The organism is Nonomuraea sp. NPDC050643, assembly GCF_040654715.1.
In the GTDB taxonomy this organism is placed as follows: Bacteria; Actinomycetota; Actinomycetes; order Streptosporangiales; family Streptosporangiaceae; genus Nonomuraea.
Genome location: NZ_JBFAIM010000088.1, coordinates 1 through 54,038, shown reverse-complemented (window position 1 = coordinate 54,038; position 54,038 = coordinate 1). Strand labels below are relative to the sequence as shown.

44 protein-coding genes, 1 tRNA gene and 3 pseudogenes are annotated in these 54,038 nt (G+C 70.3%); 24 read left to right on the top strand and 24 right to left on the bottom strand.

From position 1 onward, the window contains the following. Positions 1 to 110: 110 nt before the first annotated feature. A pseudogene (locus AB0I15_RS59220) lies at positions 111 to 452 on the bottom strand (ATP-binding cassette domain-containing protein); the annotation flags it as partial. A gap of 140 nt (positions 453 to 592) precedes the next feature. On the opposite strand from AB0I15_RS59220, the gene AB0I15_RS59215 reads away from it, so the two are divergent. Genes AB0I15_RS59215 through AB0I15_RS59205 form a run of 3 tightly spaced genes read left to right on the top strand, consistent with a single transcriptional unit; the run spans position 593 to position 4,236 of the window. Then, positions 593 to 2,215 (top strand): SPFH domain-containing protein, encoded by a 1,623-nt coding sequence (locus AB0I15_RS59215; RefSeq protein WP_358117905.1) that lies wholly within the window; start codon positions 593 to 595, stop codon positions 2,213 to 2,215. Beyond that, positions 2,212 to 3,453 (top strand): SPFH domain-containing protein, encoded by a 1,242-nt coding sequence (locus AB0I15_RS59210; RefSeq protein WP_358117904.1) that lies wholly within the window; start codon positions 2,212 to 2,214, stop codon positions 3,451 to 3,453. The genes AB0I15_RS59215 and AB0I15_RS59210 overlap by 4 nt, the downstream gene beginning before the upstream one ends. Before the next feature lie 9 nt (positions 3,454 to 3,462). Further along, positions 3,463 to 4,236, top strand: coding sequence for a sporulation protein (locus AB0I15_RS59205; protein WP_358117902.1), 774 nt, complete (start codon positions 3,463 to 3,465; stop codon positions 4,234 to 4,236). Between the two features lie 13 nt (positions 4,237 to 4,249). On the opposite strand, the gene AB0I15_RS59200 is transcribed toward AB0I15_RS59205, so the two are convergent. Further along, positions 4,250 to 5,038 (bottom strand): class I SAM-dependent methyltransferase, encoded by a 789-nt coding sequence (locus AB0I15_RS59200; protein WP_358117900.1) that lies wholly within the window; start codon positions 5,036 to 5,038, stop codon positions 4,250 to 4,252. A 158-nt stretch (positions 5,039 to 5,196) separates the two neighbouring features. Between AB0I15_RS59200 and AB0I15_RS59195 the strand changes: the two genes are divergently transcribed. The 4 genes from AB0I15_RS59195 to AB0I15_RS59180 all read left to right on the top strand — a co-directional run bounded on the left by AB0I15_RS59195 (position 5,197) and on the right by AB0I15_RS59180 (position 8,027). After that, positions 5,197 to 6,237 (top strand): hypothetical protein, encoded by a 1,041-nt coding sequence (locus AB0I15_RS59195; protein WP_358117899.1) that lies wholly within the window; start codon positions 5,197 to 5,199, stop codon positions 6,235 to 6,237. Further along, entirely contained in the window at positions 6,234 to 6,854 is a 621-nt protein-coding gene (locus AB0I15_RS59190) for a hypothetical protein (protein ID WP_358117897.1), read from the top strand. Before AB0I15_RS59195 ends, AB0I15_RS59190 begins: the two co-directional genes overlap by 4 nt. Before the next feature lie 10 nt (positions 6,855 to 6,864). Beyond that, the gene (locus AB0I15_RS59185) at positions 6,865 to 7,677 is read left to right on the top strand and encodes an inositol monophosphatase family protein (RefSeq protein WP_358117894.1); all 813 of its coding nucleotides are present in this window, start codon (positions 6,865 to 6,867) and stop codon (positions 7,675 to 7,677) included. A gap of 107 nt (positions 7,678 to 7,784) precedes the next feature. Then, positions 7,785 to 8,027 (top strand): hypothetical protein, encoded by a 243-nt coding sequence (locus tag AB0I15_RS59180; RefSeq protein WP_358117892.1) that lies wholly within the window; start codon positions 7,785 to 7,787, stop codon positions 8,025 to 8,027. Between the two features lie 4 nt (positions 8,028 to 8,031). Here the strand turns inward: AB0I15_RS59180 and AB0I15_RS59175 are convergent, their stop codons facing one another. Beyond that, positions 8,032 to 8,484 (bottom strand): hypothetical protein, encoded by a 453-nt coding sequence (locus tag AB0I15_RS59175; RefSeq protein ID WP_358117889.1) that lies wholly within the window; start codon positions 8,482 to 8,484, stop codon positions 8,032 to 8,034. 42 nt (positions 8,485 to 8,526) lie between these two features. Continuing rightward, on the bottom strand, positions 8,527 to 9,699 hold the full coding sequence (locus tag AB0I15_RS59170; RefSeq protein ID WP_358117886.1) for an SLC13 family permease: 1,173 nt from the start codon (positions 9,697 to 9,699) through the stop codon (positions 8,527 to 8,529). Positions 9,700 to 9,756: 57 nt separating this feature from the next. Between AB0I15_RS59170 and AB0I15_RS59165 the strand changes: the two genes are divergently transcribed. Beyond that, entirely contained in the window at positions 9,757 to 15,324 is a 5,568-nt protein-coding gene (locus AB0I15_RS59165; protein WP_358117883.1) for a TIR domain-containing protein, read from the top strand. Here AB0I15_RS59165 and AB0I15_RS59160 read toward each other — a convergent pair. Continuing rightward, the gene (locus tag AB0I15_RS59160; RefSeq protein ID WP_358117881.1) at positions 15,313 to 15,888 is read right to left on the bottom strand and encodes a TetR family transcriptional regulator; all 576 of its coding nucleotides are present in this window, start codon (positions 15,886 to 15,888) and stop codon (positions 15,313 to 15,315) included. The genes AB0I15_RS59165 and AB0I15_RS59160 overlap by 12 nt on opposite strands. Before the next feature lie 96 nt (positions 15,889 to 15,984). On the opposite strand from AB0I15_RS59160, the gene AB0I15_RS59155 reads away from it, so the two are divergent. Next, positions 15,985 to 16,806, top strand: a complete 822-nt coding sequence (locus tag AB0I15_RS59155) for an SDR family NAD(P)-dependent oxidoreductase (RefSeq protein ID WP_358117878.1) — start codon at positions 15,985 to 15,987, stop codon at positions 16,804 to 16,806. A gap of 6 nt (positions 16,807 to 16,812) precedes the next feature. On the opposite strand, the gene AB0I15_RS59150 is transcribed toward AB0I15_RS59155, so the two are convergent. Together AB0I15_RS59150 and coaE are read right to left on the bottom strand one after the other, a co-directional pair. Continuing rightward, positions 16,813 to 18,222 (bottom strand): glycoside hydrolase family 43 protein, encoded by a 1,410-nt coding sequence (locus AB0I15_RS59150; RefSeq protein WP_358117875.1) that lies wholly within the window; start codon positions 18,220 to 18,222, stop codon positions 16,813 to 16,815. A gap of 73 nt (positions 18,223 to 18,295) precedes the next feature. Then, positions 18,296 to 18,898: a dephospho-CoA kinase gene (gene coaE, locus AB0I15_RS59145; RefSeq protein WP_358117873.1), complete on the bottom strand. Its 603-nt coding sequence runs from the start codon at positions 18,896 to 18,898 to the stop codon at positions 18,296 to 18,298. Between the two features lie 47 nt (positions 18,899 to 18,945). On the opposite strand from coaE, the pseudogene AB0I15_RS59140 reads away from it, so the two are divergent. Continuing rightward, a pseudogene (locus tag AB0I15_RS59140) lies at positions 18,946 to 19,083 on the top strand (Clp protease N-terminal domain-containing protein); the annotation flags it as partial. Positions 19,084 to 19,528: 445 nt separating this feature from the next. Here AB0I15_RS59140 and AB0I15_RS59135 read toward each other — a convergent pair. Continuing rightward, the gene (locus tag AB0I15_RS59135) at positions 19,529 to 19,999 is read right to left on the bottom strand and encodes a GNAT family N-acetyltransferase (protein ID WP_358117910.1); all 471 of its coding nucleotides are present in this window, start codon (positions 19,997 to 19,999) and stop codon (positions 19,529 to 19,531) included. A 180-nt stretch (positions 20,000 to 20,179) separates the two neighbouring features. Then, positions 20,180 to 21,544, bottom strand: a complete 1,365-nt coding sequence (locus AB0I15_RS59130; RefSeq protein ID WP_358117870.1) for an alpha/beta hydrolase — start codon at positions 21,542 to 21,544, stop codon at positions 20,180 to 20,182. Positions 21,545 to 21,644: 100 nt separating this feature from the next. On the opposite strand from AB0I15_RS59130, the gene AB0I15_RS59125 reads away from it, so the two are divergent. After that, a complete protein-coding gene (locus AB0I15_RS59125) occupies positions 21,645 to 22,214 on the top strand; it encodes a hypothetical protein (protein WP_358117868.1) in 570 nt (189 codons plus the stop codon). A 259-nt stretch (positions 22,215 to 22,473) separates the two neighbouring features. On the opposite strand, the gene rpsA is transcribed toward AB0I15_RS59125, so the two are convergent. The 3 genes from rpsA to polA form a co-directional block, all read right to left on the bottom strand. Next, entirely contained in the window at positions 22,474 to 23,958 is a 1,485-nt protein-coding gene (gene rpsA / locus AB0I15_RS59120; protein WP_358117865.1) for a 30S ribosomal protein S1, read from the bottom strand. 192 nt (positions 23,959 to 24,150) lie between these two features. Next, a complete protein-coding gene (locus AB0I15_RS59115; RefSeq protein WP_358117862.1) occupies positions 24,151 to 25,251 on the bottom strand; it encodes a polysaccharide deacetylase family protein in 1,101 nt (366 codons plus the stop codon). A 159-nt stretch (positions 25,252 to 25,410) separates the two neighbouring features. Next, the gene (polA, locus tag AB0I15_RS59110) at positions 25,411 to 28,101 is read right to left on the bottom strand and encodes a DNA polymerase I (RefSeq protein ID WP_358117861.1); all 2,691 of its coding nucleotides are present in this window, start codon (positions 28,099 to 28,101) and stop codon (positions 25,411 to 25,413) included. An 86-nt stretch (positions 28,102 to 28,187) separates the two neighbouring features. Here polA and AB0I15_RS59105 point away from each other — a divergent pair, with 86 nt between their 5' ends. The 6 genes from AB0I15_RS59105 to AB0I15_RS59080 all read left to right on the top strand — a co-directional run bounded on the left by AB0I15_RS59105 (position 28,188) and on the right by AB0I15_RS59080 (position 33,540). After that, positions 28,188 to 28,577, top strand: coding sequence for a hotdog fold thioesterase (locus tag AB0I15_RS59105; RefSeq protein WP_358117908.1), 390 nt, complete (start codon positions 28,188 to 28,190; stop codon positions 28,575 to 28,577). A gap of 429 nt (positions 28,578 to 29,006) precedes the next feature. Beyond that, a complete protein-coding gene (locus AB0I15_RS59100; protein ID WP_358117858.1) occupies positions 29,007 to 30,299 on the top strand; it encodes a branched-chain amino acid ABC transporter permease in 1,293 nt (430 codons plus the stop codon). A gap of 16 nt (positions 30,300 to 30,315) precedes the next feature. Continuing rightward, positions 30,316 to 31,314 (top strand): branched-chain amino acid ABC transporter permease, encoded by a 999-nt coding sequence (locus AB0I15_RS59095; RefSeq protein WP_358117857.1) that lies wholly within the window; start codon positions 30,316 to 30,318, stop codon positions 31,312 to 31,314. After that, positions 31,304 to 32,242, top strand: a complete 939-nt coding sequence (locus AB0I15_RS59090) for an ABC transporter ATP-binding protein (RefSeq protein ID WP_358117854.1) — start codon at positions 31,304 to 31,306, stop codon at positions 32,240 to 32,242. Before AB0I15_RS59095 ends, AB0I15_RS59090 begins: the two co-directional genes overlap by 11 nt. Positions 32,243 to 32,343: 101 nt before the next feature. Further along, on the top strand, positions 32,344 to 33,078 hold the full coding sequence (locus AB0I15_RS59085; RefSeq protein WP_358117906.1) for an ABC transporter ATP-binding protein: 735 nt from the start codon (positions 32,344 to 32,346) through the stop codon (positions 33,076 to 33,078). 60 nt (positions 33,079 to 33,138) lie between these two features. Then, the gene (locus AB0I15_RS59080) at positions 33,139 to 33,540 is read left to right on the top strand and encodes a hypothetical protein (protein WP_358117851.1); all 402 of its coding nucleotides are present in this window, start codon (positions 33,139 to 33,141) and stop codon (positions 33,538 to 33,540) included. A 94-nt stretch (positions 33,541 to 33,634) separates the two neighbouring features. On the opposite strand, the gene AB0I15_RS59075 is transcribed toward AB0I15_RS59080, so the two are convergent. Then, positions 33,635 to 34,930, bottom strand: a complete 1,296-nt coding sequence (locus AB0I15_RS59075) for an ABC transporter substrate-binding protein (RefSeq protein ID WP_358117848.1) — start codon at positions 34,928 to 34,930, stop codon at positions 33,635 to 33,637. Positions 34,931 to 35,117: 187 nt separating this feature from the next. On the opposite strand from AB0I15_RS59075, the gene AB0I15_RS59070 reads away from it, so the two are divergent. Next, positions 35,118 to 35,957: a hypothetical protein gene (locus AB0I15_RS59070; protein WP_358117846.1), complete on the top strand. Its 840-nt coding sequence runs from the start codon at positions 35,118 to 35,120 to the stop codon at positions 35,955 to 35,957. Positions 35,958 to 35,960: 3 nt separating this feature from the next. Here AB0I15_RS59070 and AB0I15_RS59065 read toward each other — a convergent pair whose 3' ends face one another. The 3 genes from AB0I15_RS59065 to AB0I15_RS59055 form a co-directional block, all read right to left on the bottom strand. Further along, positions 35,961 to 37,268, bottom strand: a complete 1,308-nt coding sequence (locus AB0I15_RS59065) for an ABC transporter substrate-binding protein (RefSeq protein WP_358117843.1) — start codon at positions 37,266 to 37,268, stop codon at positions 35,961 to 35,963. A 223-nt stretch (positions 37,269 to 37,491) separates the two neighbouring features. Further along, positions 37,492 to 38,784, bottom strand: coding sequence for an ABC transporter substrate-binding protein (locus AB0I15_RS59060; RefSeq protein WP_358117840.1), 1,293 nt, complete (start codon positions 38,782 to 38,784; stop codon positions 37,492 to 37,494). Between the two features lie 152 nt (positions 38,785 to 38,936). After that, the gene (locus AB0I15_RS59055; protein ID WP_358117837.1) at positions 38,937 to 39,521 is read right to left on the bottom strand and encodes a response regulator; all 585 of its coding nucleotides are present in this window, start codon (positions 39,519 to 39,521) and stop codon (positions 38,937 to 38,939) included. 116 nt (positions 39,522 to 39,637) lie between these two features. Here AB0I15_RS59055 and AB0I15_RS59050 point away from each other — a divergent pair. Then, a tRNA-Leu gene (locus AB0I15_RS59050) sits at positions 39,638 to 39,712 on the top strand. Between the two features lie 62 nt (positions 39,713 to 39,774). Continuing rightward, positions 39,775 to 39,849, top strand: a pseudogene (locus tag AB0I15_RS59045) (hypothetical protein); the annotation flags it as partial. Here AB0I15_RS59045 and AB0I15_RS59040 read toward each other — a convergent pair. Further along, complete coding sequence (locus AB0I15_RS59040) at positions 39,820 to 40,527, bottom strand: hypothetical protein (protein ID WP_358117912.1); 708 nt, start codon at positions 40,525 to 40,527, stop codon at positions 39,820 to 39,822. The pseudogene AB0I15_RS59045 and the gene AB0I15_RS59040 overlap by 30 nt on opposite strands. 32 nt (positions 40,528 to 40,559) lie before the next feature. Further along, positions 40,560 to 41,288: an SDR family oxidoreductase gene (locus AB0I15_RS59035; RefSeq protein ID WP_358117834.1), complete on the bottom strand. Its 729-nt coding sequence runs from the start codon at positions 41,286 to 41,288 to the stop codon at positions 40,560 to 40,562. A 71-nt stretch (positions 41,289 to 41,359) separates the two neighbouring features. On the opposite strand from AB0I15_RS59035, the gene AB0I15_RS59030 reads away from it, so the two are divergent. The 3 genes from AB0I15_RS59030 (at position 41,360) to dapD (ending at position 44,083) form a co-directional block, all read left to right on the top strand. Further along, complete coding sequence (locus AB0I15_RS59030) at positions 41,360 to 42,211, top strand: LysR family transcriptional regulator (RefSeq protein ID WP_358117832.1); 852 nt, start codon at positions 41,360 to 41,362, stop codon at positions 42,209 to 42,211. A gap of 462 nt (positions 42,212 to 42,673) precedes the next feature. Next, positions 42,674 to 43,096, top strand: a complete 423-nt coding sequence (locus AB0I15_RS59025) for a pyridoxamine 5'-phosphate oxidase family protein (protein ID WP_358117830.1) — start codon at positions 42,674 to 42,676, stop codon at positions 43,094 to 43,096. Positions 43,097 to 43,120: 24 nt separating this feature from the next. Beyond that, positions 43,121 to 44,083 carry a 2,3,4,5-tetrahydropyridine-2,6-dicarboxylate N-succinyltransferase gene (gene dapD, locus AB0I15_RS59020; protein ID WP_358117828.1) on the top strand — a complete coding sequence of 321 codons (963 nt, stop codon included), beginning with the start codon at positions 43,121 to 43,123 and terminating at the stop codon, positions 44,081 to 44,083. 691 nt (positions 44,084 to 44,774) lie between these two features. On the opposite strand, the gene pyk is transcribed toward dapD, so the two are convergent. From pyk to AB0I15_RS59000, 4 genes are all read right to left on the bottom strand, one after another. Next, positions 44,775 to 46,205 carry a pyruvate kinase gene (gene pyk / locus AB0I15_RS59015; protein ID WP_358117825.1) on the bottom strand — a complete coding sequence of 477 codons (1,431 nt, stop codon included), beginning with the start codon at positions 46,203 to 46,205 and terminating at the stop codon, positions 44,775 to 44,777. 35 nt (positions 46,206 to 46,240) lie between these two features. Next, the gene (locus AB0I15_RS59010; RefSeq protein WP_358117823.1) at positions 46,241 to 46,591 is read right to left on the bottom strand and encodes a DUF2784 domain-containing protein; all 351 of its coding nucleotides are present in this window, start codon (positions 46,589 to 46,591) and stop codon (positions 46,241 to 46,243) included. Next, positions 46,588 to 48,183, bottom strand: a complete 1,596-nt coding sequence (locus tag AB0I15_RS59005; protein ID WP_358117820.1) for a S8 family serine peptidase — start codon at positions 48,181 to 48,183, stop codon at positions 46,588 to 46,590. Before AB0I15_RS59005 ends, AB0I15_RS59010 begins: the two co-directional genes overlap by 4 nt. A 207-nt stretch (positions 48,184 to 48,390) precedes the next feature. Further along, positions 48,391 to 49,449: an aldo/keto reductase gene (locus AB0I15_RS59000; RefSeq protein ID WP_358117818.1), complete on the bottom strand. Its 1,059-nt coding sequence runs from the start codon at positions 49,447 to 49,449 to the stop codon at positions 48,391 to 48,393. A 92-nt stretch (positions 49,450 to 49,541) separates the two neighbouring features. Here AB0I15_RS59000 and AB0I15_RS58995 point away from each other — a divergent pair, with 92 nt between their 5' ends. Further along, a complete protein-coding gene (locus AB0I15_RS58995; protein ID WP_358117815.1) occupies positions 49,542 to 50,372 on the top strand; it encodes a helix-turn-helix transcriptional regulator in 831 nt (276 codons plus the stop codon). A 60-nt stretch (positions 50,373 to 50,432) separates the two neighbouring features. Here AB0I15_RS58995 and AB0I15_RS58990 read toward each other — a convergent pair whose 3' ends face one another. Together AB0I15_RS58990 and AB0I15_RS58985 are read right to left on the bottom strand one after the other, a co-directional pair. Continuing rightward, on the bottom strand, positions 50,433 to 51,911 hold the full coding sequence (locus tag AB0I15_RS58990) for a glutamate synthase subunit beta (RefSeq protein WP_358117812.1): 1,479 nt from the start codon (positions 51,909 to 51,911) through the stop codon (positions 50,433 to 50,435). Between the two features lie 13 nt (positions 51,912 to 51,924). Further along, on the bottom strand, positions 51,925 to 54,038 hold a 2,114-nt coding region (locus AB0I15_RS58985; RefSeq protein ID WP_358117809.1), incomplete at its 5' end, for a glutamate synthase-related protein.

The window sequence follows — 54,038 nt, the reverse complement described above, 5'->3', positions numbered from 1 at the left end:
CAGCCACGAGCAGAGTCTGAAGCGATCACGACCGCCGAGGTGGGACCTTGATCGGCGTGTCACCACAAACAGGGCAAACCCAATCTGCTACGGCAGTAGTAGCCGCTCAGGTGGCGCAGGAGCTGGTGCACACGCCGGCGCCCGTGGTCGCGCCAGGACTGCAGCACCACCCCGAGCCGGGCCCGCCAGCGCTCGTCGCCGCGGGCCGGCTCGACGCCCAGCACCCGTACGTGACCTGCGGACGGCACCCGGAAGCCCTCCAGGATCTCGATCGTCGTGGTCTTGCCCGCGCCGTTCGGCCCGAGCAACGCGATCACCTCGCCGGGGCCGATCGTGAAGTCGATCCCCTTGAGGACCTCCTGCCCGTACGCCATCCGCAGGCCGCTGACCTCCATGGCGGCGGCCTCTTTACCCCGTTCGGCACCACCCGCGACCTCTCTCACAGCTCTCATTGATCCTCAAAATAGTAGGACTACTACATAAGTAGCATCTCTACTACAGGACGCAATACATATGTGACACCACATTGCAAGCGAACAGTAAGTCACACCCGATACGGTCGAATTCGCCTGTAGCGGAAAAGGAAGGTTCGATGTCACGACCCAGAGAGGCACTGATCCAGGCAGGTCAGGGCATAGCCCACGCGGTGGCCCAAGGGGGTGACGTACGGCAGGCGATGGGCCAGGCCATGGGGCAGGTCGTCGACCAGGCGGGGCAGCTCGCGGGCCAGGGCCGTGGCTTCGCGCTGAACCCCCACGACTTCGCCGCCGCACGTGACGGCGGCGTGTCCGTCGGCACCCTCATCGAGGCCCGGTCGGCCTCGCTCAACGAGGCCGGCGAGATCATCAACCGCAGCTTCGCCGAGAACGGCATGCACGTCATCTCCCCCGTGGTGATCCCCAAGGGCAGCACCGCCAAGGTGATCGTGCCGCTGGGCATCCTCGTGGTCCTCGGCCTCATCGGCGCGCTCGGCAACGTCATCCCGAGGACGGACGTGGTCTTCGGCCCGCACTACTGGGTGGTGCTGGTCCTGGCCGCGGCGTTCCTGTGGTGGCGGCGCAGCGTGGTGATGGTGCCCGAGGGCTGCAAGGCGCTCATCACCAAGTTCGGCAAGCTGGTGCACATCGCGGACCCGGGCCGGGTGACGCTGTTCAACCCGTGGAAGCGGGTCAGCTACATCGTCAACACCACCCGCGAATACCCGTTCAACGCGCCGATCAGCGAGGCCCCGACCCAGCAGGGCGTCAAGGCCAGCGTCGACCTGTTCCTGCAGTTCAGGATCGAGAACCCGGCCGAGTTCATCTTCGTGCTCGGCTCGGTCAGCGGCTTCCAGTCCAAGCTCCAGAACGCCATCAGCGAGGTCACCCGCTCCCTGATCTACGCCCAGCGGGCCGAGGACATCTACGACCTGGTGGGCGAGAGCACGCTGGGCATGCTGGAGAGCCTCAACCAGCAGTTCCTGCCCGCCGTACGGCTCACCGACGTGAACATCACCCACGCCGAGCCGTCCAGCCAGGAATACCGCATGGACCTGGCCGCCCCCGAGATGGTCCGCGTGGCCAAGGAGGCCTACACCTACGAGTACGAGCTCCAGCTTCGCAAGGAGCAGAACGAGGGCGACCTCATCAAGGAGCTGGCCGGGCTGCAGGAGACGCTGAGCGCCATCCAGGCGGAGATCGCCGGCCACCAGGCCCGCATGGACACCGCCCTCGAACGGGCCTCCCACCAGGCCACCGCGCAGGCCAGGCAGCGCCTGGTCGAGGCGGAGTCGACGGCCAACGCCAACTCCGCGCTCCTGGAGGCGCAGGCCCTGGACATCAGGGCGCTGTCGGCCGCCGAGGCGCCCGAGATCCTCGACTACCGCTTCCAGCAGGACCTGCTGACCAAGCTGGAGTCGGTCGCCACCAGGCTGCCGCAGGTGGTGCAGATCGGCGAGCAGACCGACATCGACTTCCTGGCGCTGGCCCAGCAGCTCGTGGGCGGCAAGGGCGCGGTGCTGTTCTCCCCCGAGGACATGGCCGCCATCCGCTCCAGGCTCGACGACATCGCCGCGCGTGTGCGCGACCGCGAGGACGAGATCGCCACGCTGCTCAGCAAGAACGCCGCCGACGTGACCGAGCCGCCGGCGTTGCCCGAGCCGGACTCCGATCTGGAGTCGACGGTCGAACGGCTGCTGCCGGGCGGCAGGCACCACGTGATGGGTGAGGGACAATGAGCAGAGAATTCTCGAAGATCAAGGAGTCGCTGGCCTCCTGGGGAGACATCCGCCAGCTCCTGCGCGGCGGCGAGCAGGGCCAGCTCGTGCCCGTCGTCATCCCCAAGGACCGGCGCGGCTTCGCGTGGATGACGCTGGTGTTCCTGGCGCTCTACTTCGCCGGGGTGGCCGCGCTCACCGACTTCACCCTCATCGCGGCGTTCGCGGCGCTGCTGAGCCTGCTCGTGGCGATGATCACGATGTGGCGCAAGGCGATCATCGAGATCGAGGAGGGCACCACCGGCGTACGCAGCCGCTGGGGCGCCATCACCGGCACGCTGCCGCCGGGCCGCCACTACCTCTGGCTGCCGTGGGACCGGGTGGACGCGGTCGTCGACACCTCCACCGAGATCCCGTACTCGGCGCCGATCGTGGCCTGCCCCACGGCCGAGAACGTGCCGCTGAAGTCGATCGAGTTCTTCCTGAAGTTCCGCATCGTCGACCCGGTCGCGTTCGTCCGCACCATCGGCGCGGGCAACTTCGACCTGGTGCTCTCCAGCGCCGTCCAGGACGCGATCAGGCAGCGCAGCCGCCGGGTCAACACCGAGCGCGCCTACGACCTGCGCGGCTCCGACGTCGGCGACATGCAGGACGCCCTCAACCGCCAGCTCGGCCGCTACGGCGTGCGCATCACGGGCGCCAACATCCCCGACGTCCAGCTCCCCGACCAGTACCAGCAGCACCTGGCCACCCGCGAGAAGGTCGCCAAGGAGCTGTCGGCCTACGAGCGCGAGTGGGAGCTGACCCGCAAGCGGCGCATCGACACGCTGCTGATGGAGATCGAGCGCTCCAAGAAGACCCGTGACGCCCGCGTGGTCGAGGTCAAGGCCGCCCACAACACGGCGCGCAAGGACGTGGCGCGCATGCTGGAGGAGCAGGAGACCGAGGCGCAGCGGGTGACGTGGGAGATCGAGGCGCGCGGCCGGGCCGAGCTGACCGCCGCCGAGAACGAGGCCAAGGCCCTGCGCCGGCTGGCCGAGTCATATCGGGACAACCGGGCCGTGCTGCAGTACGAGCTGGCCCGCAGGCGCCTCGACGTGGGCGCCAAGTTGGCGGAGAATGCCCCCCAGCCGCTGGTCGTACGCACCCAGCAGGGTCAGTCGGACTCCGCCCTCTCCACCCTCCTCCTGGCCCAGCTGCTCCCCCGCATCTCGGGTACGGGAACGGGTCAAGTGAACGGCCACACACCTTCCGTATAGGAGAACCCCATGGTGTTCCGCAAGTTGATGGCCGCCTTCGGCGCGGGCGTCGAGGTAGACACGGTCTTGACCAACACGGGCGTGCGCCCCGGCGAGCCGCTGCGCGGCGTCGTCCATTTCCGTGGTGGCAACTCCGACTACAAGGTCGAGGGCATCTACATCGATCTCACCGCCGTCGTGGAGGTCGAGTCGGGCGACAACGAGTACAAGTCGACCTACAGCTTCCTGCGTCAGCAGGTCGCGGGGACGTTCCAGCTCGCCGCGGGCGCGCAGCACCAGCAGCAGTTCGAGATCGCGATCCCCTGGGAGACGCCGATCAGCGCCATCGCCGGGCATCCGCTGCACGGCATGAAGCTGGGCGTGCAGACGGAGCTGGCGCTGGCGGGCGCGCTCGACAAGGGCGACCTCGACCCCCTGTTCGTCAGCCCGCTGCCGGCCCAGGAGCACGTGATCGGCGCCCTCGACCGGCTGGGCTTCCAGTTCAAGAAGGCCGACCTGGAGCGCGGCACGCTGTACGGCTCGACCATGCCGTTCTTCCAGGAGATCGAGTACTACGCGGGCGGCCAGTGGCGGCGCTACTTCAACGAGCTGGAGCTGACGTTCATCGCCGGGCCGCAGAAGATGGACGTCATCCTGGAGGCCGACAAGCGGGGCGGCTTCCTGAGCTCGAGCCACGACGCCTACAACCGCTTCACCGTCCACTACAACGACCCGCCGAACTCGGCGGACGCGACCCTGCAGCGGGGCCTGGAGCAGATGGCCCGCCACCGCGGCTGGTTCTAGGGGGCGGCTGGTTCTAGACACCCGTGACGGCCAGCAGGTGGCCGCTGACCCCCAGGAGTGAGGGCTCGCACTCCAGACGTCGGGCGGCGTCGAGCAGCAGCTCGCGCCGCCCGTCGTCGTCCAGCCAGTCGTCGACGTCCCCGTAGAGCCAGAAGGCGCCCTCCAGGCCGTAGCGGCGGGGCTCGGGCAGGCCGGCGGCGGCGAACTCGGTGAGGATCTCCTCCGGGTCGTGGAAGTAGCCGCGGAACCCGGCCTCCGTCGTCGCCGACACCATCACCCCGGTCTCGACGGAGTGGTAGTCGGCCGCCCGCTGCTCCTCGCCCAGAAGGGTGCCGTGGTAGACGCTGTCGTGCAGGCCCGCGTACCGGCTGATGAAGGCCGCGGCGACCAGGCCGCCGGGGCGGGCGGCGCGGCGGGCCTCGGCCAGGGCGCGCACCCGGTCGGCGCGGTCCGGCAGGTGGTAGAGGGGGCCGAGCAGCAGCACCACGTCGGCCCGCCCGTCGGGGACCGGCAGGTCGCGGGCGTCGCCGAGGCGGGCGCGCACGCCGGGCAGCGCCGCGGCCTCCCTGACGTGCAGCGCCACGGGGTCGATCAGCTCGACCGCGTATCCCTCGGCGGCCAGCCACTCGGCGTGCACGCCCGTGCCGCCGCCCACGTCGAGCACCCGGGCGGGCGCCGGTGGCAGCGTGCGGCGCAGCACGTCGCGGGTGCGCCAGAACTCCAGGCGGTTGCGCCCCCGCCGCAGCCGGGTCAGCTCGCCGCCGCGCTCGTAGTAGCCCAGGACGTGAGGATCCACGATCATGTCTTCGGATCCTACAGACGCCCGTGAACCGGGCTCGAGGCAATATTTCGCGTCATCTTCCGCTAGGAGATCGCTCCTTTCCGTGCGCTGGCAGTCGCATGGCGCGGTCGTTACCATGACCTCGGGAACTGACTGATCGTCGGACGACGGGGCGAGCGATGGCACGGTTCATGGCGGCGATGAAGCGTACGGCCCCATGGGCGGCGCGCAACGCCGACGGCGCCATCGCGCTCGGGCTGGCCATCGTGGTCGGCGTGCTCGGCATCATGCCCCCCGAGATCTTCGGCTCGAAGGGCTCCGACATCCAGCGCCAGCTCGTGACCGCCTCCACCCTGGTGATCATGGCGCTGGTGGCCACCGCGCTGCTGCGCGACCGCGCCCGCCAGGCCCCGGTGGAGAAGACGATCACCTCGGGCGCGCTGGCCGAGCTGCCCGTGCGCCTGGCCCGGCTGGAGGAGATCGACTCCCTGGTCCACAGCACCCGCAAGGCGCTCGACTCGCTCCAGCTCGTCCGGGTGCTCGGCAGTCGGCAGGAGATCGCCCACGCCCACGCCGAGGCGCGCAAGGACACCAGCAGGTGGAGCTTCAAGGGCGGCACCGGCACCTACCTGCGCGCGGTCACGCTGCCCGCGTGCGTGGCGGCGGCCCGCAGGGACAAACGCCACCTCACGGTCAGGATCGAGGTCGTCGACCCGACCAACCTGGAGGTGTGCGAGACCTACGCCCACTACCGCCGCTCGCTGTCCGACGCCCCCGACGGCACCGGCGAGACGTGGACCACCGACCGGGTCAGGAAAGAGTCGTACGCGACCGTCCTGGCCGCCTTCTGGCACCGCCAGCGCTACGGCCTGCTCGACATCGAGATGGGCCTGTCCTCGACGATGACCACGTTCCGCTGGGACCTGTCGTCCAGCCGCCTGATCATGACGGTCGAAGACCCGAACAGGGCGATGACCGCGCTGGCCGACACCTTCTACTACGAAAACTGCGACACCGAGCTGCGGCTCAGCTTCGAGCAGGCCCGGCGGGTGCCGCTCGACCGCTACAAGCGGGTGCCGCTCGGCGACGAGCCCACCATCGAGGAGGTGCAGGAGCTGTTCGAGCACATCGGGGTGCCCCTGCCCAAGTCCTACGACGGCCGCGACGTCGTCGACATCGCCCGCAAGGCGCTGCGGGCCCTGGATCCCTATGGATCATGAGCTACAGCGGCGTGCGTGAGCTGTTACGCGGCGCGGGCGGGGCCCGGCCGTGGGCGCTCGGCGCGCTGTCGAGGCCCGGCCTGACCGCCGTACGCCATCCGCTCGGCTTCGTCTGCCTGCCGCTCGAGCGCGACGGTGGCGAGGGGGTATGTCTGCATCTGTGGTCCGATTCGCTCGCGCACGCGGAGAGCACCACCTCGCAGATCCACTGCCACAGCTGGGATCTCGTCAGCCACGTGCTCTACGGCCAGGTGCGCAACGTGCACGCGGTGGTCACCGACGCGGGCGCGGACGCCACGCACCGGGTGTTCGAGGTGGTCAGCGGGGCCGACGGCGACCGCATCTCGCCCACCGGCCGCACCGTGCGACACGCCACGGGCCTGGTGGAGGTGTTCGGCCCCGGTGACACCTATACGCTGGCCGCCGACCGTTTCCACAGCAGCGTCGTGCCCGAGGGCGGTGAGGCGGCCACGATCGCGCTGGGCCGGGGCCGGCCCGGCGGCCGTGACCTGTCGCTCGGCCCGCTGGGCGGCGGGCCGCATCACGTGTCCAGGCAGCCGCTGGACGCCCGGGAGACGGCGCTGGCCGTACGCCTGATCACCGCGCATCTGACCTGAAGGGCAGCCGATGGACCTGGAGCACGCTCGCACGATCGCCGTCGAAGCCGCCGAGTCCGCGGGCGCGCTGCTGAGCGAGGGCACGCGGGGGGCGCTCGGCGTGCGGGCCAAGGGCGACGCGGGCGACGTGGTCACCGATCTCGACCTGGCCTCGGAGAAGCTGCTGCTGGAGCGGATCCTGACGGCGTACCCGTCGCATTCGGTGATCGCCGAGGAGTCGGGGCTGGTCGGGGCGGCGGGCGGCGAGTGGACGTGGCTGGTCGACCCGCTCGACGGCACCAACAACGTGGCGATCGGGCTGCCCACCTACGTGGTGGGGGTGGCGCTGTGCCACGACGGGCTGCCGGTGCTGGGCGTGGTGCACGACCCCGTCTCCGCCCAGACGTGGTCGGCCGTGCGGGGACAGGGGGCGGTCTCCTCCTGCGGGACCTCCTACGGGGTCCGCCTGGCGCCCGCGTACGCGCCGAGCCCGCACGGCCCGCTGCTGGCCTGGACCCAGGGCTACGACGTGACGCGGGCCGACCCGGCCGTGCGGGCGCTGAAGTCCACCCTGGAGCTCAAGGCCCGCCGGGTGCTGCAGTTGTGGGCGCCGCTGCTGGCGTGGGCGATGCTGGCGCGCGGCGACATCGACGGCTTCGTGGGCTACCGGGCCGGGGTGGTGGACCTGCCCGCCGGGGCGCTGCTGGCCCAGGAGGCGGGCATCGAGATCCGGGCCCTCGACGGCGGCCCGTTCGAGGAGCGCGTCAGCGGCCCCGCCGAGGTGCGCAGCTTCGTCGCCGGGCATCCGCAGGCCATGCCCGAGCTCCTCGCCCTTCTCCGGTGAGGAAAAGTCCACAGAAAATGTGTGTCCTTTGTCGATGAGTTCCGCCGCCGTTCGACGTCTATTTAGAGGGTGCCGGACAAACGGCATCCCGCGGAGAGGAGCCCGACATGATGACCACCACCGAGCTGGCGCAGGTGCTCTTCGTCACCACCCTGCAGCCGTCCGACGAGCTGTCCCCGTTCCAGATCCGGGAGGCCGTGGACGAGCGGCTGTGCGCGTGCGGCGGCGACCCGTCCTGGTGCGCGGCCTACGTGGCCCAGGAGGCGGGCGACCACCCCGAGACGTACGTGCGCCGCATGCGCTGGGCCCTCGGCGCGGTCGCCGGCGCCTACGCGCTGGCCGCCGCCTGACGCGCTACTTGAGCTCGTGCCGGCAGAGCCCCTCGGCCGACACGACCACCTCGCCGTCCACGGTGATGCGGCACTTGCCCGCCGCGAGCCGGCCGTCGGCGGCCTGGACCGAGCCGGCCACGACGGAGATCGACCGGCCGACCTTCTGCTCGGCCTCGGTGAGCTCCACCTTGACCGTCTTCGACCACGGGAGCCTGGCGTCGTTCTCGGTGCCCTGGTCGTCGGCGACGTACATGATGGGCTGCATGGACCGGCCCTTGCCGAGCACCTCCAGCTTGACCGTCCGGGTCACCTCTCGCGCCGGGAGGATGGACGCCTCGGCCGCGGGGCTCGACGCCGGAGCGCTGGACGCCGGGGTGGCCGGGGACTGGGCGGCCGGCTCCGGGCCGCCGCCGCAGCCGGTGAGCGCCGCCGCTAGGGCAAAACCGAAAAATCCGTAGATGGTGGTTTTGGTCATGGTGCTTTATTGTCCTGGATCTTGACCGGTGGTCAGGACCGATCAGCCGAACTCGACCAGGGTCCACACCGTCGCCACCAGCCCCACGACCGCCAGGCCGGCGCCGGTGAGCAGGAACCGGCGTATGGGCACCCTGACCTCGTGACGGCGGCACGACTCGAACCACAGCAGCGTGGCCAGCGAGGCCCACGGGGTGATGACCGGGCCCACGTTGGTGCCGACCAGCAGGGCCAGCAGGCGATCCTGGTCGGCGGAGGGGATCACGGTCTCGACCGCCTGGTAGGCCGGCAGGTTGTTGATCGCGTTGGACAGCCCGGCCCCGACGGCGGCCGTGCGGTAGGGGTCGCTCTCGGTGCCGATCATCCAGGTCATCAGCTCGGACAGGCCGTGCCTGCTGAGCGTGGGCACCACCAGGAACAGGCCGGCCACGAAGACGATGAGCTGCCACGGGATCAGACTCCACGTCAGATGGTCGCGGGCGCGCAGCAGGAAGGCGCCCACGACGATGACGGCCGCCGCCGTGGCGGCCACGGCGACGTGCAACTCCAGCAGCAGCAGAACGATGAACAGCACGCAGGCCACCGACGCGGCGGCGAACAGCACGCGATCGGCGACCGGCTCCAGCACGGGCGGGGTGTAGCGCAGGTCGCGCCGCTCGCCCCGCCGCCAGTAGAACACCCACAGGAACGCCATCGTCACCGCGATCGAGACGAGCTGGGGGGCCCACATGCGCCCGGCGAACGCCTGGGCGTCAAGGTTGATCTTGTCCATGCCCAGGAGGTTCGTCAGGTTGGAGACCGGCAGCAGCAGGCTCGCGGTGTTGGCCAACCAGATGGTGGTCATGGCCAGCGGCAGGGGCGCGATGCGGGCCTTGGGGGCCAGGGCGAGCATGACGGGGGTGAGCAGGACGGCGGTGGTGTCCAGGTTCAGAAATATCGTCACAAATGACGCGAAAGCAGTACAAAGAAAAAAGAGGGCGGCGTAGTTGCCACGTCCGAGCACCGCCATCCTCGCCGCGATCGCGTCGAAGACCTGGGCCTCCTTGGTGAGCTCGGCCACCACGATGATCGCGACCAGGAAGATCACCAGCGGGCCGATCTCGTGGAAGCTCGTGAGCGCGTCATTCCATGGGAGCAGCCCGGTCGCCAGGAAGACCAGGCCGAGAACCAGCAGCCCGATCCTGATGAGGTCGAGCACGCCAAGACGCCGCCACACCCGACGATGATCGCACACACACTCCAATTCGCCGACCTGGCAGGGGATACTGACGGCATGGCACGTGACGGCAGGGCGACCGAGATCTTCGTCAGCTACTCCCCGGCCGACACGGCGTGGGCGACCTGGATCGCCTGGGAGCTCGAGGCGGCGGGCTACCGGACCATGATCCAGGCGTGGGACTTCGTGCCGGGCACCAACTTCATCGACTTCATGGACCGCGGGGTCAGTGAGGCGCAGCTCGTCGTGGCGGTGCTCTCGCGCAACTACCTGAGCTCGCGTTACGGGCGCATGGAGTGGCAGGCGGCGATGCGGGCCGACCCCGACAACCCCTCCAACAAGCTCGTCACCATCCGGCTGGAGGACGTCCAGCTCGAGGGCCTGCTGTCCACGATCACCTGGGTCGACCTGCTGGGCATCACCGATCCGGGGCAGGCCAGGGCGCTGCTGCTGGGCCGGGTCCGGGAGGCGATGGCCGGGCGGGCCAAGCCGGAGTCCGCGCCCGCCTTCCCCGACGGCTCCAGCGTGCCCGCGCCCACCCCCACGCTGCCGCCGTCCGACCGGGCCAGGTCCAGGCGCGCGCCCGTGACGGCCCCGACGTTCCCGCCGTCGGGCGGCGGCGGCCGGGCCCGCGAGTCGATCAGCGTGCTGCACATCGGCGGCCCCCGGTTCGGCCGGGCCCTGCCCGATCCCGGCGAGCCGTTCACGCCCGAGGACATGCAGGCCCGCATCTGGGCCGACCTGACCGCCATGTACGACCGGGGCACGCCCCGCCCCGACCTCATGGTGGTCAGCGGCGACCTCACCGAGTCCGGCAGCCTCGGCCAGTTCGGGCAGGCGACGCGGTTCGTGACCGACCTGCGGCTGCTGATCGGGCTGGAGCCGCACCGGCTGATCCTGCTGCCCGGCCCGCGCGACGTGACCAAGGCCGCCGCCAGCGCCTACTTCATGACCTGCGAGGCCGACGACGTGAGCCCGCAGCCGCCCTACTGGCCCAAGTGGCGGCACTTCGCCAAGCTGTTCGGCGAGGTGTACCAGGGGCTGGACGACCGGGTGTTCGACGGCGGGCAGCCGTGGACGCTGTTCGAGGTGCCCGATCTGAAGGTGGTCGTGGCGGGGCTCAACTCGACGATGGCGATGAGCCATCTGGAGCGCGACGCGTACGCGCTGGTCGGGGAGGGGCAGGCGGCGTGGTTCGCCGAGCGGCTGCGGCCGTACGAGGAGAGCGGCTGGCTGCGGCTGGGCGCGCTCGGGCATCCGCCGGACGAGCTGCGCGACGCGCCGATGTTCGCGCGGCTGCTGGCCCACCGGCTCAACCTGCTCTTCCACGGCGGCTCGGGGCCGGCGGCCGAGGGCCGGATCGCCGCGCCGCGCTCCGGGCGGCACCACGTCGTCGAGATCACCCCCGACGGGCTGCGCACCTGGCTGCCCGACGAGGGACGGCCCGAGCGGGTGCGCACCCGGTGGCGCTCCGCGCAGGCGCCCTTCACCGCCGAGAGCCCGCAGGCCCCGCCGCCCGCGCCGGAGCCGGAGGAGCGCGAGCCGAGCCCGGTCGAGCTGCTGCTCGACCGGATCACCGAGGTCTGCGAGGCCAGGCACGAGCGTGCCCGGATCCGCAGATTCGACACCCACCTGGTGGTCACCCACCCCGAGGACGGGTTCGTCCGCCAGACCATGATCGGCGCGCATGTCGGCCCGCTCACCGAGGAGGCCGCCGACGGCTTCGCCCGGCGCGCGCACGCCACCGGCCTGTCCGCCGAGCTGGTCTACCAGGGCCTGCCCGCGCCCCGCGCCATGCGCGACGACCTCATGCGCAAGGGCGTGCGGCTGCGCAGCTTCACCGAGTTCCAGGGGCTGCTCGACCTGACCGGCTACGTCGCCGAGCAGACCGCCCGGCTGACCGCCGACCGCCGCTACCCGCCCGACCTGTACGTGCCGCAGCGCTACCGCGAGCTCGACCGCCCGGGCAACCAGGTCAAGCAGGGCCTGACCGACGAGCTGATGCGGCTGCTGGCCGCCGACCACGGCCGGTTCCTGCTGCTGCTGGGCGACTTCGGGCACGGCAAGACGTTCGCGCTGCGCGAGCTGGCCCGGCGCATCCCCGTCGAGCTGCCGCACCTGACGCCGATCCTCATCGAGCTGCGCGCCCTCGACAAGGCGCATTCGGTCGACGCGCTCGTGGCGGCGCACCTGGCCGGGCACGGCGAGGAGTTCATCGATCTCAAGGCGTTCCGCTACCTGCTGCGGCAGGGCCGGATCGTGCTGCTGTTCGACGGGTTCGACGAGCTGGTGACCCGGCTGACCTACGACCGGGCGGCCGACCACCTGGCCACGCTGCTGTCGGCGGCCGACGACAAGGCCAAGATCGTGGTGGCCAGCCGCACCCAGCACTTCAAGTCGCACAGCCAGGTGCTCACCTCGCTCGGCGAGATGGTGGGCGTGCTGCCGCAGCGGCGGGTGCTCAGCGTCGAGGACTTCACGCCCGACCAGATCCGCTCCTACCTGGCCAACAGGTTCGAGGGCGGCCACGAGGCCACGGCGCGCATGTCGCTGATGGGCGAGATCGAGGACCTGCTCGCGCTGGCACAGAACCCGCGCATGCTCAGCTTCATCGCCGACCTCGACGCCGACCGGCTGCGCACGGTGGCCGAGGCCCGCCACACGATCAGCCCGGCCCTGCTGTACGAGGAGATCCTCGGCTCCTGGCTGGCCTTCGAGGAGCACCGGGCCAGGATCCCCGGCTCCCCCTCGGCGCTGACCGTCGACGAGCTGTGGCAGGCGGTGACGGCGCTGGCGGTGCGGTTGTGGGAGTCCGGCGAGTCGCTGCTCGGTGTGGAGGAGCTGACCGAGATCGGCGAGACGCTCACCGGCCTGGCCGACGGGCAGCTCTCGGCCGCCCACGCCGCGTTCCGCATGGGCTCGGGCAGCCTGCTGGTGCGGACCGAGGAGGGCATGTTCGGGTTCATCCACGCCTCGGTGATGGAGTGGCTGATCGCCCGGCACGTCGCCGCCACGCTCGACGATCCCCTGCTGCTGACGCTGCGCCCGCTGTCGGCGCTGACGGTGGAGTTCCTGTGCGATCTGGCCGACGTACGCGCGCTGCGGGCGTGGGTGGCCGACCCGCCGGCCGACGACGTGTCCCGGGCCAACGCGGTCAAGATCTCCGCCCGGCTGCGCACGCCCGCCCGCGCCGACCTGCGCGGGGCCAACCTCAAGGGCGAGGACCTGTCGGCCAGGGACCTGCGTGAGGTCGACCTGACCGGCGCCGACCTGTCGGAGGCCACGCTGGCGGGCACCAACCTGTCCAGGGCGGTCCTGCGCGAGGCCAGGCTCACGGGCGCGCGGCTCGACGGCGCCCAGCTCACCGGGGCCGACCTGCGCGGGGCCGACCTGTCGGGGGCGCGGCTGGCGCAGGTGGACATGAGCGACGTGTCGGTCGAGGGCGCCCGCTGGCACCGGGCCTCGCTGATCAACGTGACCGGCACGCTGCCGCACCTGCCGGGCGCGGCCGTGGTGCCCGGCCAGCCGGTCGAGGTGGAGTTCGCGCCGGCCGGGATCGGGGTCCCCTACGGCTTCCACTTCCAGACCAGCCGCCTGCCGGAGCCGATCGCGTACAGCCTCGACGGGGCCACGATCGCCATCGGCAACGAGGACGGCGGCGTGCTGCTGTGCGTGGGCGGCGCCCCGGTGCGCACGCTGCAGGGCCACCGGGGCCGCGTCTACGCGGTCACGTACGCCGGCGAGCTGCTGGCCACGGGCGCCAGCGACGGCGCGGTGCTGCTGTGGGACGCCCTGACCGGCGAGCGCCTGCGCACCCTGCGGGGGCACCCCGACGGCGTCTGGCCGGTACGCCTGAGCGCCTCGGGCGACCTGGTGGCGGCGGGCGGCGCCGACGGCGTGGTCCGCGTGTGGGAGACGGCCACCGGCCGGCTCGTGCACGAGCTGGGCGGGCACCGGGCGCCGGTCTTCACGGCCTCGTTCGGCGGCGCCGCGCTGGTGACCGGCGACGCGGCGGGCGTGGTGCGCGTCTGGGACCTGGAGTCCGGGCAGATGAAGGAGACCCTCGACGAGCATCGCGGCAGCGTCTACCGCGCCGTGCACAGCCCCGACGGCCGGCTGCTGGCCACCGGCGACCAGGCGGGCACCGTCCGGCTCTGGGACACCGCCACGTGGACGCCGCTGCACACGCTGTCCGGCCACGCCGGCAGCGTCTACTGCGTGACCTTCTCGCCCGACGGCTCGCTGCTGGCGACCGGTGACACGGCGGGCGGCGTCCGCGTCTGGGACCCGTCCGGCGAGGCCCGCGGCCTGCACACCACGCACGCGGCGGCCGTCTACCAGGTGGCGTTCAGCCCCGACGGCCAGAGCCTGGCCACCGGCGACGCCAACGGCGTGGTGCGGCTGCAGCGGCTGGGCGGCGGCCAGCGGATCGAGCTGACCGGCCATCGCAGCTCGGTCTGGCCGTTCGCGTTCAGCCCCGACGGGCAGCAACTGGCCACCAGCAGCAACGACGGCACCGTGCGCCTGTGGGACCCGGTCTCGGGCCAGTGCCAGCGGGTGCTGCGCGGCCATGGCCGGCGGATCTCCTCGGCCCGGTTCAGCGCCGACGGCACCATGCTGGCGACCAGCGGCAACGACGGCGTGGTCCGGGTGTGGGAGCCGCGCACGGGCCGGCGGCTGCGCGAGTTCAGCGGCACGGCCGACCGGCTCATCTCGGCCTCGTTCTCCCCCGCCGGCCCGGTGCTGGCCACCTCCAGCAACGACGGCGGCGTGCACTTCTGGAACGCCGTCACCGGCGACTACGAGCGCGAGCTGCACGCCGAGACCGACCACGTGTGGGCCGAGGCGTTCAGCCCCGACGGCGACATGCTGGCCACGGCCAACGACGACGACAGCGTACGGATCTGGTACCGCCCGACCGGGCGGCTGGCGGCCAACCTGATGGACCACCGCGGGCGGGTGCGCTCGATCGCGTTCAGCCCCGACGGCCACTACGTGGCCACCGGCTGCGACGACAAGCTGGTCCGCCTGTGGCACGTGGCCTCCGGCGGCCGGGTGGCCACGCTCGAAGGGCACACCGACCGCGTCTACTCGGTGGCCTTCTCCCCCGACGGCCGTCATCTGGCCAGCGCCGGCAACGACGGCAGGGCCCTGATGTGGGAGCTGCGCCCCGGCCAGCCCTGGCAGCCGCGGCTGGTGCACACGCTCGACCGGCACGACGGGCGGCTGTGGAGCGTGGCGTTCAGCGCCTCGGGCGACAGCCTGGCGACCGGGGGCGACGACCTGCTCGTACGGGTGTGGGACACCGCGTCGGGGCGGCTGCGGCACACGCTGGCCGGGCACACCCGCCGGGTGTGGTCGGTCGCCTTCAGCCCCACGGCCGACCTGCTGGCCAGCGCGGGAGACGACGGTGTGGTGATCCTCTGGGAGGGCGGCGAGCGCCGGATGACCCTGCTGGGGCTGGCCGAGGGGTGGGCGGCCCTGTCGCCCGACGGGCGCTACAAGGTCGAGGGCGAGCCCGCGGGGCAGTTCTGGCACGTGGTGGGCATGTCGCGGTTCGAGCTCGGCGAGCTCGACCCGTACCTGCCGGGGGTGCGGCAGGTGCCGCTCGACTCACCCTTCTGAGGTGCCCGACATCGGGCGGCCGAGCAGGCCCGAGGCCACGGTGGCGACGTGGGGTGCCAGGTCGGCGGTGGTGGCCTCGGCCAGCGCCGGGGTGGCGACGACCGAGCGCAGGATGCCGATGCCGACCAGCCAGGCGCTGAGCAGCTCGGCCCGCAGCTCCGCGTCCTGCCCGCCGGCCAGGTCCCGCAGGGCGTTGACGTAGGTGGCGCACACCTCCTCGCGGATGCGCTGCCGGGCGTCTTCGTGGGCCGAGGAGCGCAGCATGGCGACCAGGGGGTGCTCGCCGCCGTACGCGGTCCAGTCGTGCTCGACGACCGTGCGCATCATGCGGGCGACCAGCTCCTCCTCCGGGCCGTCGAGGAGGCCGGGCGGCAGGTCGGCCGCGGTGGCCTCATCGAAGAGCCGCTTCTTGGAGCCGAAGTAGCGGAAGATCAGGGTGGCGTCGACGCCCGAGTCCTTGGCGATGTCGCGGACGCTGGTGGCGTCGTAGCCCTCGCGGGCGAAGCGCAGCCTGGCCGCCTCCAGCAGCCGCGTCCTGGTCGCCTCGCGGTCCCTCTTCGGCACACGGACTCCTCTCCGTAGTCATCGATCGTTGACATTGTACGGCGTGGCTGTGCTACGTTCCCTCAAGTCAGCGTTCGATGACTTGAGGGACGAAATATGCGGACTTATGTCGTGGCGGGTGGCACGACCGGCATGGGCAGAGGGCTCGCCCTGCACTTCCTGAGCCGGGGCGACCACGTGACGGTCGTGGGCAGCGATCCCGCCAAGGGACGGCGTCTCCTCGACGACGCCGACCGCCTCGGGGCCTCCGGGCGGGCCGCGTTCCTGCGGGCCGACCTCACCTCGGTGGCGGAGAACCGGCGGGTGATCGAGGAGGTACGCGCGCGGCACGATGCGCTGGACGGCCTGATCCTCACCGCGATGCGGCACTTCCCCCGCCGGGTGGAGACCCCCGACGGCTTCGAGGCCACCTTCGCCCTCTACTACGTCAGCCGCTTCGTGCTCGCCTACGGCCTCACGGACCTGCTGGAGAAGGGCGAGAGCCCGATGATCGTGAACATCTGCGGCGTCGGCGTCACCAAGGGCGGCATCCACTGGGACGACCTGTCGCTCGAGCGCGGCTACGGCAGCATCAAGGCCATGCTGCAGGGCGGCCGGGCCACCGACCTGCTCGGTGTCGCCTACGCCGCCAACCACGCCGGCGGCCGCACCCGCTACCTCCTGCACCACCCCGGATTCACCGACAGCGGCACGGACAGCCTCAAGCAGCCCGCCAAGACGATCGTCAAGCTGCTGGCCCGGTTCGCCGCCCAGCCGGTCGGCAAGAGCATCGCGCCGATCATCGAGCTGATGGACGACCCGCCCGGCGAGGGCCTGCTCGCCTACGACCGGCGCGCCCCGGTCGACCCGTCACTGCCGACCCTCGACCCGGGCGCCGCCCGCCGCCTCTACGACCTCACCCGCCACCTGGCCGGGTGAGGAGCGTCAGTAGACCTCGATCCGGTCCATGCTGATCACCGTGCTGCCCGAGGCGGGGTTGCGCTCGCCGGTGACGCGGACCCGCAGCGTGTGCGGCCCCGGTGACAGCACCGGGCTCAGGTAGTTGAGCTGCTCGCCCACCCGGATGGCGCTGTAGTAGTCGACCCGCTGCTCGGGGCCGCCGTCGATGGAGATGGCGGCGATGCCGTTGCCCTGGTCGCGCACGCTCAGCAGGGCGACCCGGGTGCCGGTGAAGGTGACGGTCGCGGTCGCGCCGGCCTGACCGCTCCAGTGGTCGTTGCTCCAGAAGCACTGGTTGCCGCAGCCGGAGCCGGACTGCCACGCGCCCCCGTACGTGACCTGGGGGTCGAAGTCGTTGATCACCGAGGTGGCGGCCCCGGGGTCGCCGGAGGGCAGTTGCTGCGTGGCGCCCGCGGCGATCGGGCGGCCGAAGTTCGGGGTGCCGTCGGCGTTCCAGGTGAACCTCTGCACGCGCGTGGTGCGGAAGCTGTAGGTGTTGGTGCTGGTGTTCTTGCCGTGGTAGGCGATCCAGTCCTCGGTGCCGTCGGGCGAGCGGAAGAACGAGTGGTGTCCCGGCCCCCACACGCCGGTCGCGTCGTTGCGGGAGAAGACCGGCCCGGCGTGCTGGGTCCAGTTCGCGGCCACCATCGGGTCGGCTCCGTTCGCGATGCTCTTCATCCAGAGCTGGTAGTCCGGCTTGCCGGTGTCGCAGGTGGAGTAGGTCAGGAACGTCCTGCCGTTGCGGTAGAGCGGGGTCGGGCCCTCGCGGACCTCCGTGCAGCCGCCGTTGGCGGGGATGGCGACCCGGCCGCCGGTGACCGTCCACGCGTTGCTCATGCGGGCGATGTAGAGCTGCGCGGGGCCGCCCATGCCGCGGCCGGGGCCGGTCCAGACGAAGTAGGACTGGCCGTTGTGGGTGATGGGCTCGCCGTCGATGGCGTACTCGCCGAAGTCGGCGATCTTGGCCTTGAAGGCGTAGGGGCCCATCGGGTCGTCGCCGGCCGATTCGAGCACGTACATGCGGTGGTTGGCGTCCACGCCGTCGGAGGCGGTGTAGTAGATGTACCAGCGCGATCCGACGTGACGGAACGCGGGCGCCCACATCTGCGTGTTACGGCCGGCATCGCTGTCGCGCCAGACCACCTGCTCGGGCGCGGCCAGCAGGGTCGCCAGGCTGGGCGACCTCCAGATGCCGATCCGGTCGCCGCGCGTGGTGGCCACGTAGTAGTTGCCGTTGTGGTGGATCAGGCTGGGGTCCGCGCCGGCGTTGACCGGGTTGCGGAACGACTGCGCCGCCGCGGCGCTCGCCGGGGCCGCCGGGACGGCCGGGGTCGCCGGCAGGATCAGGCTCAGGGCGATGGCCAGGGCGGCGCACCAGGGAGATAAGCGCGGCATGGGCGGTCCTTCCACGATCCTGTCGGACGATCTTTCCGATGGTCATGGATGACGGTCATGTTCGTCAACGGCCTCAGCCGCGGGCGGCCCGCCTCAGCAGATCGTCCCATACCTCGGCCACCCGGGCGTCGAGGTCTTCCATCGAGCCCTCGTTGGGGATCACGATGTCGGCCGCGGCCAGCCGTCTCTCACGGCCGGCCTGGGCGGCGATGCGGGCCCTGGCGTCGGACTCCGGCATGCCCCGATGGTCGGCCAGGCGCTTGATGCGCACGTCGTCGGCCGCGTCGACGACGATCACCACGTCGTACATCGGGGCCAGATTGTTCTCCACCAGCAGCGGCACGTCGTAGACCAGCACCGTGTCGTCGGCGGCCCGCCTCTGCAGCTCCGCCACCCGCTCCCCCACCAGCGGATGCACGATCGCGTTGAGCGCCGCCAGCCGGTCGGAGTCGGCGAAGACGATGGAGCCCAGTTTCTCCCGGTCGAGGGAGCCGTCGGGGCGCAGCACCTCCTCGCCGAACACGGCCGCCACCCGCGCCAGGCCGGGCGTGCCGGGCTCGACCACCTCACGCGCGATCTTGTCCGCGTCGATCACGACGGCGCCCCTGGCCGACAGCCGTCTGGACACCTCGCTCTTGCCGGAGCCGATCCCGCCGGTGAGCCCAATCTTCAGCACGGCCAAAGCCTATCCACGATCGGCGCGTACGGGTCCATCATCGAATCATGCTCAGCAGGATCGTACGGGCGGCCCACGAACAGGCGGCCGCCGCCGGAGACGACTGGGTCGGACCGCCGCACGTGGTCCTCGCCCTGCTGGCCGGAGACTCCCTGGCCGCCCGGGTGCTGATCGAGGTCGGTCTCGACCACGCCCGCGCGCTGGAGTGCCTGCCCCACCACGCCAGGCCGCAGTGGCACGGCCACCGGGCGGGCGGTTTCGCCAACCCCGCCTTCCACAAGCTCCACGGCATCGCGACCGGCCTGGCCGTCGCCGGCGGCCGGCGCGAACCCGCGCCCGAGCACTGGCTGCTCGCCCTGGCCCACGACGCCGAGCTGGACCGGGAGGCGACGCCGCTGCACCGGTTCGGGGTGGATCCGGCCGCGGTGGTAGAGGCGCTGCGGCGGCACGGCGTGCCGGTGCCGCCGATCGCCACGCCCGTGCACGTGCCCTGGCGTGGACGCCACCAGATCGTGGTGCCCGCCGCCGCCCTCAAGGCCGCGCTCGACCGGCTCGACGCCGAGCACCCTGCGGGCTCGGAGTGGCGGTGGGGCTGGAGCTGGGTGGACGACGACATGGCCCGCGCCATGATCACCGCTGAGGAGGGGGTCGATCTGTCGTCCTGCGCAGGTGCACCAGCGTCAGGTGATCGTCCATCCGCTCGCGGCTCGTCTCCCGGTAGCCCAGGCGACGGTAGAGCCGCAGGTTCCCGTCCGACAGATGCCCAGTGAACAGGTCGAACGCCTCCGCCTCCGGCACCTGCTCGTGCAGGGCGCGCAGCAGCGCCGTGCCCAGCCCCTGACCCTGCCGGTCGGGGGCGACGACGAGGCGACCCACCCGGCAGGTGGTGCCGGAGAGCTGCCCGCGCACGGCTCCGACGATGCGGCCCGCGTCGAGCGCCTTGAGGACGATCGCGGTGTCGATGATCTTGCGGATCTGCTCGAGCGACTCGACCAGCGGCGGGATGAACGGGTCGCCGTAGAGCTGAGCCTCGGCCACGTACGCGGCCCGCTGCAGGGTGAGGATCTCACCCGCGTCGGCGGCGGCCGCCCGTTCGATCACCACGCACAGCACCCTAGTCCATGCCCACCGCCAATCCACGCCACCGCCCGACCACGGCCCCGCCCGACCACGTTCGCCATCAGCCCAGGCCCGCCGTCAATCCAGACCCGCCCTCAGCCCATGCCCACCGTCGGACCAGGCCCGCCGTCAGCCCAGGCCCGCGTCGGACCACGCCCGCCGTCAATCCAGGCCCGCTGTCAGCTCTCCTGGGCAGACGGTGCGCGCCGGCGGCAGGGTGCCGTTGACGAGGTAGGCGTGCACGTGGGTGCGCAGGCAGGTGGCCCGCAGCTTGCTCGCCCCCTGCAGCAGGTACGCGCCATGACCGTCACCGTGCCGCAACACCGCCGCCCCGGGGACGCGCCCGGCCACCCTGGCCGCCCCCGCGCCCGGTGCGGTGGTGTCCAGCCGCCCGATCCCGACCAGCACCGACGCCCCCTTGCGCGCCCGCAGGGGACGGGGCGGCCAGCTCGGGCCCCGCCCCGACACGCCGAGACACCGGGCGATCTCGTACCGGCCCGCCATCCACCCCACCCGGGGCGCCACGGCACGCAGCCGCGACTCCATCGCCATGAACCGCCGGTATCCGGGCACGACCGGCATGAAGTCGTGGCAGACCATCGACCGCGTCACCATCCCGGGGGCCACCGGCCGGGCCATGGCGGCCATCGCGGCCAGGGCGCTCGCGTCGCCCTCTCCGGCCGCCGACAGGGCGCGGGCCAGCTCGGGCCAGCGGTGCGGGGCGAGCCCGGCGTTCACCGCGGCGACGATCCGGCGGGCGTCGAGCGTACGGCCGGGGCCGGCGGGCAGGGGCGCCCGTTCGAGCAGGTCGTCGAGGAGCGCCACGGCGTCGCCGTCCAGCGGGCAGCCCAGGCGGCCCCGGCACCAGTCGCGAAAGTAGGTGAGCTGCCGCTCGGCCGCGCGCGCCCGGGCGATCAGCCGCCGCCCCAGCCCCGGCTCGCCGTGGTCGGGCACGCCCTCCAGGTACATCCGCTCCACCCGGCGCGGGAACAGCTCCAGGTACGCCTGCCCGTACACGGCCCCGTACGCGTTGCCGAAATACCGCAGCCACCGCTGGCCGAGCGCGGCGCGCAGGGCGTCGAGGTCGTGGGCCACCTGCCAGGACGTGAGACCGGCGTAGGCGGGCCCGGCGGCGATCCGGCAGCTCCTGTCGTAGGCGGCGTTGTCGCGGGCGTAGGCGCGCCACATGGCGGCTCCGGGGGTGAGCTGCAGGCGCAGCGGGTCGGGCTGCGGGACCGAGCAGCGCACCATGGCCGGGCTTCCCCGGTCGCCGAGGCCGCGCGGCTCGACGAACACCACGTCGAACCAGCGTGCCAGCTCGCTCACGGTGTCGGGCCGGTCCCGCACGCCCTGGATGGTGGGCCCCCAGCCGATGTTCACGACCAGCGGCCCGAGGCTGCGCGCCGGGTCGTGGGCGGGCATCCGCGCCACGTCGATCTGGGTACGCGCCCCGCGCGGCCTGGCCCAGTCGACGGGCACGGAGAGCCTGCCGCACTGCAACCCGTCCCCGCAGTCCCACCACGCCACCCCGCCACTCCCCCGAGCCACCGGACCGGGCGGCTGCGTCCTGGCCACCAACGCACCCGCCCCGGCAACGACACCCGCCCCAACGGGAACACCCGGGACGGTGGCGGCTACCAGCAAGGGGGCAGCGACCGGCGAGGCGACGGCGGCCGATCCCGGGAAGACGGCCGATGCAACGGAGACGGCTGATCCAGTGGAGACGGCCGATCCGGCAGAGGAGGCCGGCAGGGCAGAGACGGCCGATCCGCCGGAATCGACCGAGGCCCCGAAGACACCCGACGAGGGGGAAGCGACCGATGCCCCGAAGACCGGCGCGGCATCGGCCACCGACATTCCGGAGGCCACCGACACCCCGGAGACAACCGACGGCGCGGACACGACCGATCCGGCGAAGGCAACCGGCGAGACGGAGGCGACCGATCCCTTGGAGAAGATCGGCAGGGCGGAGACAGACGATCCGGTTGAGGAGATCGGCGGGTTGGAGACGGGCGATCCGATGGAGAGGACCGGTGTGGTGGAGAGGACCAAGGGGGTGGAGGTGGTGGAGGTGGCTGATCCGGTGGAGGTGGCTGACCCGGTGGAGGTGGCTGACCCGGTGGAGGTGGCCGATGCGGCCGGGACGGTGGCGGCGACGGCGGCCGCCAGCGCGGCCGTCACCTGGACCACCCGCTGAACCATGCCCACTGCAGTGCCCCTGAGAGTCGGTGTGCCAGTGCGGCTCAGTCTCTCAACGGCCTGCCCCGCAGGTCAGAGGCTTGGAAAGACCCTTGGGTAAAATCTGCCGCTCCCTCGGCGAGTCATCCGGAAAGATCCCCTATGCCCACCCGTCAAGGCGCGGATCCCACGTCCCGCATGATCGCCGGGCATGCGAAAGGCCCCGCACGGCGAACCATGCGGGGCCTTTCGACTAGCCATGCCTCAGGCGAGAGCGATCAGCTCTGGCCGCCGGCCAGCTTCTCGCGCAGAGCCGCCAGCGCCTCGTCCGAGGCGAGGGCGCCACTGGCCGGAGCCGACGAGGAGCTGCCGCCCTGCTGGGGCTGCGTCTCGCCGCTGTAGGAGGACGGAGCCGCCTCTCCGGCCTCGGCCTCAGCCTTGCGAGCCTCCTCGATCTGCTTCCTGTGGGCCTCGAAGCGCTGCTGGGCCTCGGCGTACTGCCGCTCCCATTCCTCACGCTGCTTGTCGAAGCCCTCGAGCCACTCCCCGGTCTCCGGGTCGAAGCCTTCGGGGTAGATGTAGTTGCCCTGGTCGTCGTAGGTGGCCGCCATGCCGTAGAGGGTCGGGTCGAACTCGACCTCGGTGCCGACACCCTCGTTGGCCTGCTTCAGCGAGAGGCTGATGCGGCGACGGTCGAGGTCGATGTCGATGATCTTCACGAAGATCTCGTCGCCGACCTGGACGACCTGCTCCGGGATCTCCACGTGGCGCTCGGCCAGCTCGGAGATGTGGACCAGGCCCTCGATGCCCTCCTCGACCCGGACGAACGCGCCGAACGGCACCAGCTTGGTGACGCGACCCGGCACGACCTGGCCGATCTGGTGGGTGCGGGCGAACTGCTGCCACGGGTCTTCCTGAGTGGCCTTGAGCGACAGGGAGACGCGCTCGCGCTCCATGTCGACATCGAGGACCTCGACCGTGACCTCCTGGCCGACCTCGACCACCTCGGACGGGTGATCGATGTGCTTCCAGGACAGTTCGGACACGTGGACCAGACCGTCGACGCCGCCGAGATCCACGAACGCACCGAAGTTGACGATCGAGGACACGACGCCCTTGCGGACCTGGCCCTTCTGGAGGGTGTTGAGGAAGGTCTGGCGGACCTCGGACTGCGTCTGCTCGAGCCAGGCACGACGCGACAGGACCACGTTGTTGCGGTTCTTGTCGAGTTCGATGATCTTGGCTTCGAGCTCGCGGCCGACGTACGGCTGCAGGTCGCGGACACGGCGCATCTCGACCAAGGAGGCCGGGAGGAAGCCGCGCAGGCCGATGTCGAGGATGAGACCACCCTTGACGACCTCGATGACGGTACCGGTGACGATGCCGTCTTCGTCCTTGATCTTCTCGATCGTGCCCCAGGCGCGCTCGTACTGAGCTCGCTTCTTGGACAGGATCAGGCGGCCCTCCTTGTCCTCCTTCTGGAGGACCAGGGCTTCGACGTGCTCTCCGACTTCCACGACGTCAGCGGGATCGACATCGTGCTTGATCGAAAGCTCACGCGAGGGGATGACACCCTCGGTCTTGTAGCCGATATCGAGAAGAACCTCGTCTCGATCGACCTTGACGACGGTGCCCTCGACGATGTCGCCGTCGTTGAAGTACTTGATGGTCTCGTCGATCGCCGCGAGGAAGGCTTCCTCGGACCCGATGTCGTTGACCGCTACCTGCGGGGTGCTCGAGGTGGCCTCAGTGCTGGACGTCATGTGTGGAATTGCTCCGAACGCGGACAGGATGTCGATGTGGCGGATGCGCGGCAGGCCCTCTTCCGCATCAAGCCGAGGAATTACGACATCGACGTGACCGAGCGCGAGCCCGCTCCGTCTGAGGCGCGCGCGAGCCCACAGCGCAGCGATCAGCATATGAGACCATCGCCACGGGGTCAATCCGGGGAGGAATCAATAGGTGATGACCTGGAGCCCTCGCTTGGCGCCGATATTACCTCGAAGTTTCTCCGGTATGGAGATCCGCTCGGGGTCGCCGTCGCTGACGTAGCGCTCGCCAGGGTGCTTACGCAGCCACTCCAGCCAGTACTGCGAGCACCACTTGCGGCACTCGCCCTTCTTGCCGTTGCTCTGGATGCGCTGGATCGCCCCGTGGTCGAAATTTTTCGCGTAGGGCGAAAGCGATGGCTCGGCCCCGGCGAGGAAAACACCGGCGAAATCATAGCGCGTGCCGTCCCAGGAGCCGGTGCGGGCCGCCTTCTTCGTACGGGGCATCGATCCGTACGGCAGCGCCATCGTCCGGGAGGGCGGCACCCCCAGCTTCTTCAGCAGCCGCTCGATCCTGACGATCTGCTCGCCGACCTTCTTCTTCTTGAGCAGCCGCAGATTGGGGTGGCGCCAGGTGTGGTTGGCCACCTCGTAGCCGTGATCGACCAGCCACCGTACGGCGGCCGCCTGGGAGGCCTGGTCGCGCAGCCCGAACGGCTCCTTGTTGACCCAGAACGTGGCGACCGGCCGGAAGGACGGGTGTTTCCTGGCCACTTCTTGGATCACCCCCACGGCGGTGTCGGGCCGCGGGTCGCCGTTCTCGTCGAGCGCGAAGTGGCTGGGATGCCCGTCGTCGAACGTCAGCACGACCGGATGCTTGCCCGCCGGCACCCGGATCTCGCCGATGGCGAACTCCCGGGCGGTGATCGGCACGTAGCCCTGCTCGGCCAGCTTCTCCAGCTCCTTCCTGAGCTGGGAGGGCGACCGGTCGAGCGAGGCGAGCCGCTTGGCCAGGATCCGGTGGTACATCAGCACCGGCACCAGCCCGACCTCGTTGGCCTTGACCTGCTTGGCGAACTCGGGCGTGGACACCGTCCCCGGCGGCTGGCCGACCGGGTCGAGGGTCGGGGGCGGCCGGCTGGCCTCGGCCCCGCCGTCGGCACGGACTGCGTCCTTGGGCCGGGCGGGCGGCGGGCTCTCCGACGGTAAGACGCTCAACCCGATGATGGCGATCGTTACCACCACCACGTTCGCGATGCCGATGATCCGCGTGAGGGACGCTGACATCCGCACAGAACTCCCGGCCGCTCGGTGAAAAACCAGTCCAGGTTAGTGCAGATCGCCGCTCCCGCGGGGCCTCCGGCACGGAGAGGGGCCGCCGACGTGGCCCGGCCGGGGCCACGTCGGCGGCCCTCAGCGACCCGCCAGTGGCCCCTCAGCGGCCCCTCAGTGGCCCGCGTCCTCCCAGGTGCGCCCCACGCCCACCGAGACCTCCAGGGGGACCCTCAGGTGGTAGGCGGCGTTCATCTGGTCGCTCACGAGCCCCGTGAGCCGCTCCAGCTCGCCCGGCGCCACCTCGAACACGAGCTCGTCGTGGACCTGCAGCAGCATCCTGGAGGCCAGCCCCTCCTCGCCGAGCGCCTGGCGCACGTTGAGCATGGCGACCTTGATGATGTCGGCGGCCGAGCCCTGGATCGGGGCGTTGAGCGCCATCCGCTCGGCCATCTCCCGGCGCTGGCGGTTGTCGCTGGTGAGGTCGGGCAGGTAGCGGCGGCGGCCCATGATCGTCTCGGTGTAGCCGTCGGTGCGGGCCTGGGAGACGATGGCGTGCAGGAAGTCGCGCACGCCGCCGAACTCCTGGAAGTATTCCTCCTTCAGCGCCCGCGCCTCGGCCACCGGGATGTTGAGCTGGGTGGCCAGCCCGAAGTCGGACAGGCCGTAGGCCAGGCCGTAGTTCATCGCCTTGATGCGGGCCCGCAGTTCGCCGTCGATCTGCTCGGGCGGCAGGTCGAACACCCGGGCCGCGGTGGCCTGGTGGAAGTCGTGGCCGGACTCGAACGCGGCGATCAGCGCCTCGTCGCCCGACAGGTGGGCCATGATGCGCAGCTCGATCTGGCTGTAGTCGGCGGTCAGCAGCGTCTCGTAGCCCTCGCCGACCGTGAAGCCCTGCCGGATGCGGCGGCCCTCGGCGGTGCGGATCGGGATGTTCTGCAGGTTGGGCTTCTCCGACGACAGGCGGCCCGTGGCGGCGATGATCTGGTTGAACGTGGTGTGGATGCGCCCGTCGCCTGCGATCTCCTTGATCAGGCCCTCGACGGTGGTGCGCAGCTTCTGCTGGTCGCGGTGGCGCAGCATGATCGTCGGCAGCTCGTGCTCGGTCTGGGTGACGAGCCAGGCGAGCTGGTCGGCGTCGGTGCTGTAACCGGTCTTGATCTTCTTGGTCTTGGGCAGGTTGAGCCGGGTGAAGAGGATCTCCTGGAGCTGCTTGGGCGAGCCCAGGTTGAACTGCTCGCCCACCGAGCGGTGGGCCTCCTCCACGGCGTGCTTGACCGCCGCCCCGAACTCGGCCTCCAGCCCGGTGAAGTAGGCGCTGTCGACGGCGATGCCCGCGCGCTCCATCTCGGCCAGCACCGACAGCAGCGGCAGCTCCACGTCGCTGAGGAGCTGGGTGCCGCCGCGCCCGGTCAGGAAGGTCTCCAGGGACTCGGCGAGCTGGCGCACGGCGTGGGCGCGCAGCGCGAGGTCCTTGGCCGGGGCGTCCTCGTCGTCGCCGAACAGCGCGGCCTGGCCGCTGGGCTCCTCCTCGGCCCGCAGGTCGCGGTTGAGGTAGCGCCTGGCCAGGTCTTCGAGGGCGAACGTGCGCTGGCCCGGCATCGCCAGGTAGGCGGCCAGGGCCGTGTCGCAGCTCAGCCCGCGCAGCTCCATGCCCTGCGCCCAGAGCGCGAGGATGGGCCCCTTGGCGTCGTGGACGGCCTTGGGCTTGGTGTCGTCGCCCAGCCAGGCCCGCAGGGCCGCCTCGTCGGCCTCGGTGAGCTTGACGGGGTCGATGTGGGCGGCGGTGCCGTCGGGCGAGGCGACGGCGATGCCGTCGACGCGCCCGGTGCCGCTGCCGTAGGCGCCCTTGAAGGCGAGCCCGGCGCGGCCCTCGGGCAGCGCGGACAGCCAGCCCGCGACGCGGTCGGGGCCGAGGATCACGGTCTCGACCTCGAAGCCCTGCTCGGGTTCCTGCTCGCCGGTGCCGAGCACCTTGAACACCCGCTCGCGCAGCTCGCCGCGGATCTGCAGGGTGTCGAACAGCTTGTTGATCTCCTCGCGGTCCCACGCGCCCTGGACGAGCTCGCCGAGGTCGGCCTCCAGGGGGACGTCGCGCAGCAGCTCGGTGAGCCGGCGGTTCATCAGCACCTGGGCGACGTGCTCGCGCAGCTTGTCGCCGACCTTGCCCTTGACCTCGTCGACCCGGTCGACCAGCGCGGTCAGCGAGCCGAACTCGCGCACCCACTTGGCCGCGGTCTTCTCCCCCACGCTGGGGATGCTCAGCAGGTTGTCGCTGGGGTCGCCGCGCAGGGCGGCGAAGTCGGGGTATTGCGCCGGGGTGAGCCCGTATTTCTCCTCGACCGCCTCGGGCGTGAACCGCGTCATGTCGCTGATGCCGCGCCGGGTCATCAGGACGGTGACGTTCTCGTCGACCAGTTGCAGCGCGTCGCGGTCGCCGGTGACGATCAGGACGCTCATCCCCTCCGCGCTCGCGCGGGTGGCGAGGGTGGCGATGAGGTCGTCGGCCTCGAAGCCGGCCTTGGACAGGTGCGGGACGCGCAGCGTGTCGAGCAGCTCGTAGATGAGCTGCATCTGACCGCGGAAGTCTTCCGGGGTCTCGCTCCTGTTGGCCTTGTAGTCGGCGTATTCCTCGTGGCGGAACGTCGGCTCCGACCGGTCGAAGGCCACCGCCACGTGCGTCGGCTGCTCGTCGCGCAGGATGTTGGTCAACATCGAGGTGAACCCGTAGACCGCCTCGGTGTGCTGACCGTCGGTGGTCATCAGGTTGGCGTCCTTCAGCGCGTAGAACGCGCGATAGGCCAGGGAATGCCCGTCAAGCAGCAACAGACACGGGCGGCTGGGGGTCACTTCACTCTTCGGCACGTACGCAGCCTAGTCTGCGTCTGCGACAGAAAACCTGAGCTCGGAAGAGTGGAGACGTCCCTTTGACGCAGACCAACCCCTTGGAGATGTCGGTGCTCGGTGACATGCACCGGGGCACGCTGGCCGACCGGATGGGCATCGAGTTCGTCGAGGCCGGGCCGGAGCGGGTCGTGGGCCGGATGCCGGTCGAGGGCAACACGCAGCCGTACGGGCTCCTGCACGGCGGGGCCTCGGCGGTGCTGGCCGAGACGCTGGGCTCGGTGGCGGCGGCCATCCACGCCGGTCCCGGCCGGATCGCGGTGGGCATCGAGATCAACGCCACCCATCACCGCTCGGCGACCTCCGGCCACGTCACGGGAGTCGCGACGAGGTTGCACGGCGGCCGCACTCTGGCGACGTACGACATCGAGATCACCGATGAGCAGGGGCGGCGCGTGTGCACCTCGCGCCTCACCTGCATCCTGCGCGACGCCTGACGCAAACGTCTCTTTTGCCGACCCTTTGCGCGTGAGCCCCGGAGGTCGCTACGGTTGTCCGAACAGAGCCCGCGGGGAGGCCCAGTAGAAAACGTGTTCGGCCTCACGTATGCGGGGTTGCTCCCGCGTACGGCCGGGAAAGCCCTACATGGCCCCAAAGGCCGCCCCGCGGGCTCGTCCACGTTTTCCGGCGATCGTTACTCATTCGTTCCCCCGGAACGCCAGGCGTCTAGGCCGATTTAGCCCCTGACCTGGCTTGTTGTTTCCTCACATGAGTGACACGCACATGTCACTAATTGGTGACGAACGATACTGAACCGGGCGCGGCCAGAATAAGCTCCCGCCATTGCATCCCAGTTGTGCCTGCGATGCGCGCGTGTCGAGATGGAGGGGCACAACCCCGCCTTGACCTAACTTGAGGGAGCACCATTGCGCAGAGCCGTGATCGCGTTCACGGCCTTTCTGGGTGGACTCATCTTCCTGCTGGCCGGGCCCGCGTACGCGGGTCCCGCCGACTGCCAGGGACTGAAGGGAACACTCAAACTCCAAGGCCAGCCAGTGAACGGCGCCAAAATCGCCGTGACCACCGAGGGCGGACAACCCGTCAAGGAGGTCACATCAAACGCACAAGGCGCGTGGGACGTTCAGGTCGAAGACCCCGGTAAGTACAAGGTCACCCTGGACGTCAGTTCCCTTCCGCAGAACAGCGAAGTGCGCGGCGGCAACAACGTCCGCACGCCGACCGTCTACGAGGGCAACTGCTCCACCGTCTTGTTCGCGCTCCAGCCGAAGGGCGCTCCGGGCCAGCCGACGCCGGGGGAGGGCGGCGGCGAGAGCACGTTCTGGACCCAGGCCGCTCAGCTCACGTTCGAGGGGCTGAACCTGGGCCTGATCATCGCCCTGGCCGCGCTGGGACTGTCGCTCATCTACGGCACCACCGGCCTGACCAACTTCGCCCACGGCGAGCTGGTCACACTGGGAGCCATCCTGGCCTACGCGTTCAACGTGGGCCTGGGCATCCATCTCATCCCGGCCGCGTTGATCGCCGTCATCGCCGGCGGGGTCCTGGGATATCTGCAGGACCGCCTGTTCTGGGGCCAGCTCCGCAGGCGGGGCACCGGCATCATCGCCATGATGATCATCTCGATCGGCGTCGCGCTCTTCATGCGCTACGTGTTCCTGATCTTCTTCGGCGGCCAGACCGAGGCCTACGCCCAGTACACCGCGCAGCCCGGCATCGAGGTCGGGCCGATCTCGGCCGCGCCCAAGAACTTCGTGGCCATGGGCGTCGAGCTGGCGGTCCTCGTCATCGTCGGCTTCGCGCTGCTGCGCACCCGTACGGGCAAGGCGGCCCGCGCCGTGGCCGACAACCCGGCGCTCGCGGCCTCGTCCGGCATCAACGTCGACCGGGTCATCAGGATCATCTGGACCATGGGCGGCGCCATCGCCGCGCTCGCCGGCATCATGCTCGGGCTCTCCCAGAACCTGAAGTACACGATGGGCCAGGACATCCTGCTGCTCATCTTCGCCGGCGTGACGCTCGGCGGGCTCGGCACCGCGTTCGGCGCCCTGGTGGGCTCGCTCGTGGTGGGTCTGTTCATCCAGGTCTCGACCCTGTGGGTGCCGCCGGAGCTCAAGAGCGTCGGCGCGCTCGCCGTACTCATCATCGTGCTCCTCGTCCGGCCGCAGGGCATCCTCGGCCGCCGCGAGCGGGTCGGCTGAACGGGGGAGGATCACCATGGACTGGATCACGATCATCAGCACGACCCTCAAGGCCGCCGTCAACGTGGAGACGGTCCTGTACGGGCTCGCCGCCATCGGCCTGAACGTGCACTTCGGCTACACCGGCCTGCTCAACTTCGGTCAGGCCGCCTTCATGGGCGTGGCCGGCTACGGCCTGGCCGTCACCGTCACCGTCATGGGCCTGCCCTTCTGGCTCGGCATCATCGTCGGCCTGGTGGCCGCCGTCATCCTGGCGATCCTGCTGGGCATCCCGACCCTGCAGCTCCGCGCCGACTACCTGGCCATCGTCACCATCGCGGCGGCGGAGATCGTCCGTCTCATCTTCCGCTCGGTGCAGTTCAAGGGCGTCTTCGGCGGCTCCGACGGCCAGCGCGGCTTCACCGGCGGCTTCTACGCGCTCAACCCCTTCCCCGAAGGGGAGTACGGCTTCAACCTCGGCCCCGTGCCGCTGTTCTTCAACCACCGCACGCTGTGGGTGCTGGTCGTCGGCTGGCTGCTGGTCGCGCTGTGCTGCCTCATCGTCTACCTGCTGATGAAGAGCCCGTGGGGCCGCGTGCTCAAGGCCATCCGCGAGGACGAGGACGCGGTGCGCAGCCTGGGCAAGAACGTGTTCTCGTACAAGATGCAGTCGCTCGTCCTGGGCGGCGTCATCGGCGCCCTCGGCGGCTTCATCTACGGCCTGGCCTACGCCTCCGTGCAGCCCGACGTGTTCGGCACCGAGACCACGTTCTACATGTACACGATGGTCATCCTCGGCGGCGCGGCCCGCGTGCTCGGCCCCGTGGTCGGCGCGAGCCTGTTCTGGGTGCTGCTGGTGCTCATCTACGGTGTGCTGTCCGAGGCGGTCGGCGCGGGGTACATCACGTTCATGGACACCAACCAGGTCGGCGCCATGCGCTGGATCCTGGTCGGTCTCGGCCTGATCCTGTTGCTCATCTTCCGGCCACAGGGCATCTTCGGTGACAAGAGGGAGATAGCAATCGATGCACGCTGAGACCGTAACGACCAGCCACAAGGCCGCGGCCCTGGCCGCCTTCAAGGACCTGGCCCGCGAGCCCGGCGTGCCCAAGCCCGACCCGATCCTCGTGGTGGACAACGTGGTGCGCCGCTTCGGCGGCCTCACCGCCGTCGAGGTGGACCACATCGAGGTCCAGCGCGGCTCCATCACCGCGCTGATCGGCCCCAACGGGGCGGGCAAGACGACGTTCTTCAACCAGCTCACCGGCTTCGACACGGCCGACTCGGGCTCGTGGACGTTCAACGGGCGCTCGATGAGCGGCGTGCCGGCGCACAGGGTGGCCCGCTCCGGCATGGTGCGCACCTTCCAGCTCACCAAGGCGCTGTCGCGCCTGACCGTGCTGGAGAACATGCGCCTGGGCGCGCAGCAGCAGAAGGGCGAGACCTTCTGGCGGGCCCTCGTGCCGAGCTTCTGGCGCGGCCAGGAGGAGGAGATCACCGAGCGGGCCGAGGAGCTGCTGGCCCGGTTCAAGCTCGACACCAAGCGCGACGACTTCGCCGGGTCGCTGTCCGGCGGCCAGCGCAAGCTGCTGGAGATGGCCCGCGCGCTCATGGTCCAGCCCGAGCTGGTCATGCTCGACGAGCCGATGGCCGGTGTGAACCCGGCGCTGACGCAGTCGCTGCTCGGCCACGTCAAGGACCTGCGCGAGCAGGGCATGACGGTGCTGTTCGTGGAGCACGACATGGACATGGTCCGCGACATCAGCGACTGGGTGATCGTCATGGCTCAGGGCGCGGTGATCGCCGAGGGCCCGCCCTCGACCATCATGTCCGACGAGCGCGTGATCGACGCCTACCTGGGCGCCCACCACGACGCTCCCCTGTCGGAGAGCGAGCTGGAGGCCCAGCTTCACGAGGCCGAGGCCGCTCTGGAGGCCGAGATCGAAGAGGAGACGCAGAAGTGAGCGCCGACGAAGCGCCCGAGTCCCCAACCCCGGCGGAGGCCCCGCTGGAGGCCCCACTGGAGGCGCAGTCCAAGGCGGCGGTCACCGACCGCGGCGCCCACCTGGAGGGCGCCGAGGACGCGGTGCTGCGGTGCGACGAGCTGATCGCGGGCTACCTGCCGGGCGTCAACATCCTCAACGGCTCCGACCTGTACGTGAAGGACGGCGAGCTGATCGGCATCATCGGCCCCAACGGCGCCGGGAAGTCGACCCTGCTCAAGGCCATGTTCGGGCTGGTCAACATCCGCAGCGGCACGGTCGTGCTCAAGGGTGAGAACATCACGAACATGAAGGCGCACTCGCTGGTCTCGCGCGGCGTCGGCTACGTGCCGCAGACCAACAACGTCTTCCCCAGCCTCACCATCGAGGAGAACCTCGAGATGGGCGCCTTCCAGGTGCCGGGGAAGTTCAAGGAGCGCTTCGAGTTCGTGGCCGAGCTGTTCCCCGCCCTCAAGGAGCGGCGCAAGCAGCGCGCCGGCTCCCTGTCCGGCGGTGAGCGGCAGATGGTCGCGATGGCCAGGGCGCTCATGACCGAGCCGTCGGTGCTCCTGCTCGACGAGCCCTCGGCCGGTCTGTCGCCCAAGCTGCAGGACCTGGTCTTCATCCAGGCCCAGCAGATCAACAAGGCCGGCGTGACCGTCATCATGGTGGAGCAGAACGCGCGGCGCTGTCTGCAGATCTGCCACCGCGGCTATGTCCTCGACCAGGGCCGCAACGCCTACACCGGCACCGGGCGGCAGCTCGCCAACGACCCGAAGGTCATCGAGCTGTACCTCGGCACGCTCGCCAAGGCGTAAACCGATCGAGACGCGGAAGGGGCTCCCCCGGGGCCCCTTCCGCGTTTTTTAATGACTGATGTGAAACGTTTGGCGACAGTCGCGCTCATGCTGCCCGTCCTGCTCGCCGGTTGCCAGGACGACGCCTCGCCGGCCGAGCGGTACAGCACGGGCGGCGACTCCACCGACAGCCCGTGCGCCCGCGTGGTGTCCTCCATCGGCTACGCCGGCCTCATGCTGGAGCCGAAGGGCCGGGAGGACCGGCAGAACTTCGAGGACGCCCTGATCGGCCGCCTGGCGGAGGTACGCGGCGTCACCCTCCAGTTCGGCGCCCGGCTACCGGACTCCCTCCAGAGGGCCACAGAGACCGTCCTGGGGGCCACAGCGGGCCTTTCCAGGAACAACGTGCCGCGCGAGCGGCAGGTGGCGCTGCTGAAGCAGTACCGGGCGGCAGCCGACCAGATCGTGGCCGGCTGCGACTAGCGGCACGCGGAAAGGGCCCGGTCGAGGTGACCGGGCCCTTTCTGGTGGAGCCTTGTGCCTGGTGGTGCCTGTGCCTGGTGGTGGCCTGTGCTACTTAGCCGGCGATGTTGCCGGTGCGGTACTCCAGAGCCTTGGTGGCGTACTTGTTGTCGTCGCCGTACTGGTAGATGCCGATGGTGGCGACGGCCGGGTCACCGGCCTCGTTGAACTCGACCGGGCCGCTGACGCCCTCGTAGTCGATGTCCTTGCCGCCCTTCAGCAGGTCGACGCAGGCCTTGAAGTTCGTGCACTTCTCGCCACCCTTGCTGACCTCGGCCAGCTTGGGCGCGATGTCCACGCCGGCGTCGCTCTTGGCGGCCTCGGCGGCCAGCGCGATCAGGTTCGCCGCGTCGTAGGACTCGGGGGCGTAGCTGAAGTCCTCGAGCTTGCTGTTGACCTCAAGGAGCTTCTTCTGGAAGTCCTCGGGGGCCGCGGCGCCGGGGATGGTGCCCTTGACACCCTCCAGCGTGCCCTTGGGCATCTTGACGTAGTTCGTGTTGGAGGTGTTGCCGTCCACCATGTACCACTTGTGCTTGCTGGCTGGCAGACCCTGCTTCACCAGCTCCTGGACGACCTTGGCGGTCTCCTCGAACCCGATCAGCACGATGCCCTTGGGGTTCTTGGCCTTGAGCTTGGCCACGTCGGCCGAGAAGTCGGCGGCCTTGGGGTCGTAGTCGACGCGCTCGACCACTTCGGCGCCGCCGTCGGTGACGGTCTTCTGGACCTGGTCGGCCAGGCCCGTGCCGTAGGAGTCCTGCATGGCCAGGATGCCGACGGTGTCGTTGCCGTCGGCGACGATCAGGTCGCCCAGCACCCGGCCCTGCAGCTTGTCCGGCGGCGAGGTGCGGAAGTAGAGGCCCTTGTCCTCGATCGTGGTGAACTTGTCGGAGGTGTTGGCGGGCGAGAAGTGCACCACACCGGCACCCGTGATCTTGTCGATCACCGACTCCGACACCGACGAGGAGGCGGCGCCGATGATGGCGTCGGCCTTCTGCGCCAGCAGCTTGTCCACCGACTGCGAGGCGATGTTGGTCGTGGTGTCACCTGAGTCGGTGTCGAACTTGGCGACGGGCTTGCCGAGCACGCCTCCGGCCTCGTTGATCTCCTTGAGGGCGAGATCGACCCCCGCGAACTCGGGCGGGCCGAGGAACGCCAGCGAACCGGTCTGCGGCAGCAGCGTGCCGAGCGTCAGGGTGCCATCGCCCTTCGCCGCCGGCGCCGACGAAGCCGGCGCGGCACTCTCGGAAGTCTGCGTGGCGGTGTTGCCGCCGCCACCGCCGCAGGCTGTCAGGGCCAGGCTGGTGGCAGCCACGACAGCCAGCGCCCGTCCCACGGGAGCAATGCGGATCATGAAGTGTCTCCTTCATTTCCAGGCCGGGATCTCAGCACCGCCGAGCTTTCCCGATCGAATGACGGAAACGTACAAAACTCCTGCGTACTCCAACCAGGCCCCCCGGGGAACTGTCGGCACTTGGATGCGGAGTCGTAATCACTCCTCAACTTACGGGACCTGCGTAAGGACGCTTAATGTGCGACGAGTGAAGCGCATTTTGCCCCCTTTCGCCATGATCGCGCTCCTCGCCGGTTGCGGTTCGTCCGAACCGGCTCCCCCTCCGCCGACCGATCCGCCCGCCGGAGTGTCGGTCTCCCTGGCGCAGTGGCGTTCGGACGAACCGGCGCACGCGCTGCAGGTGGCCGTCCGAAATACCGGCGACACACCCGTCCATTTCGCCGACGTCCAGCTCGTGACGCCCTCGTTCGCGACGCTGCCCGCGGAGCGGACCGACGCCGTCATCAAGAAGACCGAGCGCACGGACCTGCGCATCCCGTACGGCGCCGCCAACTGCTCACCCAAGGGCCTGCCCCAGGTACGTCCCGCGACCGTCGTGGCCCACCTCGCCACCGGGTCGCAGCCGCCGCGCAGGGTCGTCTTCCAGGTGCCGCACCCCGACCCGCTGCTGGCCAGGCTGCTGCGCGACGAATGCTCCGAGTTCCTCGTCAAACAGGCCGTGAGCATCGAGTTCGGCCCGGAGTGGACCGAGTCGGGCAAGGTGATGAAGGGCGACCTGGTGATCACCCGGCGCGGCCCGGGCGCGGTGGCGCTGAACGACGTGGGCGGCACCACCCACTACATCGTCACCGTCGAGCGCAGGCCCCTCGGCCTGCTGGGGGCCGGGTCGCAGCGGCTGGAGGTGCCCGTCGAGCTCACCCCCGGACGCTGCGACCCGCACGCGTTCGCCGAGGCCAAGAAGGCCTTCCTGTTCCCCGCCCGGGCCAGTGTCGACGGAGGCGAGGAGCGCGTGGTCATCGTGACGCCGCCCAAGCCGCTGCAGGATCGCCTCATCGCCTACGCGATGCGGGCCTGCGGCCTGGGCTGACTCTCAGCCCTCGATCTTGCCGGTGCGGTACTCCAGCGCCTTGCCGGGGTACTTGTTGTCGTCGCCGTACTGGTAGACGCCGATCGTCGCCACCGCCGGGTCACCCGCGTCGTCGAACTCCACCGGGCCGCTGATGCCGTCGTAGTCGATGTCCTTGCCGGCCTTCAGCAGGTCGACGCACTCCTTGAAGGTCTTGCACTTCTCGCCGCCCTTGCTGACCTCGGGCAGCTTGGCCGCGATCGACTTGCCGGTGTCGTCCTTGGCGGCCTCGGCGGCCAGGGCGATCAGGTTCGCCGCGTCGTACGACTCCGCCGCGTAGGTGAAGTCGTCGAGCTTGGTGTCGACCTCCAGGAGCTTCTTCCTGAAGTCCTCGGGGGCCTCGGCGCCGGGAATCGTGCCCTTGACGCCCTTGAGCGTGCCCTTGGGCATCTTCTGGTAGTTGGTGTTCGACATGTTGCCGTCCACCATGTACCACTTCACCTTGTCGGCGCCCAGCCCCTGCTTGACCAGCTCCGCCACGACCTTGGCGCCCTCCTCGAAGCCGATCAGCACGACCGCCTTCGGGTTCTTGGCCTTGATCTTGGCGACGTCGGCGGAGAACTCGGCCGCCTTGGGGTCGTAGTCGACCCGCTCCACGACGCTGGCCCCGCCCTCCTCGGCCGTCTTGGTGATCTGGTCGGCCAGGCCGGAGCCGTAGGAGTCCTGCATGGCCAGGATGCCCACGGTGTCGTTGCCGTCGGCCACGATCAGGTCGCCCAGCACGCGGCCCTGCAGCTTGTCCGGCGGCGCGGTACGGAAGTACAGCCCGCCGTCGCTGATCGTGGTGAACTTGTCGGAGGTGTTGGCCGGCGAGAACTGCACCACGCCCGCGCCCGTGATCTTGTCGATGATCGACTCCGACACCGACGAGGAGGCGGCGCCGATGATGGCGTCGGCCTTCTGCGCCAGCAGCTTGTCCACCGACTGCGACGCGATGTTCGTGGTCGTGTCACCGGAGTCCGTGTGGACCTTGGTGACCGGCTTGCCGAGGACGCCTCCGGCTTCGTTGATCTCCTTGACGGCCAGGTCCACGCCGGCGAACTCGGGCGGGCCGAGGAACGCCAGCGAACCGGTCTGCGGCAGCACCGTGCCGAGCGTCAGCGTGCCGTCGCCGGTCGCCGCCGGTGGCGCCGAGGACGCCTCCGTGGACGGCGCCGTGGAGCCGGTCTGCTGGGCCGCGGTGTCGCCACCGCCGCCGCCACAGGCCGTCAGGGCCAGGCTCGCCGCGGCCGCGACGGCCAGCATGCGCCCCGCTGAAGCAATACGGATCATAGAAGAGACTCCCCTTATCTCAACGAAGAACGATCCTTCGCTGGGTTTTCCGAGCTCAGCATGCCTGTTTTAAGGCGGTATGGGGAGTTCTTACGCGGCTTTTATGCGGATTCGTAATGTCCCAAACACCCATAGTAATGACCTGTTTCGTGAGAGTTACGGTCGGGGACGCATACGGGTCGGCCCTGATCCGAAAACTCCGGACCAGGGCCAGAAAACCGGATCAGCCGGCGATGTTGCCCCGCCGATATTCGAGCGCCTTCGCGGCGTTGAACGTGTTGTTCACCCCGTACCGGTAGACGCCGATCGTCGCCACCGACGGATCGCCCACGTCGTTGAAGTCGACAGGACCGCTGACACCCTCGTAATCGATGTCCTTACCGGCCTTCAGCAGATCCACGCACTCCTTGAACCCCGCGCACTTCTGACCGCCCTTGCTCACCTCCACCAGGTTCGCCGCGATCGCCCCGCCCGCGTCGTCCTTCGCCGCCTCCGCCGCCAGCGCGATCAGCGTCACGGCGTCGTACGACTCCGCCGCGTACGTGTACTCGGACAGATCCGCGTTCACCCGCAGCAGCCGCTTCTGGAACTCCTCCGGAGCCGCCGCCCCCGGCAGCGTGCCCTTCACACCCTCGAGCGTCCCCTTCGGCGCCCTGGCGAAGTTGGTGTTCGACATGTTGCCGTCCACCATGTACCACTTGTACTTGTCAGCCGTCAGACCCTGCTTGACCAGCTCCTGCACGACCTTCGCCGTCTCCTGGAAACCGATCAGCACGATCCCCTTCGGGTTCTTCGCCTTGATCTTCGCGACGTCCGCGGAGAAGTCAGGCGCCTTCGGGTCATAGTCCACCCGCTCCACCACGGTCGCCCCCGCCGCCTCCGCCGTCGCCGTCACCTGATCGGCCAGACCGGAACCATAAGAGTCCTGCATGGCCAGGATCCCGATCGTGTCATTACCGTCCGACACGACCAGATCCCCCAGGACCCGCCCCTGCAGCTTGTCCGGCGGCGCCGTACGGAAGTACAACCCGTCGTCCTCGATCGAGGTGAACTTGTCCGAGGTGTTGGCCGGCGAGAACTGCACCACCCCCGCACCCGTCACCTTGTCGATGATCGACTCCGACACCGACGAGGACGCCGCCCCCACGATCGCGTCCACCTTCTGCGCCAGCAACCGGTCCACCGACTGCGACGCGATGTTCGTGGTCGTGTCCCCCGAATCCGTATCGGACTTCGTGACCGGCCTGCCCAGCACGCCACCGGCCTCGTTGATCTCCTTCAGCGCGAGGTCCACGCCCGTGAACATGGGCGGACCCAGATACGCCAGCGAACCTGTCTGCGGCAGCACCGTACCGACGGCCAGCGCGCCGTCCCCCTTCGCCGTCGAGGCGGCGGACGGCGACACGGAAGCCGAGCCCGGAGCGCCGGGACCGGCGGTCGTGCCGCCGCCCGAACACGCCGCCAGCGCCAGGCACACCACGGTCGTGACGAGCGGCGCGCGGGAAATGCGGATCATCGAAAGCGTCTCCGTTCCTGATGAGCGGACCTTCCGTCCGCCCATCAGTTACGCGCCGGGACGCCGACCGCGAAAGCACCCGAAGCCGGTTGGATGCCCAGTCGTGACCGCACCACAACCCATCGGGCTAAATCACCTGATATAGGGCTTTTTCAGGATCGCTCCGCCGTGTCATCGATAACGATCTGAGCAACCTCACGCATGCTCAACCGCCGGTCCATCGACGCCTTCTGGATCCACCTGAACGCCTGCGGCTCACTCCAGCCATGCTGCGCCATCAACTGCCCCTTGGCCCGCTCCACCAGCTTCCTGGTCTCCAGCCGCTCCGACAGGCTCGACACCTCGGCCGCCAGCGCCACCATCTCCTCGTGCCTGCTGACCGCCATCTCGATCGCCGGCACCAGATCCGCCTTCGTGAACGGCTTCACCAGATAAGCCATCGCCCCCGCGTCCCTGGCCCGCTCGACCAGATCACGCTGGGAGAACGCGGTCAGGATCAGACAGGGGGCGATCCGCTCGGACACGATCCGCTCGGCCGCCGAGATGCCGTCGAGCACGGGCATCTTCACATCCAGGATCACGAGATCGGGCCTCAGATCGGCGGCCAGCTGGATCGCCTGCTCGCCGTCCCCGGCCTCGCCCACGACGACGTAGCCGTCCTCCTGGAGCATCTCCTTGAGGTCGAGGCGGATCAGGGCCTCGTCTTCCGCGATCACTACTCGCCGCTGCGTACTCACGAGCAGAAGAGTACAGACGTCCGGTAGATTAGATCCACGCCGGATCCGCGTGGTGCCCAGGTTGGGCTAAGCTGCGGCTGTGCGATACGGGTGAATTCGGGCATGTCCGAATTACGGCCCCGGTACCCCAATTGGCAGTAGGGAGCGGATTCAAAACCCGTACAGTGTGGGTTCGAGTCCCACCCGGGGCACTGACTAGCCGCCCGGCCTCTGGCCGGGCGGTTTTGTCGTAGCCGAATGCGACACTCTCCGCATGTGCGATCTCGCGGTCCGTGACCAGGCACTCCGGCTGCTCGCCTCAGGACTCAGCATCAGCGAGACCAGCCGGCAGACCGGAGCCAGCTACGCCACCGTTCGCCGGTGGCGTGACCGGCCCGCCCACGTCTCCCCGATGACCGGCACCTGCCCCCGCTGCGCCGCCGAACCCCACTCCCCCGCCCCCGCCGACAGCTACGCCTCCCTCCTGGGCCTCTACCTCGGCGACGGCTGCCTCTGCTGGGTCGGCGACCGGGCCAAACAGGTCTGGGCCCTGCGCATCGCCTGCGCCGACAGATGGCCGGGGCTCGTCCAGGAATGCGTCGACGCCCTCCGTGCCGTCCGGCCGACCAACAAGGTGCGCGTCAGGCAGAAACAAGGGTGCAAGGACGTCAACTCCTACTCCAAGCACTGGCCGCACCTGTTCCCGCAGCACGGTCCCGGCAGGAAGCACGAGCGGGCGATCGTGCTCGAGCCGTGGCAGCGGGAGATCGTCACGGCGCATCCCGGCCGGTTCGTCAGGGGTTTCATCCATTCCGACGGCTACCGCGGGCTCAACCGCGTGCGCCACGACCTTCCCGGCGGCGTCCGCTGGTACGAATATCCGCGCTACCACTTCAAGAACGAGTCCCGCGACATCCTGGGCCTCTGCTGTGAGGCGCTCGACCTGCTCGGCGTGGCCTGGCGGTTCAACAACCGCAACGAGCTCTCGGTGGCCCGGCGGGAGGCGGTGGAGTTGCTCGATCGTCATGTGGGGCCGAAAACTGACCGGCCGTGTCGTGGCTACCAGGGGACGGTGCCCGCGTCGTCGTGGAAGGTGCCGGTGGGGCCGTCGGCGGGGAGGGTGGCGAGGCGCACGATGACTGCGGCGCCCTCGGCGGCCGTGCGGGTGATGGGGAAGGGCAGGTCCTTGGTGAGGTCGGTGGCGCAGGCACCGGGGGCGGCGGCGTTGACGAGGATCCCGTCCTTACGGAGTTCCTTGGCGTACTGGACGGTCAGGGCGTTGAGCGCGGCCTTCGACGCGGGATAGGCGGCCACGGCCGGGAGGCCGGACATGTGGTGGGCGGGGTCGGTGTGGCAGGTCGTGGAGCCGACGGTGCTGGAGACGTTCACGATGCGGGGGGCGGGTGAGCGGCGGAGCAGGGGCAGGAGGGCGTTGGTGACGGTGAGGACGCCGATGACGTTCGTTTCGAGGACGTCTCTGAGGGTTCGGGGGGTGGTGGCGCTGGGGGGTTCGTTCGTGGGGCCGGAGATGCCGGCGTTGTTGATCAGGATGTCCAGGCGGGTGAGTGAGGTGGCCGCCGATTCGATGGTGGCGGGGTCGGTGACGTCCAGGACGATGGGGTGGACGTCGGCTCCTGTGGCGCGCAGGCGGGTGGCGGCCTGTTCGCCGCGTTGGGGGTCGCGGGAGGCCAGGAAGACGGTGACGCCCTGCGCGGCGAGGGCCGCGGCCACTTCGTATCCGATGCCCTTGTTCGCCCCAGTGACCAGGGCGGTGGTCGTTTCGGTCATGTCTGGGAGCACATCATCGGGGGTGGTCCGCGGGCCAACACCGGGTGGGTCGCGGGCAATACCCTGAGGGTATGGAGACGCGCGAGCTGGCCTATTTCGCGGCGGTCGCGGAGGAGTTGCACTTCGGGCGGGCGGCGGCGCGGCTGGGGATGGCTCAGCCGCCTCTGTCCAGGGCGATCCAGAAGCTGGAGCGGCGGCTGGGGGTGAGGTTGTTCGACCGGTCCAGTCGTGGGGTCGCGCTGACTCCGGCGGGTGAGGTGCTGGCGCGGGAGGCGGCCAAGGTGCTGGACGCGGTGGCCGCCGCGGCGGCGCGTACGCGGCGGGCGGGGCGGGACGATCCCGTGCTGGTGGTGGCGCTGAAGCCCGGGGGTGACGGGGGGCTGCTGCCGGAGATCCTGGCCGCCTATCGGGCGTGTCCGGATGCCGTGGAGGTGGAGCTGGCGCTGTGCGGGGTGACGGAGCGGGCGCGGCTGGTGCGTGAGGGGAGGGCGGACGTGGCGTTCCTGCACAGTCCGTACGAGGACCTGGCGGGGTTCGACTGCGAGCCGTTGCGGGTGGAGGGCGGTGTGGCGGTCATGTCGCCGGGGCATCCGCTGGCCGGGCGTGCGTGCGTCCGCCTGTGCGACCTCGACGCCGGCCCGGCGCCCGTCTGGCCGGGGCGGCATTCCGAGATCGTCGAACCCGCGATGCTGATGCAGCTCGCGGCCTTGGGGCGGCTGGTGGTGGTGGCGCCGGAGTCGGTCAGGGATCTGGTGCGGCGTGACCTGGTGTGCGTGCCCGTGGCGGACGCGGAGCCGACGACCGTGGTGCTGGCCTGGCCTGAGGGGGAACGGTCGCGGGAGCTGGCGGCGTTCGTGCGTACGGCGACGATGGTGGCCCAGCGGACCGCACCTCACGCACAAACCCGACCAACGCCTCCGTGACACCGTCCGTGTGGCGCGGCATGGCCTGACGTGCGTGCACCAGCGGGTGGTGTGGGTGGTGTGCGACGTGTGGGTGGGGGGCTTCGTCCGTCAGCGGGAGTCGAGGTCCAGGGCGGTGTCCCGACCGCGAGTGGGCCCGGCATGGGGCGTGAAGTCCGGGCCGGAGGTGCCTCGTTTGCGAGTGGGCCCGGCGTGGGGTGCGAGGCGTGAAATGGTGCCTCGTCCGAGGGTGGGCCCGGGTGCGGACCTGGAGAGCGTGGTGGGTGGGTTGAGAGACAGGAACAGCTTGTGTGTGGGCTGAGGGTTTGGGTGGGTGGGTTGGTGGGGTTGGGGGTGGATGGAGTGAGGGGGTGGGGTTGGGGCGGGTGGGGTGGGGGTTAAGTGGGGTGTGGGGGGACTTTTCGGGATCGCTCCCACCGGGAATGACCTTCAAGATCGATGACTACGGGGGGTGGGGGCGGGATGCCGTTGAGTGTGGCGGTGCGGGAGGCGTTTCTGGCAGAGGCGCACATCGCGAGCTTGGCCGTGGAGTCGGGTGAGGGGCGGGCGCCGCTGACCGTACCGGTCTGGTACGACTACAGTCCCGGCGGCGAGATCCGTTTCCTGACAGACGGCGACTCGCTCAAGGCCAGGCTGGTCGCGAAGGCGGGCCGGTTCACGATCCTGGTGCAGCGGATCAGCCCGACCTACCGGTACGTGTCCGTGGAGGGACCGGTCGTGCACTCGGCCCCGACGACGCTGGAGGACCTGACCCGCATCTCCGGCCGCTACCTTCCGGCCGACGCCGTGTCGGGCTATGTGCAGGGCTCGGATCTGAACGTGCTCGTGACGTTCAGAATGTGGCCCGAACACTGGCTCTCGGCCGACCTCGGCTCCATGGATTGACCTGCGGACCGGTATTTTTGGCCCGTGACTGCTTTCGATCCCACCTCGACCGGCGCGTTCGGCGTCGGCCTCGCCACCATTGCCTCCGACGGCACCGTACTCGACACCTGGTTCCCGGCTCCCGAGCTGGGTGACGCGCCCCTGGCGGGCACCCAGCGGCTCTCCGCCGACGAGGCCGGGGAGCTGGCCGAGCCGACCGGCCCTGACGCGGCGCGCGGCGTGGAGGTGGTGGCGGTGCGCACCGGCATCGCCAAGCTCTCCGAGGCGCCCGTGGACGCGCACGACGTCTACCTGCGTCTGCACCTGCTCTCCGCCCGCCTGGTCCGGCCGCACGAGGTCAACCTGGACGGGATCTTCGGCCTGCTGGCCAACGTGGTGTGGACCAACTACGGCCCGTGCCCGGTCCCGGACTTCGAGCGCACGCGGCTGCGGTTGCGGGCCAGGGGTGCGGTGACGGTGTACGGGGTGGACAAGTTCCCGCGCATGGTGGACTACGTGCTGCCTTCTGGGGTCCGGATCGCCGACGCGGACCGGGTCCGGCTGGGCGCGCATCTGTCCAGCGGCACCACGGTCATGCACGAGGGCTTCGTGAACTTCAACGCGGGCACGCTGGGCACTTCGATGATCGAGGGCCGGGTGTCGGCCGGTGTGGTCGTGGGTGACGGCTCCGACGTGGGTGGCGGCGCCTCGATCATGGGGACGCTGTCGGGCGGCGGCAAGCAGGTGATCTCCATCGGTGAGCGCTGCCTGCTGGGCGCCAACTCGGGCCTGGGCATCTCGCTGGGCGACGACTGCGTGGTGGAGGCGGGCCTGTACGTGACGGCGGGCACGAAGGTCGCCCTCCCCGACGGCACGGTGGTGAAAGCGGCCGAGTTGTCGGGCTCCAGCGGCATCCTGCTGCGGCGTAACTCGCAGTCGGGCGCGGTGGAGGCGGTGCCGCGCAAGGGCGACCGCATCGAACTCAACGCCGCCCTGCACGCCAACTGACATTCCCGAACTACGCCAACATACGAACGAACGCGACCGGCCCTGGGCAGTGGACCTGGGCCGACGGCCTGAGCCTGGGCGGGGTCCCGAGCCTGGGCGGGGTCCCGAGCCTGGGCGGGGTCCCGAGCCTGGGCGGGGTCCTGGGCAAGGATGACGAGGTTTGTGGGGTAGCGGGATCCGCTCCCCCACGGCCACGGCCAGCCTGCCCGTCCGGTCGTGTGGGGCACCGACTGGCCGGTTCGTCGGTCCGTCTGGTAACCGGTCCTGTGGTCGGTCCGTCGGCCGGTCTGATGGTGAGTCGGGCGAGCGGTCCCGTGGTCGGATCGGCGAGCGGTCCGTCGGCGGGTCTGATGGCCGGTCAGGCGGGCAATCCCGTAGCCGGTCGGAGAGTGGTCCTCCGGGGGTCCTGCTGTGAGTCCGGTCCCTCTGTGGCCTGTGGTAATGGGGGTCGGCTGGAGCCACGGAGAGGGCCCACAGTGCGCGCCGTAACGGCGCTCGGCCGCTGAAGGGTCAGCGGCCGTTTCCTGGAGGGCCCTCGGGCGAAGTGCGGCGGGTGGCCGGCCACGGCGCAGCCGTAACGGATGGGCGTACGAACCGGGTCAGCGGCCGTTACCCTGGAGGGCCCTCAAGCGGAGTGCGGTGGGCGCGGCCCTAACGGATGGGTGGTGGCATGCCCCAGCGGGAGATGCGGTCAGTGGGCGTGGGAGACCGCGGAGCCGATGGTGTGGACGCGGAGGGCGTTGGTGGAGCCCGGGGTGCCGGGAGGGGAGCCGGCCACGATGACGACCTTGTCGCCCTTCTCAAGCCGTCCCAGCGACAGCAGGGACGCCTCCACCTGCCGCACCATGTCGTCCGTGTGGTGCACGAACGGCACGTGGAACGTCTCCACCCCCCACGTCAGCGAGAGCTGCCCCCGCACGTGCGGGGCCGAGGTGAAGGCGAGCAGCGGGATCGGGGAGCGGTAGCGGGCCAGGCGGCGCGCCGTCTCGCCGGACATCGTGAAGGCGATCAGGGCCTTGGCGCCGACGATGGCGCCCACCTCGGCCGCGGCGCGGGCGATGGCGCCGCCCGTGGTCTCGGGCATGCGCTCCAGGGTGTGCGTGGCGTGCAGGGAGGCCTTCTCGGCGGCGCAGGCGATGCGGTCCATGGTGGAGACGGACTCGACCGGGTAGTTGCCGACGGAGGTCTCGCCGGACAGCATGACCGCGTCGGCGCCGTCCATGACCGCGTAGGCCACGTCGGAGGCTTCGGCGCGGGTGGGGCGCGGGGAGCTCATCATGGAGTCGAGCATCTGGGTGGCGACGATGACCGGGCGGGCCTTCTCGCGGCAGAGCTCGATGATGCGGCGCTGCACGATCGGGACCTGCTCGAGCGGGAGCTCGACGCCGAGGTCGCCGCGGGCGACCATGATGCCGTCGAAGGCCTCGACGATGTCGGGGAGGCGGTCGACGGCCTGCGGCTTCTCGATCTTGGCGAGCAGCGGGAGGCGGACGGCCTCCTGCTCCATGATGTTGCGCACCACGTCGGCGTCGGACGGGCGGCGGACGAAGGACAGGGCGATCATGTCGAAGCCGGTGCGCAGTGCCCAGCGCAGGTCGGCTTCGTCCTTGTCGGTCAGGGCGGGGGCGCTGACGTTGATGCCGGGCAGGTTGAGGCCCTTGTTGTCGGAGATCATGCCGCCGATGACGACGCGGGTGATGACGCGGTCGCCGTCGACCCGGGTGACCTCGAGCACGAGGCGGCCGTCGTCGACGAGGATGGTGTCACCGGGGCGGACGTCGTTGGGCAGGCCCTTGTAGGTGGTGGAGACCTGCTCGCGGTCGCCGGGGATGTCTTCGGTGGTGACGGTGAAGACGTCACCGAAGCCCAGCCTGACGGGGCCCTCTTCGAACGTTCCGACGCGGATCTTGGGGCCTTGCAGGTCGGCGAGCACGCCTACACCGCGGCCGAGGTCGGCCGCCACCTCCCTGACCCGGTCGTAAACCTCTCTGTGCATGTCATGATTGCCATGGCTGAGGTTGAACCGTGCCACGTCCATGCCTGCGGCGATCAGTTCGCGGAGGCGTTCTTTGGACGAAGTGGCTGGGCCTAGGGTGCAGACGATTTTCGCGCGACGAGTCACGAGTCCTACCTTAATTGGTACAGACCACTTGGCAGTCACTGACGACGGAGAACGTACCCGACGTAGGAGAACAGTACGAGAACGGCGACCCCCAGACGCGCCAAGTTCGTGTACTGCTCCGGGTAGATCACGCCCTCGATGTAGTGGTCGATGAATCCGCTGGCGGGGAGCCCTTCCTGGCCCGCTTTGCGGCGTGCCCAGTCCTCGACGAACGTGAGCGGGCATTCGATGCCGGTCACGATCGACAGCACGCCCCAGGCTACGACCAAAAGATGCGCCCAGAGCGTACGCCGCCAGCGCCACGCCACGAACCCGCCCACCGCCATGTAGACCAGGAAGGCGAAGTGCACCACCATCGCGGCATCCGCGATGAGGCGATACATCATGGTTCGACGGTAGCCGCCTTCCAAGCGTCCACGATGCCGTGACCGTAGAAACCGTTACGGGATTGCTCACCTTCGCACACGTGGGTCTCGTTCTGGCCGAAGGCCTTGTAGACGTACTGGCGGGGTGAGGGGCACGCCTTCTGGGTGGCGGTCTTGTAGAGCAGGTCCTCGGTGGTGGCGGGGGCGAGTTCGACTCCGCCCTTGCCGGGTTTGCCGAAGCGGCTGACGAGGATCGCGGCGACGCCGGCGGCGTGCGGCGAGGCCATGGAGGTGCCTTCGAGGTACTGGTAGTAGGAGCAGGTGCCGTTCTCGCAGTCCTTGACGACGTCGGGGCCCTTGGGCTCGCCGGAGCCGTCGATCCGTCCGGAGGCGCGCAGCACGCGCTCGGGGGCTGCGGCCAGGATCGAGCGGACGGCCTTGGTGCCCTGGCCGTCGAGCACGTCGCCGCCGGGCGCCGCCACGTCCGTCTGCTCCAGGCCGTAGTCGCTGTAGACGGCCTTGCGGCCGGAGGGGCCGACGGCGGAGACGGAGATGACGCCGCGGGACTCGGCGGGCACGTTGAGGCAGGAGTTGTCGACCTGGCGGACCTTCTCGTCGCCCTTCGGGTAGCCGGGGCTGAGCTTGTCGGTCTTGGGGTGGCCTAGGTCGGTGGAGCCGTTGCCGAGGGCGGAGATGAGCGTGACGCCCTTCTGACGGGCGTAGTCGAGGGCGCGCTGCATGCCGGTGATGACGGCCTGCTGCTCGAGCTGCTGTTTCTTGGTGTCGGAGGCGTTGTTCGGGCAGTTGAACAGCCAAGGGTCGACGAAGTAGCTCATGTTGACGACGTCCACGCCGATGTCGGCGGCGTACGTGAGCGCGTCGAGGCTGGGCTTGAGGAAGAAGAACCCGGAGTCCTGTCCGGCGCGCAGGTTGAGGATCTGTACGCCGGGCGCGACGCCGGCGATGCCCACGCCGTTGATCGGGGAGGCGATGGTGCTGGCCACGTGGGTGCCGTGGCCGTCGTCGTCCACGTCCACGGGGTCCTTGCAGCCGTCGGCCTCGCAGGGCCCGTCGAGTGTCTCGCCGTTCTCGTCCTCGGGTCTGTCGGTGACGAAGTTGCGGCTGAGCTCACGGTTGAAGTTGGGGGCGAGGTCGGGGTGTTTGCCGTCCACGCCGGTGTCGATGACGCCGACGAGGACCTGCTTGGTGCCGGGCGCCTTGGCGTGGGCGCGGTCGGCGCCGATCATGCGCATGTCCCACTGGCGGCCGGCGAGCGGCTCTCCGGTGTTCTTGGTGAACGACTGCGCGTCGGGGAAGGCGCCGGTAGGGCGGGCGGTGGCGTAGCCGATGCGCCGGTCCTGGGTGACGCCGACGACGGCCCGGTCGGCGCCCACCCGTTCCTCGAACCCGTCGCGGGCGCCGGTGGCCGTGAGGTAGCCGAGTTTGCCGTCGTTGGAGCGTGTGCTGCCGCCGGCCCGCTGGACGGCCGTCTGGGCGGCGCGCTGCTGTCCTCCGGCGTAGAAGACGAGGTATTCGGCCTGCGGGACGGCGGTCTCGCGTGGTGCGGCGGCCGAGCAGGCGCCGAGCGCGGCCATCGTGGCCAGCGCTGTCAAGCCAGAGGCCACCCGCCGCATTTCTCCCCCATCCACCGAAAGTGCCGCAGAACCTGCATCTTCCCGACAGTAATCGGCTGATGCAACTTAGTGGTGAAATTTCGGTCTATGGGTGGCGAAGCGGACGCTATCTCGGCCCGGAACCGCCGCCACCTCGGCCCCGAACCGCCACCGCCTCGGCCCGGAAACCCAGTCCAGAGGCCACTGCTACCTCGGCTCGATCGTCACCCCGCCGAGCATCACGTGGCGCGGCATCGGGCGGGCCAGGAACTCGTGCGGGAAGCCCAGCTCCACCCGGCTGGCCTCGCCCAGCGCGGCGGCCTGCGCGTCCGTGAACCGCACGTCCAGCGCCCCCAGGTTGTCCTCGAGCTGCCCCAGCGTCCGCGCCCCCACGATGGGCGCCGTCACCCCCGGGTTGAGCAGCGTCCAGGCCAGCGCCACCTGCGACGGCGTCCGGCTCATCTCGCCGGCCACCCGCTTGACCACGTCCGCGATGTCCAGCGCCCGCTCGGTGAGCGAGCCGTTGGCCGCCGCGACGTTCTTGCGCGAGCCCGAAGGGTCGCCCGACACCTCGTGCCCGAGGTCCGCGCGGGTGTACTTGCCCGTCAGCACCCCGCTGGCCAGCGGCGACCAGGGGATGACGCCCAGGCCCAGCTCCCGCGCCATCGGGACGAGGTCGCGCTCCACGGTCCGCTCGATGAGGCTGTACTCGATCTGCAGGGCGATGAGCGGGGTCCAGCCGCGCAGGTCGGCGATGGCCTGCATGCGGGAGACCTGCCAGGCGGGGGTGTCGGAGATGCCGACGTACAGGACCTTGCCCGCGGTGACGAGGTCGTCCATGGCGCGCAGGATCTCCTCCACGGGGGTGGTGAAGTCCCAGGCGTGCAGGTAGAGCAGGTCGAGATGGTCGGTGTTCAGGCGGCGCAGGCTGCTCTCGACCGAGCGGACCATGCTCTTGCGGTGGTTGCCGCCGGAGTTCGGGTCGCCCTGGCGCCTGGCCATCGTGTACTTGGTGGCCAGCACCAGCCGCTCACGCCGCCCGGCCGCGAACTCGCCGACCAGGGTCTCGGCGGTGCCCTCGGTGTACTGGCTGGCGGTGTCGACGAAGTTGCCGCCGTGGTCCACGTACGTGTCGAAGATGCGGCGGGACTCGTCCTTGTCGGCGCCCCAGCCCCAGTCCGTGCCGAAGGTCATCGTGCCCAGCGCGAGCGGGGAGACCCGCAGCCCCGAGCGGCCCAGCAGGCGGTAGGTGTCAAGTGTCGTCATGCCATCAAGGCTGCTCCGGGCGTGTGCCGGGGGTAAGGGAAGGCTCTTCCTGGGATCGGCCGTCCTAGGCGGCCGGGCCTAGAATCGAGGGGATGAGCACCGTCGACCAGACCCGTGAGCTCGCCGTCTTCCTGCGCAGCCGCCGCGAGCGGCTGGATCCCGGCACGGTCGCGCTGCCCGCCCGCCGCGCCCACCGCCGCACGCCCGGCCTGCGCCGCGAGGAGGTCGCCGAGCTGGCCGGCGTCAGCGTCGACTACGTCACCCGGCTGGAGCAGGGGCGCGGGCTGCGACCGTCGCCGGAGGTGCTGGAGGCGCTGGCCGGCGCGCTGCGCCTGAGCGAGGACGAGCGGGACTACCTGTTCAACCTGGCCGAGCAGCGCCCCACCCGGCAGGCGGCCACCGACGACGAGGCCGGGCCGCTGGCCAGGCTCGTGCTCGACCTGTCGCCGCTGCCCGCCATGCTGGTCAACCACCGCTTCGACATCCTGGCCTGGAACCCGGAGATGGCCGGGCTGATGCTCGACTTCGGCGCGCTGCCGCCCGAGCAGCGCAACAGCCTGTGGCTGTGCATGCTGCATCCGGGCCTGAGCGACTTCTACCTCGACCGGGAGCGCACGCTGCGCGAGGGCATCGCCGACCTGCGGGCCTCGTGGGCGGCCCATCCCGACGACAAGGCGCTGGCGCAACTGATCGACGAGCTGACCTCGGGCAGCGAGGAGTGCGCCCGCCTGTGGGCGCTGCGCGACGTCCGCGTCAACGCCAGGGGCCGTAAGCGGCTGCGGCACGCCACGGAGGGGCCGCTGACCGTCGAATACGAGGTGCTGGCCCCGCTGCAGGCGCCGGGCCAGCGGCTGATCGTCTACCGCGCCGCCGACCCGGCCTCCCAGCGCGCCCTCGACGCCGTCGCCGCCCAGGCCTGCTGAGACCTCGGCCGGCTAATGGTTGAGAGACGGCCCGGCCGTCACCGGCCGGGCCGCCATCTGTCAGACCAGCGGGCGCGCGGTCGGCAGGATCGGGTACGGCAGCGCCGTCTCCCCGGTCAGGAACCGGTCCACGCCCGAGGCGGCGGCCCGCCCCTCGGCGATGGCCCACACGATGAGCGACTGCCCGCGCCCCATGTCGCCCGCCACGAAGACGCCGTCCACCTTGGACATGTACGTCTTGTCGCGCGCCACGTTGCCCCTGGCGTCGTAGAAGCCGTCGCCGGCCTCCCCCGCCAGGTCCTGCAGCAGGTCGCCCTTCTCCGGGCCGAGGAAGCCCATGGACAGGGTGATCAGCTCGGCCGGGATCTCCCGCTCGGTGCCCGGGACCGGCTTGAACCCGGCCTGCGGCCCCTCGACCTCGACCAGCCGCAGCGCGCGCACGTTGCCGTCGTCGTCGCCGACGAAGGCGGTGGTGGAGACCGCGTACACGCGCTCTCCCCCGCCGTCGGCCAGCTCCTCGTGGGCGCTCTCCATCTTGAACAGCATGGGGAACGTCGGCCACGGCTGGTTGCCGGGCCGGTTGGCGGGCGGCTGGGGCATGATCTCGAGCTGGGTGACGGACTTGGCGCCCTGCCGGATCGCCGTGCCGATGCAGTCGGCGCCGGTGTCGCCGCCGCCGATCACCACCACGTGCTTGCCCTCGGCCGAGATCGGCGACTTGTCGAGGTCGCCCTCCTGGACCTTGTTGGACAGCGGCAGGTATTCCATCGCCTGGTAGACGCCCTTGAGCTCGCGTCCGGTCACCGGCAGGTCGCGCCACTGGGTGGCGCCGCCGGACAGCACCACGGCGTCGAACTGCTCGCGCAGCTCGGCGGCGGTGATGTCGACGCCGACGTTGACGCCGGTGCGGAACACGGTGCCCTCGGCCCGCATCTGCGTGAGGCGGCGCTCGATGTGGCGCTTCTCCATCTTGAACTCGGGAATGCCGTAGCGCAGCAGGCCGCCGATGCGGTCGGCCCGCTCGAACACCACCACGTCGTGCCCGGCCCTGGTGAGCTGCTGCGCGGCGGCGAGCCCGGCGGGGCCGGAGCCGACGACCGCGACCTTCTTGCCGGTCTTGACCTTCGGGGGCTGCGGGGTCACCCAGCCCTCGGTGAACGCCCGGTCGATGATCTCGACCTCGACCCGCTTGATCGCCACCGGGTCGGAGTTGATGCCGAGCACGCACGCCGCCTCGCACGGAGCCGGGCAGAGCCTGCCGGTGAACTCCGGGAAGTTGTTCGTGGCGTGCAGCCGCTCGATCGCCTCGCGCCAGTCGGTGCGGTGGACGAGGTCGTTCCACTCGGGGATGAGGTTGCCCAGCGGGCAGCCGTTGTGGCAGAACGGGATGCCGCAGTCCATGCAGCGGGCCGCCTGCTTGGTCAGCTTGTCCTGGGAGAAGTCCTGGTAGACCTCGCGCCAGTCGCCGATGCGGACGTCCACGGGGCGGCGCGCCGGCAGCTCCCTGTCGTGCGTGAGAAAACCCTTCGGGTCAGCCATTCGGTACGCCTCCTTAACCCTTGACCGCGGCGGCCATGACCGCCTCGTCGATGTCCCGGCCTTCGGCGCGGGCGGCCTCGGCGGCCTCCAGCACCCTCTTGTAGTCGGTCGGCATGATCTTGCCGAACCGGCCGAGCGCCGCGTCCCAGTCGGCCAGCAACTGCTTGGCGACCGGCGAGCCCGTCTCCGCGAAGTGCTTCTCGACCGTCTCCTTGAGGAACTCGGTGTCCTCCTCGGAGAGCGCCTCGATGGCGACCATCTCGCGGTTGACCCGCTCGGGCTTGAGGTCGAGCAGGTAGGCCACGCCGCCCGACATGCCGGCCGCGAAGTTGCGCCCGGTGCCGCCGAGCACGACGACCTTGCCGCCGGTCATGTACTCGCAGCCGTGGTCGCCCACGCCTTCGACGACCGCCGTGGCGCCGGAGTTGCGCACGCAGAACCGCTCGCCCACGACGCCGCGGACGAACACCTCGCCGGACGTGGCCCCGTACAGGGCGACGTTGCCCGCGATGATGTGGCCGTCGAGCGGGGCCTCCTCGTGCGGCCGGACGGTGATCCGCCCGCCGGACAGGCCCTTGCCGAGGTAGTCGTTGGCGTCGCCGGTCAGCCGCAGCGTGACCCCGCGCGGCACGAACGCGCCGAACGAGTTGCCCGCCGAGCCGGTGAACGAGATGTCGATCGTGTTGTCGGGCAGGCCCTTGCCGCCGTGGCGCTTGGTGACCTGGTAGCCGAGCATGGTGCCGACCGTGCGGTTCACGTTGCGGATGGGCAGTTCGAGCGTGACCGGGATGCCGTCGCTGAGCGCGCCTTCGGCGAGCTGGATCAGCGTGTTGTCCAGCGCGTGCTGCAGGCCGTGGTCCTGCTCGACGACCCGGTGCAGCGCGGTGCCGGCGGGCAGCGCGGGCTGGTGCAGGATCGGCGACAGGTCGAGGCCGCTGGCCTTCCAGTGGTCCTCGGCCGCCGTCATGTCGAGCATCTCGACGTGCCCGATCGCCTCGTCGAGCGTGCGGAAGCCCAGCTCGGCCAGGTATTCGCGGATCTCCTCGGCGATGAACTCGAAGTAGTTGACCACGAACTCGGGCTTGCCGGTGAAGCGCTTGCGCAGCTCGGGGTTCTGCGTGGCCACGCCCACCGGGCAGGTGTCGAGGTGGCAGACCCGCATCATCACGCAGCCGGAGACGACGAGCGGAGCGGTGGCGAAGCCGTACTCCTCGGCGCCCAGCAGCGCGGCGATGACGACGTCGCGGCCGGTCTTGAGCTGGCCGTCGACCTGGACGACGATGCGGTCGCGCAGGTCGTTGAGCAGGAGCGTCTGCTGGGTCTCGGCCAGGCCGAGCTCCCACGGGGCGCCCGCGTGCTTGAGCGAGGTCAGCGGCGAGGCGCCGGTGCCGCCGTCGTGCCCGGAGATGAGCACCACGTCGGCGTGCGCCTTGGACACGCCCGCCGCGACCGTGCCGACGCCGACCTCGGCGACCAGCTTCACGTGGACCCTGGCCTCCGGGTTGGAGTTCTTCAGGTCGTGGATGAGCTGGGCCAGATCCTCGATCGAGTAGATGTCGTGGTGCGGCGGCGGCGAGATGAGGCCGACGCCGGGCGTGGAGTGCCGGGTCTTGGCGATCCACGGGTAGACCTTGTGGCCCGGGAGCTGGCCGCCCTCGCCGGGCTTGGCGCCCTGGGCCATCTTGATCTGCAGGTCGGCCGCGTTCACCAGGTATTCGGAGGTGACGCCGAACCGGCCGGAGGCCACCTGCTTGATCGCCGACCTGCGGGCCGGGTCGTAGAGCCGCTCGGGATCCTCGCCGCCCTCGCCGGTGTTGGACTTGCCGCCGAGCCGGTTCATCGCGATGGCGAGCGTCTCGTGCGCCTCCATCGAGATGGAGCCGTACGACATCGCGCCGGTGGAGAACCGCTTGACGATGCTCTCGACGGGTTCGACCTCGTCGATCGGGATCGGGGCGCCCTTGCGCAGCTTGAACAGGCCGCGCAGGGTCATCAGCCGCTCCGCCTGGGAGTCCACGAGGTTCGTGTACTCCTTGAAGATCTCGTAGCGGCGGGTCCTGGTGGCGTGCTGGAGCTTGAAGACCGTCTCGGGGTTGAACAGGTGCGGCTCGCCCTCGCGCCGCCACT

What these genes read in the sequence shown, in the direction of transcription:
- AB0I15_RS59195 (WP_358117899.1), top strand. Translation starts at nt 5,197, where the DNA reads ATGGCACGGTTCATGGCGGCGATGAAGCGTACGGCCCCATGGGCGGCG.
- AB0I15_RS59200 (WP_358117900.1), bottom strand. Translation starts at nt 5,038, where the DNA reads ATGATCGTGGATCCTCACGTCCTGGGCTACTACGAGCGCGGCGGCGAG.
- AB0I15_RS59210 (WP_358117904.1), top strand. Translation starts at nt 2,212, where the DNA reads ATGAGCAGAGAATTCTCGAAGATCAAGGAGTCGCTGGCCTCCTGGGGA.
- AB0I15_RS59060 (WP_358117840.1), bottom strand. Translation starts at nt 38,784, where the DNA reads ATGATCCGCATTTCCCGCGCGCCGCTCGTCACGACCGTGGTGTGCCTG.
- AB0I15_RS59205 (WP_358117902.1), top strand. Translation starts at nt 3,463, where the DNA reads ATGGTGTTCCGCAAGTTGATGGCCGCCTTCGGCGCGGGCGTCGAGGTA.
- AB0I15_RS59155 (WP_358117878.1), top strand. Translation starts at nt 15,985, where the DNA reads ATGCGGACTTATGTCGTGGCGGGTGGCACGACCGGCATGGGCAGAGGG.
- AB0I15_RS59030 (WP_358117832.1), top strand. Translation starts at nt 41,360, where the DNA reads ATGGAGACGCGCGAGCTGGCCTATTTCGCGGCGGTCGCGGAGGAGTTG.
- AB0I15_RS59190 (WP_358117897.1), top strand. Translation starts at nt 6,234, where the DNA reads ATGAGCTACAGCGGCGTGCGTGAGCTGTTACGCGGCGCGGGCGGGGCC.
- AB0I15_RS59115 (WP_358117862.1), bottom strand. Translation starts at nt 25,251, where the DNA reads ATGTCAGCGTCCCTCACGCGGATCATCGGCATCGCGAACGTGGTGGTG.
- AB0I15_RS59075 (WP_358117848.1), bottom strand. Translation starts at nt 34,930, where the DNA reads ATGATCCGCATTGCTCCCGTGGGACGGGCGCTGGCTGTCGTGGCTGCC.
- AB0I15_RS58990 (WP_358117812.1), bottom strand. Translation starts at nt 51,911, where the DNA reads ATGGCTGACCCGAAGGGTTTTCTCACGCACGACAGGGAGCTGCCGGCG.
- AB0I15_RS59150 (WP_358117875.1), bottom strand. Translation starts at nt 18,222, where the DNA reads ATGCCGCGCTTATCTCCCTGGTGCGCCGCCCTGGCCATCGCCCTGAGC.
- AB0I15_RS59035 (WP_358117834.1), bottom strand. Translation starts at nt 41,288, where the DNA reads ATGACCGAAACGACCACCGCCCTGGTCACTGGGGCGAACAAGGGCATC.
- AB0I15_RS59025 (WP_358117830.1), top strand. Translation starts at nt 42,674, where the DNA reads ATGCCGTTGAGTGTGGCGGTGCGGGAGGCGTTTCTGGCAGAGGCGCAC.
- AB0I15_RS59215 (WP_358117905.1), top strand. Translation starts at nt 593, where the DNA reads ATGTCACGACCCAGAGAGGCACTGATCCAGGCAGGTCAGGGCATAGCC.
- AB0I15_RS59010 (WP_358117823.1), bottom strand. Translation starts at nt 46,591, where the DNA reads ATGATGTATCGCCTCATCGCGGATGCCGCGATGGTGGTGCACTTCGCC.
- rpsA (WP_358117865.1), bottom strand. Translation starts at nt 23,958, where the DNA reads ATGACGTCCAGCACTGAGGCCACCTCGAGCACCCCGCAGGTAGCGGTC.
- AB0I15_RS59065 (WP_358117843.1), bottom strand. Translation starts at nt 37,268, where the DNA reads ATGATCCGTATTGCTTCAGCGGGGCGCATGCTGGCCGTCGCGGCCGCG.
- AB0I15_RS59095 (WP_358117857.1), top strand. Translation starts at nt 30,316, where the DNA reads ATGGACTGGATCACGATCATCAGCACGACCCTCAAGGCCGCCGTCAAC.
- AB0I15_RS59040 (WP_358117912.1), bottom strand. Translation starts at nt 40,527, where the DNA reads ATGACGATCGAGCAACTCCACCGCCTCCCGCCGGGCCACCGAGAGCTC.
- AB0I15_RS59000 (WP_358117818.1), bottom strand. Translation starts at nt 49,449, where the DNA reads ATGACGACACTTGACACCTACCGCCTGCTGGGCCGCTCGGGGCTGCGG.
- AB0I15_RS59185 (WP_358117894.1), top strand. Translation starts at nt 6,865, where the DNA reads ATGGACCTGGAGCACGCTCGCACGATCGCCGTCGAAGCCGCCGAGTCC.
- AB0I15_RS59090 (WP_358117854.1), top strand. Translation starts at nt 31,304, where the DNA reads ATGCACGCTGAGACCGTAACGACCAGCCACAAGGCCGCGGCCCTGGCC.
- AB0I15_RS59105 (WP_358117908.1), top strand. Translation starts at nt 28,188, where the DNA reads ATGTCGGTGCTCGGTGACATGCACCGGGGCACGCTGGCCGACCGGATG.
- AB0I15_RS59165 (WP_358117883.1), top strand. Translation starts at nt 9,757, where the DNA reads ATGGCACGTGACGGCAGGGCGACCGAGATCTTCGTCAGCTACTCCCCG.
- AB0I15_RS59180 (WP_358117892.1), top strand. Translation starts at nt 7,785, where the DNA reads ATGATGACCACCACCGAGCTGGCGCAGGTGCTCTTCGTCACCACCCTG.
- AB0I15_RS58995 (WP_358117815.1), top strand. Translation starts at nt 49,542, where the DNA reads ATGAGCACCGTCGACCAGACCCGTGAGCTCGCCGTCTTCCTGCGCAGC.
- AB0I15_RS59175 (WP_358117889.1), bottom strand. Translation starts at nt 8,484, where the DNA reads ATGACCAAAACCACCATCTACGGATTTTTCGGTTTTGCCCTAGCGGCG.